The 42259-nt window shown below is 46.9% G+C and carries 38 protein-coding genes; 27 read left to right on the top strand and 11 right to left on the bottom strand.

Going from position 1 to position 42259, the window contains the following annotated elements:
* Window positions 1-33 precede the first annotated feature (33 nt).
* Both IV64_RS08170 and IV64_RS08165 read left to right on the top strand, forming a co-directional pair.
* Window positions 34-1182, top strand: coding sequence for an RNA-guided endonuclease InsQ/TnpB family protein (locus IV64_RS08170; RefSeq protein ID WP_083491623.1), 1149 nt, complete (start codon window positions 34-36; stop codon window positions 1180-1182).
* A 203-nt stretch (window positions 1183-1385) separates the two neighbouring features.
* Entirely contained in the window at window positions 1386-1811 is a 426-nt protein-coding gene (locus IV64_RS08165; protein ID WP_057706757.1) for a bis(5'-nucleosyl)-tetraphosphatase, read from the top strand.
* Window positions 1812-1926: 115 nt separating this feature from the next.
* Here the strand turns inward: IV64_RS08165 and IV64_RS14555 are convergent, their stop codons facing one another.
* Window positions 1927-2076, bottom strand: coding sequence for a hypothetical protein (locus IV64_RS14555; RefSeq protein ID WP_157061106.1), 150 nt, complete (start codon window positions 2074-2076; stop codon window positions 1927-1929).
* Between the two features lie 149 nt (window positions 2077-2225).
* Between IV64_RS14555 and IV64_RS08160 the strand changes: the two genes are divergently transcribed.
* From IV64_RS08160 to IV64_RS08145, 4 genes are all read left to right on the top strand, one after another.
* Window positions 2226-2804, top strand: a complete 579-nt coding sequence (locus tag IV64_RS08160) for a guanylate kinase (protein WP_057706756.1) — start codon at window positions 2226-2228, stop codon at window positions 2802-2804.
* Window positions 2805-2913: 109 nt separating this feature from the next.
* Entirely contained in the window at window positions 2914-3354 is a 441-nt protein-coding gene (locus IV64_RS08155; RefSeq protein ID WP_057706755.1) for a Fur family transcriptional regulator, read from the top strand.
* Window positions 3355-3630: 276 nt separating this feature from the next.
* Complete coding sequence (locus IV64_RS08150; RefSeq protein WP_057706754.1) at window positions 3631-4110, top strand: hypothetical protein; 480 nt, start codon at window positions 3631-3633, stop codon at window positions 4108-4110.
* A 3-nt stretch (window positions 4111-4113) separates the two neighbouring features.
* Window positions 4114-4932 carry a DUF6681 family protein gene (locus IV64_RS08145; RefSeq protein ID WP_057706753.1) on the top strand — a complete coding sequence of 273 codons (819 nt, stop codon included), beginning with the start codon at window positions 4114-4116 and terminating at the stop codon, window positions 4930-4932.
* A gap of 196 nt (window positions 4933-5128) precedes the next feature.
* Here the strand turns inward: IV64_RS08145 and IV64_RS08135 are convergent, their stop codons facing one another.
* On the bottom strand, window positions 5129-5761 hold the full coding sequence (locus IV64_RS08135; RefSeq protein WP_057706751.1) for an HAD family hydrolase: 633 nt from the start codon (window positions 5759-5761) through the stop codon (window positions 5129-5131).
* 409 nt (window positions 5762-6170) lie between these two features.
* Between IV64_RS08135 and IV64_RS08130 the strand changes: the two genes are divergently transcribed.
* Complete coding sequence (locus IV64_RS08130; RefSeq protein WP_083491622.1) at window positions 6171-7364, top strand: aminotransferase class I/II-fold pyridoxal phosphate-dependent enzyme; 1194 nt, start codon at window positions 6171-6173, stop codon at window positions 7362-7364.
* A gap of 2 nt (window positions 7365-7366) precedes the next feature.
* Window positions 7367-8359, top strand: a complete 993-nt coding sequence (locus IV64_RS08125) for a D-2-hydroxyacid dehydrogenase (protein WP_057706750.1) — start codon at window positions 7367-7369, stop codon at window positions 8357-8359.
* Window positions 8360-8449: 90 nt separating this feature from the next.
* On the opposite strand, the gene IV64_RS08120 is transcribed toward IV64_RS08125, so the two are convergent.
* Window positions 8450-8704, bottom strand: coding sequence for a hypothetical protein (locus IV64_RS08120; protein WP_057706749.1), 255 nt, complete (start codon window positions 8702-8704; stop codon window positions 8450-8452).
* Window positions 8705-8907: 203 nt separating this feature from the next.
* Here IV64_RS08120 and IV64_RS14365 point away from each other — a divergent pair, with 203 nt between their 5' ends.
* From IV64_RS14365 to IV64_RS08080, 9 genes are all read left to right on the top strand, one after another.
* Entirely contained in the window at window positions 8908-9057 is a 150-nt protein-coding gene (locus IV64_RS14365) for a hypothetical protein (protein WP_157061104.1), read from the top strand.
* Between the two features lie 371 nt (window positions 9058-9428).
* On the top strand, window positions 9429-10169 hold the full coding sequence (locus tag IV64_RS08115; protein WP_057706748.1) for an amino acid ABC transporter ATP-binding protein: 741 nt from the start codon (window positions 9429-9431) through the stop codon (window positions 10167-10169).
* 20 nt (window positions 10170-10189) lie between these two features.
* Window positions 10190-11026: a transporter substrate-binding domain-containing protein gene (locus IV64_RS08110; protein ID WP_057706747.1), complete on the top strand. Its 837-nt coding sequence runs from the start codon at window positions 10190-10192 to the stop codon at window positions 11024-11026.
* On the top strand, window positions 11026-11667 hold the full coding sequence (locus IV64_RS08105; protein ID WP_057706746.1) for an amino acid ABC transporter permease: 642 nt from the start codon (window positions 11026-11028) through the stop codon (window positions 11665-11667). The genes IV64_RS08110 and IV64_RS08105 overlap by 1 nt, the downstream gene beginning before the upstream one ends.
* A 14-nt stretch (window positions 11668-11681) precedes the next feature.
* A complete protein-coding gene (locus IV64_RS08100; RefSeq protein ID WP_057706745.1) occupies window positions 11682-12335 on the top strand; it encodes an amino acid ABC transporter permease in 654 nt (217 codons plus the stop codon).
* A gap of 316 nt (window positions 12336-12651) precedes the next feature.
* Window positions 12652-13416, top strand: a complete 765-nt coding sequence (locus tag IV64_RS08095) for a formate/nitrite transporter family protein (protein ID WP_057706744.1) — start codon at window positions 12652-12654, stop codon at window positions 13414-13416.
* A gap of 33 nt (window positions 13417-13449) precedes the next feature.
* Window positions 13450-14316: a diguanylate cyclase domain-containing protein gene (locus tag IV64_RS08090; RefSeq protein WP_057706743.1), complete on the top strand. Its 867-nt coding sequence runs from the start codon at window positions 13450-13452 to the stop codon at window positions 14314-14316.
* A 163-nt stretch (window positions 14317-14479) separates the two neighbouring features.
* Window positions 14480-15778: a glycosyltransferase family 2 protein gene (locus IV64_RS08085; RefSeq protein ID WP_057706742.1), complete on the top strand. Its 1299-nt coding sequence runs from the start codon at window positions 14480-14482 to the stop codon at window positions 15776-15778.
* Window positions 15779-15792: 14 nt separating this feature from the next.
* The gene (locus IV64_RS08080) at window positions 15793-16971 is read left to right on the top strand and encodes a family 8 glycosyl hydrolase (RefSeq protein WP_057706741.1); all 1179 of its coding nucleotides are present in this window, start codon (window positions 15793-15795) and stop codon (window positions 16969-16971) included.
* Between the two features lie 84 nt (window positions 16972-17055).
* Here the strand turns inward: IV64_RS08080 and IV64_RS08075 are convergent, their stop codons facing one another.
* Together IV64_RS08075 and IV64_RS08070 are read right to left on the bottom strand one after the other, a co-directional pair.
* Window positions 17056-18381, bottom strand: coding sequence for an APC family permease (locus IV64_RS08075; protein WP_057706740.1), 1326 nt, complete (start codon window positions 18379-18381; stop codon window positions 17056-17058).
* 465 nt (window positions 18382-18846) lie between these two features.
* Window positions 18847-20094 carry a DUF805 domain-containing protein gene (locus tag IV64_RS08070; RefSeq protein ID WP_057706739.1) on the bottom strand — a complete coding sequence of 416 codons (1248 nt, stop codon included), beginning with the start codon at window positions 20092-20094 and terminating at the stop codon, window positions 18847-18849.
* A 249-nt stretch (window positions 20095-20343) separates the two neighbouring features.
* Between IV64_RS08070 and IV64_RS08065 the strand changes: the two genes are divergently transcribed.
* A complete protein-coding gene (locus IV64_RS08065) occupies window positions 20344-21231 on the top strand; it encodes a sulfite exporter TauE/SafE family protein (RefSeq protein WP_057706738.1) in 888 nt (295 codons plus the stop codon).
* A gap of 295 nt (window positions 21232-21526) precedes the next feature.
* On the opposite strand, the gene hflX is transcribed toward IV64_RS08065, so the two are convergent.
* A complete protein-coding gene (gene hflX / locus IV64_RS08060; protein ID WP_057706737.1) occupies window positions 21527-22822 on the bottom strand; it encodes a GTPase HflX in 1296 nt (431 codons plus the stop codon).
* Between the two features lie 88 nt (window positions 22823-22910).
* Here hflX and IV64_RS08055 point away from each other — a divergent pair, with 88 nt between their 5' ends.
* Both IV64_RS08055 and IV64_RS08050 read left to right on the top strand, forming a co-directional pair.
* Window positions 22911-23348: an NUDIX hydrolase gene (locus IV64_RS08055; RefSeq protein WP_057706736.1), complete on the top strand. Its 438-nt coding sequence runs from the start codon at window positions 22911-22913 to the stop codon at window positions 23346-23348.
* Between the two features lie 138 nt (window positions 23349-23486).
* Window positions 23487-23801, top strand: a complete 315-nt coding sequence (locus IV64_RS08050; RefSeq protein ID WP_057706735.1) for a DMT family transporter — start codon at window positions 23487-23489, stop codon at window positions 23799-23801.
* A gap of 394 nt (window positions 23802-24195) precedes the next feature.
* On the opposite strand, the gene IV64_RS08045 is transcribed toward IV64_RS08050, so the two are convergent.
* The 4 genes from IV64_RS08045 to IV64_RS08030 all read right to left on the bottom strand — a co-directional run bounded on the left by IV64_RS08045 (window position 24196) and on the right by IV64_RS08030 (window position 28427).
* Window positions 24196-24873: a histidine phosphatase family protein gene (locus IV64_RS08045; protein WP_057706734.1), complete on the bottom strand. Its 678-nt coding sequence runs from the start codon at window positions 24871-24873 to the stop codon at window positions 24196-24198.
* Window positions 24874-24885: 12 nt separating this feature from the next.
* Window positions 24886-25542: a histidine phosphatase family protein gene (locus tag IV64_RS08040; RefSeq protein ID WP_057706733.1), complete on the bottom strand. Its 657-nt coding sequence runs from the start codon at window positions 25540-25542 to the stop codon at window positions 24886-24888.
* 66 nt (window positions 25543-25608) lie between these two features.
* Window positions 25609-27465, bottom strand: a complete 1857-nt coding sequence (locus IV64_RS08035; protein WP_057706732.1) for a cation:proton antiporter family protein — start codon at window positions 27463-27465, stop codon at window positions 25609-25611.
* 20 nt (window positions 27466-27485) lie between these two features.
* The gene (locus tag IV64_RS08030) at window positions 27486-28427 is read right to left on the bottom strand and encodes a GrpB family protein (protein ID WP_057706731.1); all 942 of its coding nucleotides are present in this window, start codon (window positions 28425-28427) and stop codon (window positions 27486-27488) included.
* 712 nt (window positions 28428-29139) lie between these two features.
* On the opposite strand from IV64_RS08030, the gene helD reads away from it, so the two are divergent.
* From helD to IV64_RS08015, 3 genes are all read left to right on the top strand, one after another.
* Window positions 29140-31446 carry an RNA polymerase recycling motor HelD gene (helD, locus tag IV64_RS08025; RefSeq protein ID WP_057706730.1) on the top strand — a complete coding sequence of 769 codons (2307 nt, stop codon included), beginning with the start codon at window positions 29140-29142 and terminating at the stop codon, window positions 31444-31446.
* Between the two features lie 163 nt (window positions 31447-31609).
* The gene (locus IV64_RS08020; protein WP_057706729.1) at window positions 31610-32536 is read left to right on the top strand and encodes a nitronate monooxygenase; all 927 of its coding nucleotides are present in this window, start codon (window positions 31610-31612) and stop codon (window positions 32534-32536) included.
* Window positions 32537-32647: 111 nt separating this feature from the next.
* Complete coding sequence (locus IV64_RS08015) at window positions 32648-32932, top strand: hypothetical protein (protein WP_057706728.1); 285 nt, start codon at window positions 32648-32650, stop codon at window positions 32930-32932.
* A 566-nt stretch (window positions 32933-33498) separates the two neighbouring features.
* Here the strand turns inward: IV64_RS08015 and IV64_RS08010 are convergent.
* Complete coding sequence (locus IV64_RS08010; RefSeq protein WP_083491610.1) at window positions 33499-34596, bottom strand: family 20 glycosylhydrolase; 1098 nt, start codon at window positions 34594-34596, stop codon at window positions 33499-33501.
* Window positions 34597-34802: 206 nt separating this feature from the next.
* On the opposite strand from IV64_RS08010, the gene IV64_RS08005 reads away from it, so the two are divergent.
* The 4 genes from IV64_RS08005 to guaA all read left to right on the top strand — a co-directional run bounded on the left by IV64_RS08005 (window position 34803) and on the right by guaA (window position 42068).
* On the top strand, window positions 34803-35675 hold the full coding sequence (locus tag IV64_RS08005) for a DMT family transporter (protein WP_057706726.1): 873 nt from the start codon (window positions 34803-34805) through the stop codon (window positions 35673-35675).
* Between the two features lie 226 nt (window positions 35676-35901).
* Window positions 35902-39318, top strand: coding sequence for a bacterial Ig-like domain-containing protein (locus tag IV64_RS08000; protein ID WP_057706725.1), 3417 nt, complete (start codon window positions 35902-35904; stop codon window positions 39316-39318).
* A 175-nt stretch (window positions 39319-39493) separates the two neighbouring features.
* Window positions 39494-40417: a type I pantothenate kinase gene (gene coaA, locus IV64_RS07995; RefSeq protein ID WP_057706724.1), complete on the top strand. Its 924-nt coding sequence runs from the start codon at window positions 39494-39496 to the stop codon at window positions 40415-40417.
* Window positions 40418-40511: 94 nt separating this feature from the next.
* Complete coding sequence (gene guaA / locus IV64_RS07990; protein ID WP_083491609.1) at window positions 40512-42068, top strand: glutamine-hydrolyzing GMP synthase; 1557 nt, start codon at window positions 40512-40514, stop codon at window positions 42066-42068.
* Window positions 42069-42259 lie beyond the last annotated feature (191 nt).

The raw sequence follows: 42259 nt of genomic DNA, 5'->3' as shown, positions 1-42259 counted from the left end.
AAGACAACACTAATTTGGGTGGTGATGATGCTGATGATCCGAACACAAAAAGTAAGGCTTTATCCCAATCGTCATATGAAAAAGGTACTCGATAGGCTTTGTGATTATCGCAGGTATTGTTGGAATGAAGGATTGGCTACCTGGAATGACATGTATGATTTGCATACACTTGATTCCGATAGTCCTCGCCCTAGTACTTATTCAGTTCGGAATGAATTGGTCGCGAATAAAGCTGATTGGCAATACGTGTTATCAGCGCGTACCTTACAATTGGCAATTGCTGATTTAGGAACAGCTTGGCAGAACTTCTTTGATAAGTCACAGCCTGACTGGGGTAAACCGGCGTTCAAATCAAAAAAGGCTGCGCGTCAAGGTTTTAAAACCGACCGGGCTAAAATTGTCGCGGGCAAACTTCGATTGGATAAGCCACGTGGCGTTAAAGATTGGTATGACATCAGGATTAGCAAACATACTGATTTGTCAGGCACACTGAAGGTGGTCAGTATTTATCGTGAAAATGGGAAATACTGGGCCAGTCTTCCCTTTGAGGTTGAACTTGATGACAAGCCACAAACTGGTGATAATTCAGCTGTTGATGTGAATGTTGGCCATTTAAACTACACTGTTGGTATTGTTGATACCTTGCCGAAACGGTTACGTAAGTTGTATCAGCGCATCAATTTTTACCAAAAGCAGTTATCTCATAAGCGAGTTGTGGATGGTAATAAAGCAACTAAGGGCAGTCGTTACGGTGCAATGAGAACCAAATTGCAGCGTGATTATCGTAAAGTTGCCAACATCCAGCATGATATCATGCAAAAGTTCACGACACAGCTGGTCAATAATTACGATAAAATCGTGATTGAAGACTTATCCGTTAAGGAGATGCAGATGAGTCACGTTGCTTCTAAGGGCTTACAACGGTCAATGTTTGGTTACTTTCGGCAAATATTAAGTTATAAGTGCGACTGGTATGGTAAAGAGCTTATTCTGGCAGATCACGAGTATCCTTCAACACAGCGTTGTTCAAAGTGTGGTCACATCAAAGTTGGAGCCGACAAAATTACGCTACAAGGCAATGTAACACATCGGACTAAGCATAGTGAATATGTTTGTTATAGCTGTGGCGCAATACTGGATCGTGACGAGAATGCTGTTGCCAACTTATTAGATTTAATCTAAAAAATAATAATTTAACGGGGCTGGCTAAAGCCCTTAAGCTGTCATAGTTGGTCAATGTGATTACTCCCTGGTGGAATATCGGAATACTGGCGTGATAACGGCAGCAAGCAAAAATCAAGAAAGGAAATATGTAATCTTTCTAAAAATAGAAATCAGTAATGTTTTTCTATATTTCTCCATATTTTGCATAGCAGGAACATTTGATGAGTACAGAAGTAGCGAGTGGGGCTGTGGTTTATCAGCAAAAAGATGGCCATCCTGCCTATTTATTATTGCAAAGTGCTACCAGTGATTTTTGGGGCTTTCCCAAGGGTCACTTGGAAGGCAACGAAACGTTAGCGGAGACCGCTCAACGCGAAATTCGCGAGGAGACTCAGTTAGACGTTCAACTGGATACGAATTTTAAGGCTTATACCGAATACGCCTTACCAAACGGAAACTTGAAGCAAGTGACCTTGTTTGTCAGCCAAGTGCCGACTGGTGTAGCGGTAACGCGTCAAAAAGTGGAAATCAGTGCGGTCGGTTGGTTCGATTACGCCACGGCACGTAAACGACTAACTTATGATAATCTAAAAAAGATGTTGGATCAGGCCAATGACTACATCGAAGCGCAAGACAACAAAGGCTAGTTAAAGGCTTTTAGTCAAAAAAAGACAAAAAAATTACTGGTACCGTCGCATAAACGGGCACCAGTAATTTTTAAACTAAACGTTAAAACTATTTTTTTAAAATTAATTATTGACGTTAGGCTTGAACTTCCAAGTTTGCAACTGCATCTTCGATTGTTACGCCTTCAGCGGACAATTCTGGATGAAGTTTGTCAGTTGCAACAAATAATTGGCGTTGTGTATCTAACACAATGCTGAACCAGCTGTTCGTTGTTTGAAATTTCATTTGACAAAACTCCCTTCATGAAAATTGTTTGGTTATGCTACGAGATGCTTTCATCATCTTTGAACCTTACAATTTGTATATCATACTATTATTATTGATATAACGCAAATGAAAAGCTTTACATACGACACATTTATAAGGAGATAAACATGACGTCCAAACGAATTTTTGTGATTACTGGACCCACGGGAAGTGGCAAAACAACGGTGAGCCATTATTTAAAGGACCACTACGGTGTGCCCCAGGTAATCACCCATACGACCCGGGCCCCGCGCGACGGCGAAGTTGATGGGCGGGACTACTATTTTGAAACCCCGACTAGTTTTGCAACGAAGCATTATTTGGAGCACGTGACTTATAGCGGTAATCAATACGGGTCTTCACGCGAAGGGCTAGCGGCAGCGTGGGCCAAGTCCCCATTCATTAGTATTGTGTTGGACACGGCGGGGGCGATTACGTATGCTCGGGAGTTAGGCGAACAGGCCGTCATCATTTACTTAGAAGTCCCGGATCAGGGGGCGTTAGTGGAACGGTTGACTAAACGCGGCGACCATCCCGCTCGGATCAAAAAACGGGTCGCTAGTAACGAATATCGTCGTGACCAAGAATTGCCGGCTGGGCTGGTGGGACACGCGACTGCGATAGTGAACGACGATTGGCAAGTAACGAAGCAAAAGCTAGACGCGCTTGTGCGGCACTATCAAATGGCCGATGGACCGGTAAATTAATTCACTTTCCCGAATAGCTATGCTAAACTAAATAGTAATGATTATGATTTAGAAACTGACGGCATGCTTTTAATGCCGTTTCAGTAACTAATGGGAGGTGTTGCGCCGCATGGACACAACAATTGAACAGGCCGTGGCGATTTTACGCCGCAATCAGCTGAAAATCACCAAGCAGCGGCAGGCACTGATAGACTATTTGGTCACTTACAAAGATCACTACGTTGCCATTTCGGAAGTAGACGAGCACATGCGCACGTTGTTTCCTGGAATGAGTCACAATACAATTTACCGCAACGTGAAGGAATTTGAAACACTCGGGTTATTGGAATTAAAGGCCCAGGCGAACCAGACATTGGTGAAGTACCAGTGTGATTTCAAGCACCAGCATCATCACCACTTTATTTGTTCCAACTGCGGTAAGGTGCAGGAATTAGAAGCTTGTCCGCTGGATGCGTTTGAAGCCCAACTCCCTGGTTGTACGATTACCGGGCACCGGATTGAACTCTACGGGCTGTGCGCAGACTGTACGGCTAAATTAGCGGTCGACTAACGACAAGTAGATTAAATTAAAAATCTCCTTCAGAAACTAGCGATAGTTCTGAGGGAGATTTTGTTGTCTACTAGCATTGGATTTGCCGGTTAACAACTGACGTGAGAATATGGTACAAGTACCGTTGAGAATGAAAACGACATGGCAAAGCGAGTTTAAGGCTTAGTATCGTAAAGAGTTTATTAATTTGTGGCGGAATGAGTGCATTCTTGGCCAGTCCATGGTTTAATTATTATTTGAGATAACAAACGGCATAATTAGAAAGGAATGACATTGATGGCATATCGAACACCTCCCTTTATTTCACCATTTGCAATCGTATCAATTGTATTAGCGCTTGGTGCCACAAACGTGGTGGTCAATAAAACGACTCATACGGTGAACGGTGCGGCGGCAAGTAGTACAAGTCGCGTTGTCACATCGTCTTCTGATAATAGCGATAAAAATAAACCTGATGATCAGAGTTCTAGTGATAAGGATGCATCGGACAAGTCCAGCAGCGATTCATCCAGCGATGATCAAAGTTCAAGTTCTAGCAGTGAAGAACAGAGCGATAGTAGTTCAACGACGGATGAGAGCAGTAGCTCGGCGGCTAGTTCTAGTCAAACAACGACCCACAACAGTTCGTCCAAGGCACACAGTAGCTCGGCTAATAATGATGATGATAATTCATCAGAATCATCAAGTACGACGCAGTCTAGTTCGGCAACAACGACGGAATCTGCGGATGATACGACTAGCGACGGGGGCGAATAGTGAATGTTTAGTATTTTAGATATGATCAACCACGCGCTGGGTTACGTCAACGTCAACCTTAAAATTAAGAACCAGATTTATATTGCGATTGGGATTGCCGGGAACCTTTACTTGGGTTACGTTGCAATTCGCTTGATGCAAAATGGGGCTTGGTTACGTGGCCTGCTCTACATGCTGGTCTTTTTGGTGTTGATTTACTTCATCGTGTTAAACGTGCTCTATTACTTTACCAATAAGACGGCTAAGTATGATTTATCACCGAAAATTGAGAAGCTACTAGGTGGTAAACCTAAAGAGGCGCTGGCAGCGGAGAAAAATGGCCAACAAAATCAGCAGCAACCGTATATTCCAGCTAACGGGATTTTTGATGGTCAGGAGCTGTTACCTGCAACCGTCAAGACGTCACGCGCGGAACAGGATAACGTTCATCAGATCGTTGATCAGTTACAAGCGGCGAACATTGTCCGGTTAGATTACGGTGGCTTAAGCGATAAAGAAATCATGCAACAGGCACAGGCAACGGGTGACTCGGTCTACGCAATTGGACAAGGCATCCAGATTCCCTTTTCACAATTGAAATTAGAAAACCACCACTTAGTGATTTACGCGGGGATTAACCAGATGGATCAAAAGCCCGTTGGACACATTAAACGGGTTGGGTTGACCGACGTCCACGATGCCCATGAAGACTACAAGTTGTACTTGGCGTCAACGGTGATCACCGGTGGGATGGAAAAAATTGCGGGGCGCAATTCGACCATCGAACAAGCGGGCGATTACCAAGTGACGGCTCAAGTGGCGTACGAGGATCGTGAAAGTTAAAATAGATGTTATTAAGCAAGAAAGCTGTGATACTAGTTATCATGGCTTTCTTTTTGATTTACCGCGATTACAAAAGATGCTGGATCACGCCGACGTTTTATGGACGGCTTGGGATGGCCCTATATTAGTCGGCTTTAAACAAAAAATGCAGCACAGAAATTTTGAAATTTCTGTGCTGCATTTTTATCATCTGAATTTAATTTTTAAATAATCGACCAATGTCGTCAGGATGGGCAAAGCGGTGAGCGACTTGTTGATGGTCGGCGTTGGGGTCCATCCCCCAAACGGCTAAACCAAAGTCAACGTTGGCGGCTTTAGCCGTCTGTTCGTCACTAAGCGAATCCCCGATGAACAAAGCATTTTCGGGCGCTACGTGAACGCGTTCTAACGCGGTCAGCAAGGGTAGCGGGTCGGGTTTTCGTTTTGGCGTATCATCGGCCCCAATCGTGACGGCCATCTTAGTCATCATCGCTTGGTGGGGCTGCATGCCAGCTTCCAATTCGTTGCGCCGTTGTGACGTCACAATTCCGAGTTTAACGGATGCTGGTAGCGTAGTGATCAAGTGTTCGATTCCAGGATAGAGTTGAATATCCTGGAAGTGATCCGCCATAACGGCTTCGTAACGAGCTTGGAAATGGTCAAACTCGTCAGCGGCGACGCCGAGGTCCGCCATGGCTTGTTCGGCGGCCATGGGAAAGGTCCGCTGGGCTTGTTCCTCGTTGAAGCTGAGCCCGTATTCCTTCAAAACTTGGCGCATGACCCGCGTGTACGCTGGTAGACTGTTGGTCAAGGTGCCGTCAATATCAAACATCAGTGCTTGGTAAGTCAAAATGCATCATCCCTTCAAAGTCATCTGTCTCTAGTATAGCAAATTACCTATTGACAGAGATTCTTTGAATGGTTATAGTTAGATTAATAATTGATGAGGAGCTAATGATATGTCATTACCGTTAAGTCACATAAAAAATTCAACTAGCTTTTACTTTTGGTATTTTCGCTAGTGTTTGTGCCCGCTGCTTAGGTGCAAACACGGACTCGATGTTTGCATCGATGCGGTTGCCAAAAGCTTTTTGTGATTAAACGGCGCCCATGGATGTTTGAAAATTCCAAGGGTGGCTAAATAAGTGTTTTTTAGTGGCGCACCCTTTGAATTTTCAAAGGGTGCGTCTTTTTTGACGCAACCGAATGCCACCCACGCGACGCTCGCACCAACTTTTAAACAAACGGGAGGAACCAATATGTCAATTAGTTCAGAAACATTAGTTCAAAATATGAATCATGAAATCGCAGCCATCCAGCCATCCGATATCTTAGCTTTTAACGCGGAAATCGCCAACATTCCGGGAATTGTTCGCTTAACCCTTGGCGAACCTGACTTCGATACGCCAGAACACGTGAAGCAGGCGGCGATTCAGAGTATCGAAAACAATGAGAGCCACTACGCCCCATCAAACGGGACGCCAGCGTTACGCGAAGCGGCGGCTAATTTCTTAGCCAAGAAGTACGACGTTCACTACGATCCAGCTAGTGAAGTTATCATTACCGCTGGTGCCACTGGTGGAATCTACACCGCACTGAGTTCAATTTTGAACCCCGGTGACGAAGTCTTGATTCCAACCCCAATTTTCCCACTCTACATTGCGATTGCGAAGTTAAACGGCGCAACGCCAGTCTTCATGGATACGTCCAAAAACGGCTTCGTGCTTTCACCAGAGATGTTGAAGGAAACGTTAGCAGCTCATCCTAAGACGAAGGCGGTCGTTTTGAACTTCCCATCCAACCCAACTGGGGTCACTTACCGTGAGGATGATTTAAGGGCTTTAGCTGCCGTGTTGGCAGACAAACCGATCTTCGTTTTATCTGACGAAATTTACAGCGAATTGACATACGGCGCGACCCACGTGTCGATTGCGCGCTACTTGCCAGAACAAACGATTTTACTCAACGGGGTGTCGAAGTCTCACGCGATGACCGGCTGGCGCATTGGGATCATGTGCGCGCCAAAAGCGATTACGGCGCAACTCGGCAAAATCCATCAATTCACAGTTACGTCGACGACAACAAATGCGCAAGCCGCAGCCGCTGAAGCGTTGAGCAACGGGATGGATGACGCGCAAGCAATGAAGAAAGAATACCAAGCACGGCGCGACTACTTATACGACGCGTTAAACAAGCTCGGGTTCGAATCCGCCAAGCCAGAAGGGGCTTTCTACCTGTTCAGTAAAATCCCAGCGGGCTTGCCGCAAGATAGCATGGCCTTCTGCCGTGAGTTAGCGCACGAAGCCCGGGTTGCCTTGATTCCAGGAAGCTCATTTGGTCCTGGTGGGGAAGGCTACGTGCGGATCAGTTACGCGGCTTCAATGGACAATTTGAAGACGGCGGTCGAACGCATCGGTGAATACGTCGGTAAGAAAGCAGCGGAGGAAAAATAAGTATGAAAATTTTAATGTTCAGTGTTCGTGACGATGAAGAAGCAGCGATTAAGGCGTGGGCTGAAAGTAACCACGTCCAAGTCGATACCAATGATTTAGAATTCCATCCGGATACGGCGGAACTTGCGAGGGGTTACGACGGGGTCGTTATTCAGCAACGAAGTGCGATTGGTGACGATCCTAGCGTTTACCAAAAGCTCGCCGATATGGGCCTTAAACAGCTGACGAGTCGGACGGCCGGCGTGGATACGATTGATATTCCCGCTGCCAAGAAGGCCGGCCTGACGGTGACGAACGTCCCAGCTTACTCGCCAAACTCAGTTGCTGAAATGTCAGTTGCGCAAACGATGCGTTTGATTCGTAACTTGGAGCTCTTTGACAGCCGCTTAGGCCAACAAAACTTCCAGTGGGCCGGCTTACAAGCCCGTGAAATTCGCTCCTTAACGGTGGGAATTATCGGCGCTGGCCGGATCGGTGGGACCGCTGCCCGGTTATTCCACGGGTTAGGCGCTAAAGTGATTGCCTACGACGTCGTCCGTCATCCAGAATTAGAAGACGTTTTGACTTACGTTGATACGAAGGAAGACTTGTTGAAGCAAGCTGACGTGGTTGACTTACACGTGGACCTCAACGAAACGTCAAAAGGGTTGATCGATGCCGCAGCTTTGAAGCTGATGAAAAACGATGCTTTCATCATCAATGCGTCCCGTGGGCCCGTTATTGTAACGGGGGACTTAGTTGATGCTTTGAAGGCGGGAGAAATTGCCGGGGCAGCCTTGGATACCGTTGAGGGCGAAGCCGCGTTATTCAACCAGAACCACCAAGGTGAAGTTTTACAAGATACTAACGTTGCACAACTCATGCAGATGCCAAACGTCATGATCACGCCACACGTTGGGTTCTACACGAACTTAGCCGTTAAGAACATGGTCGACATCAGTTTGAATGACGTTCTCGCCATTTTGAAGGGTCAACCGACCGACCACGCTTTTTAAGCGTCGTTATTAAATAATCTCGATTGTGGGCACAAAAAGCGCATTCCTAAAATCTAGGGATGCGCTTTTTTAGTAATGCGGATAGTCGATTTATGAAATGGGAGTTGGGGCTAACCAGCCGTTGTCTAGCAATTGGTGGTAGTGGCGGCCGACGGGGACCCAGAGTTTAGCTTGTAAGATACTGCGGAGTTCGTCCCAAAACAGGGGATCGCGTCGTTCACTAGCAGAGAGTTTTAGTTGAAGATAGGTACCATTTTCAGTTCGTGCGATGACGAAGGGATAGAACACTTTAAAAATTTGAGCGGCAATAATGTTAGTAATCGTTGTTTTTTGGTCGAGTAACATATGCGGACCTCCTTAAAAGGTTATCGGTGATGGTTATTAACTGCAGTCTAACCATCAAAAGTAAAGAAACTGGGACTAAAGGGTTAATAATTAGTTAAATGACTAAAATGAGAATTTTTCAGAAAACGCTAAGTTAGCAGTGCTTTTAGGGGACGCCGTAAACGGTTAGACTATGGCTAAACATCAAGAAAGCAAGGATTAACATGTTACCAATTAAATTAGGTCTAGCCGTGGTGTGGTTTGCGCGTCCAGCTATCGTGGATATGACCGCGTACGCCTTATGGGGTATTTTAATGTTAATGCTGGTTGGTTATATTGGCGTTATCATTTATGAAAAATCAAAGCAGAAATAAAGTCGCATGACGAGGGTGGGCGTTGTCATGAGGGTAGGACATTAAAATAAAGTTTTTAGTAAGCGGCTGCAAAATTTAAAATTTTTGCAGTCGCTTTTTTGCTTTGAATTCCGAACAATCTACGCTGAAAAAGGAGCCTTATTCAGAATAAAGATGAAAAATGAGTTATTTTAACTGAAATAGTTTGGAAACTATCCCACTATTTTGGCTATAGCGAACAATAAAAGTATGGTTTTTGACAGATTTACTAATTATGTATTAAACTATTTAAATAGCATTAACGAAGAATAAGGGTTATTTAACTTTTAGTATTAATGCGATTATTCTTGTTCGTCAGTCCAAGACTGATAGAGAAAGCGAAGGTGACAACGATGTCAATGATCGAATTTCACAACGTGGAAAAGTATTATGGTGACTTTCACGCCCTTAAGAATATTAACTTAACAATCAATGAGGGTGAAAAAGTTGTTTTGATTGGCCCCTCTGGTTCTGGTAAGAGTACCTTGATTCGAACCGTCAACGGTTTGGAACGGGTTCAGTCCGGACAGTTGTTAGTCAATGGATTTGACTTGGCGGACCGGAAAACCGATATGAACAAGATTCGGAAAAATGTCGGGATGGTTTTTCAACATTTTAATTTATACGCTAATAAAACGGTATTAGAAAATATTATGATTGCTCCCCGGTTAGTGTTAAAACGGCCGGAAGCTGAAAATAAGAAATTGGCGATGGCGCTGTTAGACAGTGTCGGGTTGGCTGATAAAGCGAACAACTTACCGAGCCAACTTTCAGGTGGACAGTCACAGCGGATTGCCATTGCGCGGTCGCTTGCGATGAAGCCGAAGTGTCTGTTATTCGACGAACCAACGTCGGCGCTTGATCCTGAAATGATTGACGACGTGTTGAACGTGATGAAGTCGGTCGCCGAGGATTCCAGTATGACCATGCTCGTTGTGACCCATGAAATGGGCTTTGCCCGCGAAGTGGCTGACCGCGTGATCTTCATGGCGGATGGCGAAATCTTGGAAGATGATGCCAAGGAAACCTTCTTTGACGGGCAACCAGCTAACGAACGGGCCCGCCAATTCTTGAGCAAGATCATCGCACACTAAGTAAGCGGGGAGGCATATGAATGAAAAAGTTGAAACGAATAACGAGTGCGCTCGGGATACTTAGTTTGTTGGTGATTGTACTAACGGCGTGCGGTTCCCGTAAGTCGTTGTCTCAACAAGACGTTTTACAAAATGACCGGGCGAACAACACGATTACTTGGGGCGTCAAAGCGGATACGAAGCTGTTTGGCTTGATGGACGTGAAGGACAACCAGGTTAAGGGCTTTGACGTGGATATTGCCAAAGCGGTGACTAAGCGCGTTTTAGGCAAGAACGGGCACGCTAAGTTTGTCCAAGTGACCAGTCAAACCCGAATCCCATTGTTAAAAAATGGGAACATCGACGCAATCATTGCGACGATGACGATTACCCCCGAACGTGAAAAGCAGGTTGATTTCTCACAATCGTACTTTGACGCGGGCCAGTCCTTACTGGTTAAGGAGGGCAGCAGCATCAAATCTGTGAAAGATCTGAACAAACCTGGGACTAAGGTTCTCGGGGTGACCGGGGCAAACTCGGTGGCTAACATTAAGAAGTTTGCACCCAAAGCCCGGGTGTTGGAATTATCCGATTACGCGCAGGCCATGACGGCATTGAAGTCTGGACAAGGCGCCGCGTTGACCACGGATAACGGGATCCTTTACGGGATGGCGACGCAAAATCCTGGCTACCAAGTGGTCGGGGGCGCCTTTACGAAGGAACCTTACGGGATTGCAATCAATAAGGGACAAGGGGACTTTAAAGCGGAAGTGAATAAAGCCCTAAAAGAAATCGAAGCGGACGGCACTTATAACCGCATCTTAAAGAAGTGGTTTGGCAACGTGCCCGGCTTTGACTATAAGGAGGCGGCGCGCTAATGATCTATATCGTAACGCATTACTGGTCTGAACTGGTTCAAGGAATCGGCTATACGTTGTTGTCCAGCGTCATTGCACTGGTCTTTAGTACCATCATCGGGACGATGTTTGCCATTTTTGAAGTGTTGCCGAATAAGGCGATGCGCGTCATCGGCCGGGTTTACATTGAAATCTTCCGAAACATTCCGTTACTGGTGATTGCGATGTTCTTTTATGTAATCATCCCACTGTACGTCGCAAAAATTGATGGTTTTACGGCTGGGACGATTGGGTTAACCATCTACACGTCGTCTTTCATCGCTGAAACGGTCCGTGCGGGGATTCAGTCGGTTGATCCGGGACAGATGGAAGGCGCCCGTGCTAACGGGATGACGTACTGGCAAGCCATGAGTAAAATCGTGTTGCCGCAAGCTTTCAAAATTATCATCCCGCCGCTAGGAAATCAGTTCATTAACTTGGTTAAGAACTCGTCGGTGCTCGCGTTCGTCGCTGGTTTTGATCTGATGTATCAGGCCAACTCGATTGCGTCACTGTCACTCGATACGATCAATAGTTACATGGTCGTCGGGGTCTTTTACCTTGTTATCACGCTGCCGCTGAGCTATTACATGCGGCACCTTGAAAAACGGCTCGCAAATTAAAGGGGGCATTCAGCATGCAAAATTTTATTCAAGCCTATTCGTGGGTTAACATCCGTTTCTTGCTCGAAGGCCTCTGGGTGACCGTGGAAGTTTCCGTGGTCTCCATCATTGCTAGCTTTATTATCGGGTCAATTCTCGGCGTGTTACGCTACGTTAAAATTAAGTATTTATCCGCGGTCATCGGTTTCGTTGTTGACATGGTCCGCAACTTACCGTTAATTTTGATTATCTTCTTTACGTACTTTGGGTTACCGCACTTGGGCTTTAAACCGGGGATCCTATTCGCAACGATCCTCGCCATGACGATCTTTGAATCGGCCATGCTTGCGGAAATCGTTCGCTCCGGAATTTTGGCTGTTGATTACGGTCAGATGGAAGGGGCGCGTGCAAACGGGATGACTTACGTTCAGGCGTTATGGCACATTATTTTCCCCCAAGCTATCAAGAAGACAATCCCAACGATTGTTAGTCAATTTATCTCATTAATTAAAGATACATCGCTGGCAACCATCATTGTTTTGCCGGAATTGTTAAATCATGCGCAAATCATTTACGGTCAAAATACGGCTTACATCATTCCAATGTTTGTTATGATTGCGTTGATGTACTTCGTCATTTGTTACGCGCTATCCGTATTGTCACGAATTTTAGATAAAAAATTAGCATAAGAATAAGAGTGTGACAAAAGGCGGTCAGTTTGCGATCATTAACGTGAAATCAGCGATTATTCCTGGGTTTGGAATGGTCGCTGATTTCGGATTAAGCGGAACAAATTGCCTTTTGGCGCACGTTTTGACCATAATAATAGGAAGAGCCATTCAGAAATATCATATTTCTGAATGGCTCTTTGAGTTTTATCCGAATCCTTTTTTTACGTTATCTTGTGACTTTTTTAACAAATGTTATTTTTTTAATAAAATAAAGTGAATTATCCAGTATAATGTCCGTAACAAGCGACAGTAAGATTAAAAGGAGGCGGAAGTCGTGTTTGGTTCAGATGAAGTGATCACACAGGCAATTGATAAGGGACAAGCGAAAGTTAAGTTAGCGATAGGTGCTAAGTTAATTCTAGGATTCTTTGGTGGGGCGCTGATTGCGCTCGGCTTTCTCGCTGATGTTCGGGTGGTGGCCGCCGTGCCGAAAGCCTGGGCGAGTTTTGCACCGGTTCTTGGTGCGGGGGTCTTCCCGTTAGGTCTCATTGTGATTCTGCTCATGGGCGGGGAGTTGGTGACTGGCAACATGATGGTCGTCAGTTTATCGGCTTACGATCACAAGGTTAGCTGGCGTGATTTTTTAGTGAACTTATTAGAAATTACAATTATGAACTTTATTGGGGCCGCGTGCGTGGCATTCTTTTTAGGCCACGTCACCGGTTTAACGCATGCGCAACCCGTCCAAGCGACGGTGATTGCCATGGCACAGTCGAAAATCACCATGCCGTTTTGGGCGAGCCTCGTTTCAGGGGTCGGCTGTAACTGGCTGGTTGGGATTTCTGTTTGGTTGGCAATGGCTGCTAAGGACGGTGCCGGTAAGATGCTTGGCATCTGGTTACCAATCATGGCCTTCGTTGCCATTGGATTTCAACATAGTATTGCCAATTGCTTTTTGATTCCAGCAGCGATTTTTGAGGGTGGCGCGACCTGGGGGCAGTTCGTGACCAACATCATACCAGTCTATTTAGGCAATATTATTGGCGGTGCCGGCGTGGTCGGCGGCTTGTATTACTTAAGTTTACGCAAGCTTCGTTAGGAAAGCTAATCATCACTATGGGGGATTTACAATATGAAGCATCAAATGATTGATAACGTTGTTTTTATGGGGATACTCGCCGTTTTGGCGTATCAGTACACGTTACTATATTTTAGTGTCATCAATGGGTCTTGGCTCAACTTTGCGGTCGTCGCGGGAACTTTTGGCATCGGCCTATTGTTAGGACGGTCAACTTACATTATTTTGGGTGGTATGCTGTCGTTTGTTGGGATGAGTGCCGGCGGATTAATGCTGGTCATGCCCTATACCCGAGAAATGTATCTGTGGGCCGCAATCGCGCTATTAACGATTACGCCGCTAACGACCTACTTAACGTTCTTGTTAGACCACCATTTATTGAAACGTAAGGCGCTGGCGGCAACCCTGAGTGATTTAGAACGTGCCAAACCGGACTTGGAACTCATTACCGGAGCACAAAATAAACACGCGCTAAATACCGCGGTTAACCGTGAAATGAAGCTAGTCTGGCACCATGAGCGGAATTACCGTTTTACGTTAACGATGGTCAAGATCGATTTCTTGGAAAACGTCGTCAACTATTTAGGTAACCAGCAGTTTAACGCGCTACTGCGAGCAATGGCTAAACACTTGGATGAGTCACGTTACGCGGAAGACCAGTTGTATTACTTGGGCGCCGGAAAGTTCATCATCTTGTCACCGATGCTCAGCCGCGCTAATGCGCCAACGATGCGACATAAGTTCAAGGCGAACGTCGCAAAAGTTGCGGGGGGAATCGGGTTGGAAAGCAATGCGCTTATTTTGCGAGTCGGTCAAGTCACCTATTCAACGCAGCACATGGTACGGGAATGTAATGCTACCAAAGCGTTGGCACAACTGGAACGGAACGCGGAAACTGATATTGCCAGAGAGTATTTATAGGAGAAACAACGAATGAATATGGAATTAGAAAACTGCCTGTGGGTTATGCCCATGTGTACGATTGTGACAGTTCTCTTAGCTTTGACGGTAATTACCCTCGGGCTGTGTTGGTGGCGGATTTTTAGACTGACCGTCCACCGGTTCAACAAGGAGGACCGCCGCTGTGATTAATACGTTATACATCATTGCGATTCTCTCAATTTGGTTATCCGTAACGGTGACCGTGATGACGTTAATTGGCGGTGTTTGGTTTATTTTTAAGCAATTGAAGCAGAATAACTCGGCCACGTTGGCGCCTTTAAAACGGACGCCCAGCGTGACCATCGTTGTTCCAGCCCATAATGAAGAATTGGTGATTCAGGCAACCGTCCGCGCCATTCTTAACTTGAATTATCCGGCAAAACGGGTCGAAGTCCTCGTTTACGCGGATAATTGTCAGGATCAGACCGCGGTACAGGTTCGTAAGTTAAAAGCAACACCAGAATTTGCGGGACGTGACTTACAAGTGATTGAACGAACGGGGACGGGTGGCAAGGCCGGGGTCTTAAACGACGCCTTGAAAATCGCACACGGTGAATACTTGTGTGTGTACGATGCGGATGCGGCGCCAGAAGTGAACGCACTCTACTTCTTAATTCAGAAAGGTTTAGAAGACCCTGAACGCTACGCGGCGGTGTTTGGCCGCAACAAAACCCGGAATTACCAGCAGAACTTTTTGACGCGGTGTATTCACTTAGAAATCGTGAACACGCAGCGCATTCAACATACCGGTATGTGGCAGTTGTTTAAGATTGGCCGGATCCCGGGGACGAACTTTATTATCAAAACGCAGGTCGTGCGTGAGTTGGGGGGCTGGAATAACGGGGCCCTCACGGAAGACACGGCGTTATCATTTCGGCTCATGCGATCGGGTAAGCTGATTGCGCTGGCGCACCGCTCCGAAGCTTTTCAGCAAGAGCCCGAGACGCTGTTTACCTACTATCATCAGCGTAAACGGTGGGCCCGTGGGAACTACGAAGTGATTTTTAGTAACTTGCGCTACTTATTTGACCGCACACCGTGGCGGGTCAAATTGGAAATTCTGTACTACGTCTGCGTCTACTTGTGGTTTAGCGTTGCTATCATCGTTTCAAACATCTTGTTTGTGACGAACACGGCCTTAGCGCTGGCTAGTATCTGGTGGCCGCAGCTCAACCCGCTCGTTTCTTTGGAGACACCACTCGCCATCGTGTTTGGGATCAACTGGTTGTTGATGTTTTATCTGTATTTGTTGCAAATGAACATTGCCTTGGCAAGTGATTACGGCCAGGCGACGGTCACTAATTTTGTGCACACGGTGATGGCTTACTTTACGTACGCTCAGCTGTTTATTGTAGTTTCAATCGTCGCGTTGTTAGAGATGTTAAGGGATAAGGTCACTGGCAAGCGCCAAACCAAATGGTATAAGACGGAACGCTTTTAACGGGGGAAAAAGAGTTGAAACGACATTGGCAATTTTTGATTGGTGGACTGAGTATCATCGCTGCTTTCGCATTGGGGGTGGGAATCTACGTGACCCAACGACCAACGGCGACGATTAAGGTCAATAAACCAATGGTCGCGAAGCACTACCGTGTCTGGAAAGGCACTTATTTACAAGGGGATTCGAACGCAAAGTTTGTCGTTACGAATCAAGACCATGACAAGAAACAGACGTTATCAGAAGCACAGGGGTACGGGATGCTGATTGCGATTATGGCGGCCAGACAAGGATTTGGCAGTCAAAAGACCTTTGATCAGTTGACCCAGTATTACGTGGATCACCAGATCTCCAAAGATAACCCGCTAATGGCCTGGCGTCAGCAGCAGGTTGGTCAACGGATGGTCAGTACGACCGCAGAGAAGACCAGCGCAACCGATGGTGATTTAGACATTGCGTACGCCTTGATCTTAGCGGACGAGTACTGGGCTCAGCACGGTAAACCGGGACGTCACGACTATGGCAAACTGGCGCGCCGGTTGCTTAAGGCCATCGCGGCGCGTGAGATCAACCCGGTGACGAAGCTACCACGGGTTGGCGACTGGGCAAAAGAAGGGCAGAGCAGTGAATTGGTGCGTTCTTCAGACCTAATCACCGCCTATTTTCGGAAGTTTGCCCGGTATACCCGTGATGGGACGTGGACCCAAGTTGTTCAGAACAGTCAAACGGTGCTACAGAAGTTAAGTGGAAAATATGAAACTGGGTTGATGGCGGACTTTGTGACGGTTCAAGGCCGCAACTTGGATGTGGGGTCGGTTTTACCTAAACAGGTAGATTCACCGTATGACCACCAGTACGGTTTCAACGCTTGCCGGGTGCCTTGGCGGGTGGCTTATGATTATCAGTTGAATCACAGTCGAATCAGTTATGACGTCACGGCTAAGATGTTGAAGTTCTTTAGACACTGTCAGCGGCCGGGAACGGTCCATGATTTAAGCGGAAACTTATTGGCACAATACGATAGTGCTGCCTTTACCGCGCCGGTTGCGTATGCGGCCTACGTGTTAAATGATCAAAAGCTGAGTCAGCGGTACGCGCCTGAATTAGATATGGGCTTGGTTAAACAAGGCTACTATCCCGCCACGTTGCACATGGTGACGTTGTTGACTAGTGGAACTCTCGGGGATGCAGATTAAGAATAAATGAAAAAATGAGCTGTGATTTTTATCACAACTCATTTTTTATTTAAGAATTAACGGTCAAATTCGATTTTAATCCGATTAAGCGTTTTGCCGTTGCTTCCAGTAATAAACGGGAATCCCGATGGCAACGATAACCAGAGAAAGAAGTACCCCGGGAAGGTCAGAACCAATTTCACTGACGATGACGAACAGGGCCCCTAAGATGGCAATGAGCGGAGTCACTGGGAAGCCAGGCGTCGAAAATGGTCGCTCGATTCCGCGCTTCCGTTTACGTAACCGGAAGACCCCGATAAAGGTCGCCACGTAGAAACAGTAAACGGTGAAGATACACAGGTCAGATAACCGATCAGGATTAAAGAAGAGAATCATGACACTCGCATAGGCCAAGATGACCAAAGTCGCGACGATCGGTTCGTGAGATTTTTTATTTAAGTAACTCAATTGTTTTGAAAATGGTAACTGGTTACGTTCAGCCATGGCGTAGACGATCCGGGGGAAGGTCATAATCTTCCCGTTTAAACAGCCCACCATTGAAACGATGATCCCGATATTGAGCAACCGACCACCAATGGTCCCGAAGGCCGCGTTGGCGAAGTAAACGGTTGTCTGTTGGCCCAACTTATGAATCGTATCAGCTGGAATAAAATGAAGAATCCCATAACTAACCAACGTGTAAGCAATTAAGACGAGTGAAATTCCAAGAATAATCGCTTGGGGAAGAATCTTTTGGGGATTCTTGATTTCTCCGCCTAAGTTGGCGACAAGAATCCAACCGTCGTAAGCGAACAGGGTGGCTAACACGGCGACCCCGAAGCTTCCGGTCGATTGGGTAACGGTATGTAAGGATTGCCCAAAGGCGTCTTGGTTACCGAAAAACAGACCGAAAATAATGATGGCGGCGATGGGGAGTAACTTTCCGAGGGTCGTCACGATTTGAAAGGCGGCGCCCCAGCGGTTTTCGAACATGTTTAAAATTCCGATTAATACAATGACGATAATGGCTAGCGGTGCCTGCCAACTCCCGTTCAAGTTGAAGAAGCCAACTAACAGGATGCCGAGGTAAGCGGCGATTGAAGCGATGATTGCGGGGCCGTAAACGACAACTTGCATCCAGCCGGACAAGAATCCCCATAATTTACCGTAGATCTCCTCCATGTAAACGTAAAGGCCACCGGTGTGTGGCATTTGGGCCCCAACTTCGGCAATGGTCAAGCCAGCCGTTAAGGTAATGAGGCCTCCTAGTAACCAGGCAAGTAGGGCCATGCCGGTGGAACCAGCGCTATCGAGTACTGATGATTGTTTAAAGAAAATTCCCGAACCAATCACGGTCCCGACAACGAGTGATAATGCTGACCAGAAGCCGAGGGACCGGTTCAAGGTCGTTTCTTGTTTCGCATCTTGCATGAAAAAGAGGTCCTCACTTTCAGAAGACCGTCCGGATAAGCCGGGCGGTCCGTTTCAAAATAGCCACAGATAATTGTTCTAAGCATAGCAGAAAATTTATGTGCTGACAATGAAAATCACATTAAAAAAATCACTTTTAAGCTTTAAATCCGAACTAATGATAACTATTTGATGTTAAAGTTCGATAAAAATGATTATTCGGCATTGCAAGCATAAATATAGTTCGACTTTTTATAAAAGTATTTATATTTAAATGTAGTTTCTACTGACCTGTCATGCCATAATTTGCGATAAAATAGCTTGATTACGCTAACTTTAAGCATACCCTGATGAATGATGATGCTGACTTAAAAGCCATAATGATATAAATTTAGCCCCCATTGGACTAGCAGGCAGCTAGGTCGATGGGGGCTAATGAGAAAATTTGTTTATTGAAGTGAATACATATCGGAAATTAGTCGGTAACTAATCCAAATTAATTGTAGCATCGAAAGTTTTAAAGTCATTGTCATCGTCGTAGTCATCAGTATCGTAACTAGCATCCCATTTTAAACGAACGCTTGTCAGGTCTTTAATACTGGATAATTTTGGCAAAATAAAGTATAGATTACCATCAGCATTGGTGCCACTGTTCATCTCACCGTCAAAATCATCACTGTCGAAATCGGCGTCCACCTGTTGACCGTCGTTAGTGCTTAGCTTGGCTTGGGTTGGGTATGCTGAAATATCACGTCCTGCATGAATATTCATGTGGACCTTTACGATTCCGTTAAACTCTTGTTTATCGCTACCTTCACCGTTAGTGTATGTTCCGTCTGTTTTGTAAACCGCAATTTTGTCGATTTTAAACGTAGAACCAGCCCAGCTACTATCACTAAATGAAGTCGTGTAAGCTTGTTGATCAGCAAGGTTAATCTTATCGTCATCAATAGTAATACTGTCGGTATCAGAACTTGATTCGGAATCAGTATCGTCGTCATCACTGTCTTCACTATCAGTATCTTCATCATCGCTATCATCGTAACTATCATCAGTGCTGGTAGTGGTTGTTGTTGGATAATCGGCAAGGGACATCGTATAAGTTGAAAAACCAATAAGGCCAGCAAAGACGGCGGTAGTTAACACCAGGATGCACCAAGTCCACCATTTCTTTACCCAGGGCTTTGATTGCCCAGATGAGTGATCGAAGCGTTTGCCGGCTTCCTTAGGTTGTTGACATAAGAAAACAATAATTAAAATTGGTCCGACAATTGGAATAAGTGATAGCCATAAATAGTGGGCTGATCGGTTGGTGTCATGGAGTCGGCGCACACCTGCTGTAAATTGCATGACTGAGATCCATGCCGAAAGTGCAGAATAAATAAGAATCAATATAGTATGTAAAATACCAGTTTGAAATGGGGTGTTATATACGTTGTAACCCAGCACAATATTTAAAATAAAGCTGATCAATACTAAGTCTAAGTAAAGCCACCAGTATTGTGGGCGAGAGATTCGTTGCGACCAAGTAAAAGTTTGTTGAACACCCAATTTCAGTGCTGTCCACATATTGTCGCGCTCTGGACGGTTAGGCTGATTGTCCATTTTGGGAGCGCTGGTGTTTTGCTTTTCAGTGGCGGACGTTGCTTCCTGGGTTGCACCACAAATAGGACAAAAAGTAGCGTTAATGGGAATCTTCTTTCCACACTTCATACAAAATTTTGATTCTGACATTGATGTTCCTCCTAAGAATACTTATACTAGGCGAAATATAATAGATATAAGTAAGATTATGTAACTGAGTAAATTATTATCACAGTTAAAAACTATCATATCATAATCAATTATATTTATTAATGAAAAAATCACAAAATATTCATATTTTTATTATCTTGACACGCGGTGCTAGTAGTAATTTATTTTGTTCCACCTCAAAAGGCGAGTATAATCTGACAAGTACGCATTAGAGAGTGGGGAAGAATTATGGTAATTGCAATCGTGGTCATTCTGACGTTATCGAGCGTCGGCTTATTTGGCTTGCTGTTAAACGGTGCAAAGCATCACGACGTTGCTATTATTGATCGTAGTTTTGGCTGGGGAATGGGCATTGGCGCGGTGACCGATTTTTTGGACACCTTGGGCATCGGTAGCTTTGTCACTTCCACAGCAATTTTTCAAGCGAGTCACTATTTAAAGGATGAGCGGCAACTGCCGGGGACCCTGAACACCATGCACGCGATTCCGACGGCGTTTGAGGCGTTGTTCTTCGTGACGACGGTGAAGGTTGACCCGTGGACGCTGATCGGTTTAGTCTTGGCGGCAACGATTGGGGCTTTGCTAGGTAGTGAGGTCATGACCAAGCTAAATCAGCGCCGAATTCAACTGATTATGGGCGTTGCACTAGTGATCACCGCTGGGCTAATGGCCGCCAAACTCCTTGGCTGGATCAACTTGCTAGGTGCGGCGAATCAGGCCACCGCGTTACGCGGTTGGTCGCTTGCCATCGGTATTGCGGGTAACTTTATTTTGGGATTGTTAATGTCCGCTGGGGTGGGGTTATACGCACCGTGCATGGTAATGGTTTACTTCTTAGGATTAACGCCGATTGCGGCTTTTCCGATTATGATGTTGTCGTGTGCGCTACTGATGCCAACGTCGGCCGTTAACTTTATTCGGCACGATCGGGTCGACTACCGGGGCCTCTTTGGGATTATTTTGGGCGGCATTCTCGGGGTCATCGTAGCGGCGACGGTCGTCAAATCGCTGTCGTTGACGGCGTTGAGTTGGCTAATCGTTATCGTAAGTTTATGGACAGCTAGTTCGCTATGGCGCGCCGCAGTTCGCAGTGGAAAAAAACAGTTAATGAAGTAGTTGCTCCGTCAGGCAGTACCGGTGTACTATGGGGTCGGTCCCAGCCGGAGTGCGGTCTGGTACCTCGATTCAAAGCCGATAGACCACGTCTTTGAATCGCCCTGCGACATTCACCGGCTAAGAACGCCAATCAATGTCGCCGACACAGCACACCGATACTGCCTGACTGCGCTAAACATAAATTGGATGGTGGTTATTAGCCAGAAACAATGGTTGACAGTTACTTCTAACGTTCGTGATAAACAAAAACAGCTCCGCAGTCAATTCTGCAGGAGCTGTTTCGTTATAGTCATCTTTAAGCGGGCGTAACCACGTATTTTTCATAACGTTGGGCATCCACACTGTTAAGTTCAACTTCTAGCTGGGTTCCGTCAGCCACGTAATCCGTCTTTAGAATGTTGGCGTTGTCGTTTAAATAAGCAACCACGTCACCATCGCTAAATGGGATGAGGAGCGTTGTCGTAACGTAACCTTTGAAGACCTTGTCCTTCATCATTTGAGTCAAGACTTGTAGTGACTTTTCGTCTTTGGCCGCGTAAATCAACTGATCGTCTTGTTGATTAGGATAGTTGGCTTCCGTCAAATCAGCCTTGTTATAGGCGTAGATCATTGGGATATCAGTGACGCCGATTTCTTTCAAAGTCTTATCGGTTGTCGCCATCATTTCTTTGTAATGTGGGTCAGCGTAGTCGATAACTTGGATCAATAGGTCCGCATTAGCTGCTTCTGCCAGCGTTGAGCGAAAGGCGTTGATCAAGTTATGCGGCAAGTTGCTGACAAAACCGACCGTGTCGCTGAGTAGCAATTGCTTGTTATCGGGGAAGGTCAATTGACGGATGCTCGTATCCAAAGTGGCAAAGAGCATGTCCTTTTCAAAGACCTGCTTGTCTTCACCCTTACCAAATAATCGGACTAAGCCGTTCATGGTCGTGGACTTACCAGCGTTGGTATAACCGACTAAAGCCACGTTAGGCAAACCGGCCTTGTCGCGTTGTGAGCGCCGGACTTCTTCGTCCTTATTGAGTTCCTTCAGTTCATGCTTAGCATGGCTGATGCGGTCTTGGATCGTCCGCCGGTTTAATTCCAGTTGCGTTTCACCAGAACCACGGTTGGTAAACCCACCGCCACCACCAGCTGCTGCGCCGGCTTGTTGGTCAAGCCGGTTCGAGATACTGGTTCGTAAGCGTGGTAATTGGTACTGAAGTTGGGCAATCTTAACTTGGAGATTGGCTTCCTTACTGCGAGCCCGAGTACCAAAGATTTCCAAAATCAGACCAGTGCGGTCAATAATTTGAAGCCCCGTTTGTTCTTCAAGGTTACGGACCTGACTGGGCGTCAAGTCGGCGTTAATCACCATAATGTGTAAATCATGTGCTTCGGCGTCTTCCTTAATCTCAACCACTTTACCTTTACCAAAGTAAGTGGCTGAGTTGGGTTTGTCCAACCCCTGGTCGATCCGTAGCGCAGCGTGCATGTTATTTGCCTCAACGAGGGCTTCTAATTCCGACATCGCGTAATCGTAATTAGAGACCGTTTTAGACATCCCGGCAATAATAACTTCTTGAACTTGATTCACGTTAGTTTCGGACATTCAATCACTCCTGACGTGTTATAGTTGCTTCAAGTATAACATGCCTAATTAAAATATTATTGGTTCAGGTATTAAGGGGGACTTTTAAATGGGTTACGTTTTAAATCTCAGAAAAAAAGTGGGCCACCAGCCGTTAGTCGTGGCCGGAGCGGCGATGCTTGCGCAAAATTCGGTAGGAAAAGTGTTATTGGTCTACCGCAACGATAATCACTGCTGGGGGTTACCAGCAGGATCGACTGAACCCGGCGAGTCCGTTCAGCAGACGGCCCGTCGTGAATTAAAAGAAGAAACGGGCCTAACCGTTGGTGACCTGACCTTGATTGACGTTTTTAGCGGTCCCAAGATGCACTACCGCTATCCTAATGGGGATGTGATCGACAGTGTGACGGTGCTTTACCGTGGCAATACTAACGGCGGTGAGTTGGTCAAAGCAACTGATGAGACGAGTACGGCGGGGTTCTATGAACTAGACGCGCTCCCGGAACCGCTAACGCCGCTGACGAAGTGGATGTTAACGGGGGAGTGAGTTTGACCGCTAAACCTAGTTTTGTTATAGTGAACTGAATTAATTAAACGGATTGTCACCGGACAATGTGCAACCACCTTCCTTAGGTCTAAGTGGAAGGTGGGGCGCGTTGTCCTTTTTATTTAGGAGGAATTTATAATGACGTGGATTTATTTAGTGGTCGCCGGGTTGTTTGAAGTGGTATGGGCGACGATGATGAAATTGAGTAATGGGTTTAGCCACTTGGGTTACAGCGCGGCGACCGTTGTTGGAATGATCTTAAGCTTCGGTTTCTTGGCCCTAGCCACCAAACATTTACCGTTGAGTATTGCGTACCCGATCTGGACGGGAATTGGCGCGGTGGGTGCAATTATCGTCGGCCTAGTCTTTTTCAAGGATACGATTGCACCGGTGACCTGGATCTTTATCGCAATGCTGATTATTGGCATTATTGGTATTAAGGTCACGAGTTAACGTGGCAGAAAAAGTCAGTATCTAGATTAATACAAATTAATCTTTTGCAAGCTATTCCGGTTGTCCGACAGTCATAACAATAGAAGACTATTTTGAGTGCAGTCAGGTAGCCTTGAGTGCTGTGTCGGCAAGATTGGCGAGCGTTTCATACGCCAATTTTGCGGGGCAATCCAAAGACGTGGGTTGTCGGCTTTGAATCGAGGTCACAGACCGAACCATGGCTGTGACCGTCCCCCAGAGCACTCAAGGTTACCTGACAGAGCGGCCAATTTAGGAATAACTATCGTAACTATTATGGTGTAGCTAGCAATTATAGACTTTTAGGCGACATAAATAGGCCTCTCAAACAAGCGATGATTCGCTGTTTGAGAGGCCTAATATTTTTTATTGGTTATTATGAATGTTGATTGGCGATGGTTGGGACCAGCTCTTTAGCGTAGTCCACAACTTTAATTTGGTCGCCGTCCACGTCAATGCGGGTTAGGCTACCGTTCTTAGGGCCCTGAGTGATGTCGATGTCAGGGGCGAAGTGGGCCACCATGCTTCGAATGGTCGTGCCGTGCGAAACGACCAAGACCTTTTCATGGTGGTCATGGTGCGCTTTTAGGTAGTCGAAGCCTTGGTTAATGCGTTCCCAGAAGGCCGCGTTGTCCTCAGCTTCGTGCCAAGGATCAATCGACTTCATTAGGTCGCGACTTTCTTCGATACTGATGTGGTCTAAGAGGGCGTGCAAGCTGTTAACACCGTACTTTTGGCCGACTAATGACCAAGCGCGGCTTGAATCGTCACCTTCGTAGTAGCCGTAGAAGACTTCCCGGAAGTTCATCAACGCTTTAGGTGTTAGATGAGTCAAGTTCGCAGCTTTACTGATGAGGCGAGCGGTATCAATGGCCCGCTTAGAGTCGCTTGAGTAAACGGCGTCAAACCTAGTGCCGGCGAGGGCTTGCCCGACCTTGGTCGCCGTTTCCTTACCGTAGTCCGTTAGCGGGGAATCTGACCAGCCCTGCATCCGGTTGAATAGGTTAAAGTAGGTTTGGCCGTGGCGAATAAAGTAAATTGAAAATTGTGACAAGGTTATTCCTCCTTACGCCAAGTGGTCTTTGCGACCCAAGTAGTCTAGCTGGACGTCGTCATCGGTAATTGTAAATTTAGTGACGCTCCCATTTTGGGGACGTTCCGGTGAAGTCAGCGTGGCAAATCGGTCGGCAATGCTGTAAATGGTATTGCCGTGTGAAACGAGCAATACTTTGTCACCGTCTTTTTGATTGGTACGCAAAGTATCGATGCCGCCGTTGACCCGTTGCCAGAACTCCGCATTGTTTTCAGCGCTATGGAAAGGATCGGCCTCCTTACAGAAGTCCTTAGCCTTTTCGATACCGTACTGATCAATGATGGCTGAAAGGGTCGGGGCTTTGTGGGGCGCGCCGACTTCAAACCAAGTCTGAGACGTGTCGCCGCCTTCGAAGTAGCCGTAAAAAGCTTCCCGGAAGGCAGCTAGTGGTTGGACGGTTAAATCAGCGTTATCACTGGCCGGTAGCATCAGTTGGGCAGTCCGCATTGCGCGGGACATGTCACTGGCGTAGGCAGCGTCGAAATGAATGCCGTTGAGCATTTTACCCGCGTTGCGCGCGTCGTTTTCGCCCACGGTTGTCAGTGGGGAATCACACCAGCCCTGCATCCGGCGGTATTTGTTGAAGTAGGTTTGTCCGTGTCGAACCATGTAAACGGAAAAAGTTGCCATTCTCTAACTCCTCTATATTTTAAACTAAGACACAATGTGTTCATTCTACCATAAAATGTTCAGGCGTTAGTTGGCGGTTGCTAAGGCTTGCCGAATGCGTGGCGCGTCTTGCTTGGAGCCGGTAAAAATCAACCGGTCGCCGAACATAATCATCGTGTTCCCGTTTGGCACGATCAGTTTGCGGTTGCGGATGACCTGACTGATGGTAATGTCCTTCGCAAAGGCGAGGTTCTTGATCTGCACATTGGTGTAGAGGTGGTTCACAACGCGAACTTCGTAAATACTGTTTTCGGTGTCACGGAGCATCAATAGCGTCGATGGTGATTCAATCAAGGCGCGCAGTAACGTGATGTTAGCTTCCGGTGTATTGTAAACTTCCACGCCTAAGTCCTTCAGTTCATCCTCGTGCTCGTTCAAGACGTTACGGTCTTCAAAACGTACAATAATCCGTTTGACCCCGTAGTCGTGGGCGGCCTTTGCTAACTCGTAGTTTCGTTCGGCGTCGATGTGACCCAAGACAAGAATGTCGGTATCAAAAACGGCGGCGTCTTCTAGGTCGCTGGCGGAAAAGTTTTCCATTAACGTTACGGGTAGCTGTGAGTGGTAGGTCTCGTAGTTGTGCTCGTGGTTCGTGTACATCTGAACGTCATACCAACCCTTACGTAACTGTTGGGCGACCGGTACCGTGCTTAAGTTAGCCCCGATAAAGTGGACCGACGTCTTGACGAGGTCTTCTTTTTCGGATGAATAGGCGTGGTTGAAAATTAACGGTGATACGATGCAGGTGATTAGGGCGGCCAGTAAAAAGGCGCCGGACTGGTCGGTCGTAATCGTGTGCATGGATTTAGCAATCCGTAAGACGGCTAGGACCATGGTCATAGTTGTGGCGCTTAAAGCCGTCCCGGCCAAGGCGTTTGCGGATTTGAAACGCAGCTTAAGTACCCAGTAGGCCCCAACTTTGGCTACCATGTAGGCGAGGAAAAAGAGTGGAATCAGAATCAACGTTTTACCGCTGGAGAGTAACGTGCGCAGGTTCAAATCGACCCCGGTCGTAATGAAGAAGATTGGGATGAAGAAACCATAACCGATGGAATCTAAACGTTCACGGGTACTTTCGCTCGGTTGTAACAGCTTCAAAACAATCCCAGCGACGAACGCACCTAGAATGTTTTCGGCTCCAACGGATTCGGCGACCGTAACCATTGTGACGATTAAGAAGAAGGCTAGGCGAATGTCTAGCTGGGTCGTCGACTTATTGATATTTTGGTAAAAACGGAAGAACGGTTTGAACCGTAAAAGTAAAAGTGCGGCAACCGCTAAGATTAATAATAATAGCCATAAGCTCTTGGAGTCACTCCCATAAACGGAAGCGTAGAGCGTTAAACCCATCATGGGGACCAGTTCACCAAAGACCCCGATTAATAGAATCGTTTGTCCAAACGCCTTGCTCAGGAGTTCCTTTTCTTTTAAGGCGGCGATGACGATTCCGAGGGAAATGGTGGCAAATAGGATGGTTGCCAGCCAGAAGTCACTGAATAACCCGCTAACTTTAAAGGCGGCGGCTAGGAGTAAGGATAAGATAACAATGGTTCCGTAAGCGTAGACCGATAACCGTACCGGTGAGTATTTCGGCAAGTTAACGGCGTTTTTTTGTTCCAGCGGTGTCAAAGCCGTGCGACGCTTTTTGAATAAGCTGAAGTCAATTTCCAGTCCGCTTAAAAATAGGAGGACAATGACGCCAATAGTGGAGAGCTGCGAAATTGAGCTAGTCGTGTTAACAAGGTTGAACACGCTAGGCCCAAGGATGATGCCGATAATGATTTCCATGACCGCGGTTGGGAGGCTGCTAATTTTAAACTTGGCCATTACTAGTGGAATCAGTAAAGCGGCAAATAAAATAATGACTAGTGAAACTTGATCCATAAGATAGATTCCTCGATTCGTTAATAAACACGTAGTTGGTCGTCGTCAAAGCCCCAGAAGGCTTCGTTTTGACTCGTGTCGGTAAAGACTTTGAGAATGGCGCTGATTCCGGGGGCTAATTTTTCGGGCGTCAGCGCGCTGAGTGGTTGCCAGCTGATGGCGCCTTCGTAAGACCCGGCTAACAAATGACCGGAATAGTCGTTAGTGGTGTACAGCGTTCCTAGTGACACGTCACCCTGATCATTTTCAACCCAGGTAACGGTGCCAACGAGTTTGAGCTGGTTAACGGTCAGGCCGGTTTCTTCTAGGACCTCGCGTTTCATGGCGCTGACTTGCGATTCGCCGGGATCGACGTGTCCGCCGGGGAAAGTAAGTCCGCGCCACTGTGCGTCGATCTTGTTCTCAACGACGACTTCGCCGGTTTTAGGATTTACGATCAAACACATGTTGACGAGCTCGGCGCGAACAGTGCGGTCGTGATGTTCATGCTGGTCCTTTGTGGCTAGCCAGTCACTGGCTTTGTCATTGATGCCTGCCATAAAGGCGGCCTTAGTTTGCAGGTAAGTCGTGGCATCTTGACTGGCCTTTTGCCGAATAGCCGTGTATTTGCGGCCGTCGGTACGGTGCGCGTTGAGGTAGTCACGAAAAGTGAGCAACTGCTGGTAGGCGTCTTGATTCGTTAAAATAATCAAGTGGACCGTTTGACCCAATAGAACCGTGCTAAAGGTGTGCGGCGCCCCGTCAATCAAGGCGAGGTCGAGCTGCTTGGCGACGGTCACAACATCGTTCACCAGTAGGGCTAAGTCAATGGTTGGCCGTGCAAGCACTTGTGGCATGGCGGTACTACCGACGTGACTGCTGGCAAGTAGGCTGGTTCCTAGAATCGTCTTTAAATTTGTTTGTAAGCGACTAGCCGTCGTGCGCCAGTCTGATTGGTAAGGTGTTAGTTCAACTATTTGCATGGCATTTCCCTCCAAGTATTCCCTTGAAAGATTACTCTTTTTGACGATTTTTGAAAAGGAATAGCTCACTTTCATGTAAAAATTCACGTAAAGGTGAAAATAATGTTCGTACAATCCCGGAAAAAACGATATATTAGAATAATATTGTTATAAAGGAGGAATCCGAAATGCGAACTAACCCGGAATGGATTTATTGGACGAACCGGATTTTACAGGCGTTTTGTGTCTTATTAGTCATTGTGATTACGATTGCTTGGTTAACGGGCATGGTCGAAGAATAAGTAGATATGAAATACATATTAGTGAAAAAGGTACCTGACTGGCTGCGCTGGAAGTGTGGCAATACTGCAACATAAGTTATTATATTTCTGATTATCAGAATCAAAAAGTAATCCTAATTTTAGTTTGCCGAAGATTCAATTAATAAATATAGGATAGAAGTTGAGATTAAATGTTCTTAAATCAACACTATGCTACTTAATAAATTTAAATCAACCTATAATGGTATAGGTTGATTTAGCGCAGGCAGTCAGAATTGGTGTGCTGTGTCGGTAACATCAGTTCTGATAGCCGGAGCGACTAATTTAAGTGCAATTATCGGAATTTTGTAGTTTTCATCTTGATGAACCATAATTAAATGGTTATTAATTGAGTCATGGCGCGGATAGTGCTAAAATTATTGTTCGATATTTAGGAATGGAGGGCGTCACAGATGGCTAAGTCAATTAAAGCTTTAGAACAAGAACACTTAGATCACGTGGTTGCAAAGATTAAGGTGGCCGAGGATCAACAAAGCCAAACCATTGCGCGCTCGGAGAAGGATCAAGCCGACATTAAAACCAACTTTTATAACGACGTTAATATTAAGACGGATAGTTATGAAGGGATGATGGAGACTGGTCTGTCCGTGCGCCAGCAGCAACAGATGTTAGATGAGCGTCAAAATAGCTGGCAACACGCGACTAAGCAGTTATCAACGCTTAAGAAGTTGGAAAAAAACGCGTATTTTGCGCGCTTGGATTTCCATGAAGCTGGTGAACCGAAGACCGAGACCATTTACATTGGGCTAAGTTCGTTTTCGGATACGCCGGATCACTTCTTGATCTATGACTGGCGGGCGCCCATCTCTAGTATTTATTACGACGGCGGGCTCGGCAACGTGACCTACAGAACACCGGATGGTCCCCAGTCAGTCAACGTAAAGCTTAAACGGCAGTTGATGATTGACGACGGAACAATTGTGACCGTCTACGATACCGACGAAGCGGTTGGGGACTCGATGTTGCTAGAAGTTCTAGACGAAAAGTCGGACGTTAAGATGAAGAGTATCGTAACGACGATTCAAAAGGAACAAAATACAATTATTCGGGATACGAGTTCCGATTTGTTATTCGTTCAAGGGGCGGCTGGTTCCGGGAAGACGTCGTCGGTCTTGCAACGGGTCGCGTACTTGTTGTACCGGTACCGCGGTAACTTAACGGCTGGACAAGTTATCTTGTTTTCACCGAACCAATTATTTAACGATTATATTAACCAAGTGTTGCCAGAACTAGGCGAACAAAACATGGTACAGATGACGTACTACCAGTACGCGTCGTACCGGTTGCCGCGGATGCAGGTCGAGACCTTGCAACAACGGTTTGAAGCCGAAAATACGGCGGCGATGTCTAAAGTGACGAAGTTGGAGGGGAGCCTAGCGTTCTTTAACGCGGTGACTACTTACGGCAAACATTTGGAACAAGCCGACATGCGTTTTCGAAACATCACGTTGAACGATGAGGTCATTATTCCACGGACAAAGATTAAAGAAATCTACTATTCATTTAATGAAAACTACCACTTAGGTAACCGGTTATCGGAAACCAAGGAAGAGTTAATTAAAATCTTAAATCGCAAAGTGGAATCTGAGATGCGGTCTAAGTGGGTTGAAGACGTCGTCCAGGACTTATCACGCGAAGAAATCAACCAGTTGTACGGTAACCAGCCCCGTGAATTTAAGAACGGGGATCAAGAATTTAAGTTCTTGGCACGTAAAATCGTTATGAAACGGTTAGGAACGGCTAGAACGCAAATCGTGCGGAACCGTTTCTTGAGTATCAATATGCAATACGCGCACTTCTTACGCGAAGTCCCGCAAATTATTGACCTAGCGAAATACGATATTACGCAGGACGAATGGGACGCTGCGGTTGAACAGAAATTAGCCAGCATCAAAGAACGGCACATTTCATTGACGACCGTCTCAGCCTACATGTACTTGCACGATTTGATGACGGGTAAGAAGGGCCAACGGGATATTCGCTTTGTCTTCTTGGATGAAATTCAAGATTACAACGCCTTCCAGTTAGCCTTCTTGAAATTTAGTTTTCCAAATGCCCGCTTTACGATGCTCGGTGACTTGAACCAAGCCATTTTCACTAAGGAAAACAGTCACACGCTGATTGGTGAACTTGAAACGTTGTTTGATCCGGAGAAGACCCGGGTGGTTCAATTGACCAAGTCGTATCGGTCTACCCAACAAATTACCGATTTTACTAAGGAAATCTTAGTGAATGGTGAAGCGGTAACTGCCTTTGATCGCCAGGGGGACCTCCCTAACGTGGCGGTGACGAGTGACTTTGATGATGCCGTGGATAAAGTCGTTGACCAACTTGCGATGAATGATTCGGACCGCGATACAACGGCCATCATTGGTAAGACGCTAGCCGAATGTGAAGCGTTGACCGATGCGCTGCAAGCTCGGGGTGAAAAGGTCACGCTGATTCGGACCGAAAACCAACGTTTAGCACCCGGTGTCATCGTGGTACCATCCTTCTTAGCTAAGGGACTTGAATTTGACGCGGTGATCGTGTGGAACGCTAACCCGGATAACTACCAGCGCGAAGATGAACGGCAATTGCTGTATACCATCTGTTCACGGGCGATGCACGAATTAACAATCGTGGCGGTGGGCGAATTGTCACCGTTACTCAGCCGTGTTAACCCAGAGCTATATACGTTAAATGAAGCGACCGTTTAGTCGTCGTAAAATGACCTGCCAGGATTAGACCAAGTCTAGTTATGGCGGGTCTTTTTTTGCGCTTTAATGCGGGACAAATTTGATGAATTGTCGATAGTAATCGACGTTTAATTGTGATATTCTTAACAAAATGGAAACGATTACATAATAGGAGGAATGAATAATGACGATTACTGAAATGTTAGGAATCCAGTACCCGATATTTTCTGGTGCGATGATGCACATTGCGGATCATCGGCTCGTTGGGGCGGTGTCTGAAGCGGGCGGCCTTGGCGTTTTAGCTTCTGCCGGACTCAGTGCTGATGAATTACGGGTCGAGATCGTAAAAACGCGTGAATTGACGGATAAACCGTTTGGCGTAAACTTGATGCTTCAAATGAAAAACTGTCCGGAATTGGCGCAGGTCATTATTGACGAAGGCGTCAAAGTTGTGACGACCGGCGCTGGGAACCCGGCATCGTACATTGGCCCGCTCCATGCTGCGGGAATTAAGGTTATTCCAGTGATTGCGTCGGTACACCATGCGCATAAAATGGTCGCGGCGGGGGCCGATGCGGTCGTCGCGGAAGGGCAAGAGTCTGGTGGGCACATTGGGCAAACGTCAACGATGGCCTTGTTGCCACAAGTTGTTGACGCGGTTGATATCCCCGTCATCGGGGCTGGTGGTGTCGGTGATGGTCGCTCAGTTGCCGCCATGTTTGCGCTGGGCGCTTCCGGCGTTCAGTGCGGGACCATCTTTTTGACGGCGGCCGAATGTCCGGTTGCGGAAGCCTACAAGCAGCGGGTCTTAGCGGCAAGTGATACGGAAACTATCGTAACGGGACGCGCCCACCGGGATCCGGTTCGGTCATTACGTAACCCAATGTTGGAACACTATTTACAATTAGAACAAGCAGCGGCGCCGGTTACGGACTTGAAGCAATTAGCTGACGGGGCGTTTGAACGTGCGGTTGACGCCGGAGACGTTGAAGGCGGCAATCCGATGGCGGGTGAAATTGCGGGGATGTTCACAACGATTCGTCCCGCTAAAGAAATTATTGAAGATTTATTTAGCCAAGCAAACCAGGTGGCGAGTGCGTTAACAATCTAAGTTTGGATTGATAAATGGATTGGTTATTCAAGAAAGCGCTTTCTTTTGTTATAATTGACCTATAAGCCGACGGTATTAATAGGGCAACTACTAATAGAAAGCGTGATTGATATGATTATTAAGTCAACGTTAGAAAATTATTTAGCATTTTTCAATACCCCACTATTATCAGCTGGGCAAACCATTGGTGAACTGGTTGTTTTAATTCAAGCGCACTACGCACAACGTCAGACCGATGAGCACTTATCGATTTACTACGACGCGGTCGCCGATAACATCGTGATTGATTGGAACGATCAGCACCAAGTCATCAAACGTTTCACGAACGACCACTTTAATCGCATTGAATCAGCTTATCTAGCCATGCAGGACGAACAGCGAGCTGTACAAGCTTAGTCTTAATATAAAAAAAGGTCTTTTCCGTTTTAGCGGGAAAGGCCTTTTAGATTGGAATCAGTTATTGTCTAAAGGTTATGCAGTTCAAAATTGCCATCAAGGTTGTAGTAGTGGGAAGTGTTGTTTTAAAATAGCCGCTCCGTCGGGCAGTCTCGGTGTGCTATGGGGGCCGGCCCCAGCCATACTGCGGTCTGGGACCTTGATTTAAAGCCGATAGACCACGTCTTTAAATCGCCCCGCAAGATTGGCATATGGGGCGTCTGCCAATCTTGCCGACACAGCACACCATGACTACCCGACTTTCGCTAAGCACAAAATTATTTAGCCCCAGTAATTAATGGCATAGCCAGAGGTCGTCGCTGATAGTATCGGTCGTGAAGGTGGTATTTGGTCGGCGCTTTTTTGCCGACCTTAGACCACGGACGGTCCGGGACAATTGCGGTTTTTGCAATTGTTCCGGGCGAGGGTTAAGACCGTTTCTCAGGCTTAACCTGGTCCCACGACCGCATGCTATCAGCGACAACCGGACTAGGTTATAAAGGAATAACGCTCTTTGGGGTTAGGCGTTATTGCTTAAAGTAGGCCGTTAAGAACGGTGCGGTTTTGCTAACGACTTGGGACTGCGAGTAAGTTTTCTCGCCGTCGCCCCAGATGGAGATGGCCGAGCCGATGTTTTTGCTGCTCTTAGCGAGGTCTTTGTGGTTCGTCTTATCCCAGACCTGAACGTTCCAGTTTTTCTTCAAGTCATTTTTCCAGTAATTGACGTTACTCTTCTTGAACGTCGCTGGTTTCGTAATGATGTAGAGGTACCAGAAGTTAGCGTTGATGGTTTGAAAGCCCGCTTTGTTGAGTTGGGGAAGGGTTGGCCGAATCTTGCGGTGAAGTTTGACCTGCTTGGGGTCGTCGTTTTCACCGTCGTAACTCCAGTAGGTGATCAGGATGTTATGGTCGATCTTCTTCAAGTCTGCGCGCATCAGGCCGTCGTTCCACATGGTGGTCTTGAGGTGCTTCTTATTTAGGTAACGGTTCAATGTGTTGGTATATTTAACAGTGTTAGGTTGATGAGTTGCGGTGGACGCACTGTATTCGTCGCCACCGATGGCCATGTGCTGGCCGCGGTAGAGCAAGCCGACGTATTCACCCAAAAGCTTTTTGACAAACGGGGCCGTTTTGGCTGACCGGAGATTCAACTCATTGCCCGTCGTGACTTTTTTGGCCAGTTTCTTATTGGTAGCGCTGGACGTCTTGAGCAATTTGACGAGTGCCTTAGCGTGACCGGGCGTATCGATTTCAGGAATGACTTCGACGTGACGCTTGTGACCGTAAACGATAAGGGAGCGGAGCTGTTTTTTGCTCAAAAAGGCGAGCTTAGTTTTACGGTTATAATAGACGCTTCCCTTGTGACGGGCGTTTTTGGTCGTTTGATTCAACGTTTTGCTTTCGACGCCGTAACGGTGGTCGTCCGTTAAATGCAACTGAATAAACGTCCCACCCCCAGCATGGACGCGGCGGATGAAGCCTTGGATCGTTTTGACCGAGTAATACTGCCGAGCGTTATCTAGAATTAGTCCCTTGGATTTCTTAGTTGCCTGTGCAGACTGTGTCATGAGGCTAATTCCTAGGATTAGCGTCAGAGTGAGTAATCCCCATCGCCATTTGTGCATATTTATTCCCCCAATTAATAAAAGCTAATAGTTTAATATATATAGTTTTTTTATCAGAGTGCAACCATTTAGCACTATAAAGTTTAGAAAACTTTGGATTAGTAACAATTGACGGCTAATCCGTTGAATTGAGAAGCCAAATTAGCGGTATAATATTTTCTGTTATTTTAATAAAGTTAAAATTTGGTGTGAGAGAGTGTTAGTTGATGAATTCAAAGGTGTTAGGCTCAGTGTTGCTGAGTAGTGCGGCGGCAATCTGGGGCGGGACGTTTGTGGCGGTCAAGGAAGTCGTTGGGTTGATCCACCCGCTACAACTTGTCTGGTTGCGGTATCTGGTGGCATTGATTTTTCTAATCGGATTTGCGTTGTTAAAACGCGAAAAGTGGCACGTGCAAGTTAAGGATTACAAATGGTTTGCGCTGATTGGCCTGACGGGGTATGCCGTGTCAATTGTCATGCAGGAGACGGGGACGTGGTTTTCCAGTGCCCAGACGGGAGCGGTCGTAACCGGTTCAACGCCGACTTTCATGGCGCTATTTGCGTGGCTATTATTTAAGGAAAAACTCAACCGGGTTAAAGTGTTCGCGCTAATTTTAGCGACTTTAGGCGTGGTGATGATCGTCGGGATTCACCTCGCCGGCAAACACATCCTAGTCGGGGTGTTGTTGCTGATCTTGGCGGCGCTGACGTGGTCGTTGATGTCTGTCCTAATCAAAAAGGTGCCCGATTACAGTGCGCTACAGATTACTATTATTTCCACGATCATTGCGATGGTCTGTTTGACGCCGTTTGCGTTGAGCACGCCGGATGCTTTTGCGGGTGTGAACTTCTTGAATTTGAAAGTATTAACCTGCTTGATTTACGTGGGGGCTATTTCCACCGCATTTGCGTTTGTGATGTGGAACGCCGGGTTAACGCTAATCAGTACGAGTACTTCGGGCTTGTTTTACTTATTGCAACCAGTCGTCGGGACGCTGCTCGGCTGGTTATTGCTGGGGGAAAATTTAACCCCGGGATTCGTCGTTGGTTCGGCGCTGATCCTAGGGAGCGTATTTGTATCAGTTCGGTACGCGGCGTAGCGGAAAAATAATTGAAATAAAATTAACACGGGATACGGTGGTCAGCTTGACGATCGTATCCCGTGTTTTAGTTTCTTTATGCTTAGATAGTTAACATAGGTAACTTTTTATACGTTTAAGTTGATTTACATAATATGATTCAGTACTATAATTAATAAGAGGGTTCTTATTTAAGCATACTTAATCATTATAGTGGAAAAGTGATTGACAGCGGGGGCGACAAATCATGACACAAGTGCAAACAACGAAACGTCATTACAAGATGTATAAAAAAGGTCGGTTTTGGGTTATTGCCGGAATTACGGTAGCAACCATGGGGTTAACACAGGTTGTGGGGCAAGCCGACACGAATGAGTCAGCTAATAACAGCATTGATACGACGGTTACGAGTGGTCAATCAACGGGGTCAGCGGTACCGTTAAAGACTACTGGAACGCCAAAAGTGGAATCGGAATCCCTGACCACGACTGGTAAGGTTGAAACGAAAAATCAAGGCGATTCAGAACAACCAGTAAAGCCCGCAGTGTCAGACGCGCAGCCTGATGAAAAGACGTCGGCTGAACCAGAAACGCCAGCACAGTCCGGCACGTCCGATGCACAGAATAATGAAAAACCAGCAACGGGTGCTGGGCAGGAATTGAATCAGAATAATGAACTGACCAGTGATGCCGCTGCACCGGCTGACAAGGATGCCGCACAACCGACAGCGCCTAATCAGAAGAAGGCGTTGCGGGATGCACCCGGCGCACCAGCGGATGATGATCAAGATTTAAGTGACCAGTTTGAAGATCCAACCTTACTGGCCGCCGTTCGCAAAGGGATGAGCTTGAAGGATGACCAGTTACTGACTAAGGCCGCCATCAAAGCTTATGGTCACGGCTACGGACAGAGTCTGAATGTGACAACTTCGGTTAACGGGACTGTTCAGCCGGTAACGAGCCTTAAAGGTTTGGAAACCTTGGCTGATTTGCCATCCCGGGTTTCAGTCAACTTCCAAGTGGCAATCGGAGCTAGCTATAAAGAGATGCCGAATTTCGATTTTACACCGCTGAAAGCGGTTACTTTGAGAGGGCTAACGTTAGAGACGCCTTACTGGGGGGCCGCAACGGATGAGCAGTTACGGACGATTGCTGATTTGGACCCGCACTATATCTATGACTTAGACTTTGGTTCGTCTAAGTCGATGTCGATTAATCCTTACGGAATGAACAACCATCAATTTGCGATCTTAGCGCCGTTCGTGCAAGCGGTGCTTGAAAATGATTATCCACAGTCTAATCCGGTGGCGTCGTTTGCCGGAAATAGCATTACCGATTTTAGTCCGCTGAACACGTTATCGGCGCATAAAGGTGGACGTGTGACCGGCTTTCTTCAGTATGCTTGGAACAAACAGGCCGTTAGTTATCGACAGGGAGATACGGTCGTCGTCACTTCGCCAATCAAGGGGATTCATGGTGAATCAATCAATTATCAGGTCCGCTACTATCAAGCTGATGGGACGGCTAGTGGGACGTTGGTCGTGGCCGACGCCAACCAAGTTGCTCAGAAACAGGCTGACGGCACCACGGCAACTGTTTGGCAATATACGTTAGTTAACCCGCAGTTGTTCCAAGGGCAGCTAGTATATGGTCAATTTTATCTTAGCGATGGGTCGTATACGACGTACCCAACGGATCTCAACGGTCAGTCGATGAACGGATTTGATTTACTAGCGGGTGCGCTGGTCTTTCAACCAGTGACCCAATCAAAAGCTCAGATTAGCTTTGATCCAAGTGAAGTGGTCATGGGTCCGAACGCAACCTGGAACTACTTAGACCACCTGGCTAGTGTCAGTGATTACGACGGCAATGCGATTGATACCAGTGAATGGGCTAATTTAAAGATTACTAATGTGAATAACGGTCCAGATTTAACGCAGGCGGGCCAACAAACCGTCACGTTCGCGTACACCGATGACCAGGGCGTCGTGCATTCAGCGACGGCCATCGTCAACGTACTTGCGAGTCAGGCGACGATTACGGCTAAAGATGATCAAGTTGTTTGGCCACAAGACGTCTCAAAACTGACGGCGGCTGATTTGGTACAGAGCGTGACCGACGCCTCCGGTAAAGCAACCACTGATTTCACCGGGGTTACGATGACACCGATTAACGCAGCACAGGCGGGTGCCCAAACGGTGACGCTAACTTATACGGACGCAGTGGGAAATCCTGTCACGGCAACGATGACTGTGACCGTTGACCTAGCCAGTTTGACGACTAAGCCAACACAAGTCATCGCTGGTCCGAACGCTAAGTGGGACTATTTAAGTGACGTCGACAGTGCGACGGACAGCACGGGGCAATCAATTGATAGCAAAAACGCTGACGTGCAAGTGGTTACGGGACCCGACTTGAGTGATGCCATGATTGGACAACCACAGACCATTGTGTTGGCGTACACCGACAATTTAGGCCGGACGCAGCAGTTCACCGCGGTGGTCACGACGGTTAAAACTAAGGCGGTTGTGAGTGGTGTTCAAAACGTGACGATTATCGCTGGACCAAAAGCCAGCTGGACGTTAAACGACAGTATCGATTGGCAAAAGACGTTTGCGGCGGACGGCACGCAGCTTTCCGCAGCAAACTTGAACCAAATCACGGCCACTGGGACACCAAACGTTCAGAAACCTGGAACCTATACCTTAACGTTACGGTACGTGGACGCCGCTGGAAACTTAGCGACGGATACGGCGACCGTTAACGTGGTGGCTTCACAGGCGACGCTGAAAGTAGCCGACAGCCAGTTGAAAGTCGGGGATACTTGGCAGCCGGGTGACAACTTGGTCCAAGTAACCGACGCAACGGGTCAGCCACTGACAGTGAGTGCAGTGACGGTTAGCGGAACGGTGGATACCAGCGTTGCCGGGACGTACCCAGTAACTTACACGTATACCGATATTGTGGGGAACGTCTATACCCAGACGGCGGTTGTTACAGTCGTTGAGGCCGGCAAACCGGACCAACCGGGTGACGGTGGCGGTACAACGACCGATCCAGGTAATGGCGGTGGTACGACGACTGATCCCGGCGATGGTGGTGGTACAACGACTGATCCCGGCGATGGTGGCGGTACGACGACCGACCCAGGTGACGGCGGTGGTACAACGACCGACCCCGATAATGGTGGCGGTACAACGACTGACCCAGATAACGGCGGTGGCACAACGACCAATCCAGGTGATGGTGACGGCATAACAACCGACCCGGGCAATGGCGACGGGATTACTGATCCAGACGACGGTGGTAACGCGGTTGATTCGGGAAATAACAATAGTACGACCGATTCAGGTAACGGTGACACGATTACGGAACCTGGTACCAGCGACACGGTTAAACCAGGAAATAATGGCGAGACGAGCCAACCAACTGCGCCTATCGAGGCTCAGAAACAAGTGGCACCAGTTAAAACGGCACGACCAGCACGGACGTTAACTTCAACTAGTCAGGCGGATCATACGGTTGCCCCCGCGCAAGCTAAGGCGACGGCCTTACCGCAGACCGATGAACGGGCGACTGGCTTAGCCGGAATCCTTGTGGGTGTGCTTGGTTTGACCGGTTTGTTAGCTGGATTAGGTGCGAGTCACCGGCGGCACGAAGATTAGCTTGTTATTAAAAAAGTCATCCTAATCAGGGTGGCTTTTTTAGTAGGGACGTGTTTTGACTTGCGAGCCCAACGATTAGTTATGTAATGATTGATTATGGTTAAATTAATCCCCGGCAAACAGTATATTTTATGCTATAATCAACCCATTAATTTACTAATGGTGGCAGACAACTATGGAAGAGCAATTGAATTATTATCGCTTCTCACGGGAACAGTGGAAGCAGTTTTACCGCGACGGGCACGTGCCGTTAACCGCCGACAACTTACATGAGATTAAAGCGTTTAATGATCGCATTAGTTTGGATGATGTCCGCGAGATTTATTTGCCGGTGACCCACTTGTTGCAGGCAAAGTTTGAGCACTATTTATCCTGGCGGGCGACGGAATCGTCCTTTTTGCGTCGTCAAAACCGACAATCGCCCTTCATCATCGGGGTATCGGGGAGCGTGGCCGTGGGGAAGACGACCACGGCGCGTTTGCTAGAAATACTACTGAAGTACTTGTATCCAGATCGACGGACGCAGCTGATTACGACGGACGGCTTTTTATATTCCAACGCTGAATTAAAGAAAATGCAGCTGATGGAACGCAAGGGCTTTCCGGAAAGCTACAACATGCCACGGCTAATTCAGTTTTTAAACGACGTTAAGAGTGGTCGGCCGCTAGCGAAGGCGCCGGTGTATTCACACCAAACTTACGATATCGTGCCGAACCGGTTCGACGTCATTACCCACCCGGATATCTTAATCATCGAAGGAATCAACGTCCTCCAGCTACCGTCTAACGAGCGGATCTACATTAGCGATTTCACCGACTTTTCGGTTTACGTGGACGCTGACGCCGACCTGATTGAATCGTGGTACTTGGACCGGTTTGAGGCGTTGATGAAGACGGCTTTCCAAGATCCTAAGAACTATTTTTACCCGTGGGCGATTGGCGATCATGGTGAAGCAATCGAGATGGCGAAGCGGGTGTGGGAAGACGTTGATTTGAAAAACTTGAATGATTATATCCTGCCGACCCGCAATCGTGCGGATTTGATTTTACACAAAATTGCGCACCATGTGATTGACGCTGTTTATTTTCGTAAGTATTAGCGCCTAAGAAATTTCTCATATTTATTGACCACTTGTTTAGAAATCAGTATGATAGACCTATTGAGCATTAACTAATCCAAAAGGAGTGAACAACTTGGCAAAAACGGACACCGCGTCTTTCGACTCAATTCTTGTGTTGGATTTTGGTAGTCAATACAATCAGTTGATTACCCGACGCATTCGTGATTTCGGCATTTATTCGGAATTACTGCCTAATACGATTTCCGCTGAAGAAATCAAAGCCCGCCACCCTAAGGGAATTATTTTCTCTGGTGGCCCCAACAGTGTTTACGATGATGGCGCCTTTCGGGTTGATCCTGAGATCTTCAACTTAGGCTTGCCTATTTTGGGAATCTGTTACGGGATGCAACTGATGACTTACATGCTTCCGGGCGGTAAGGTCGAATCAGCTGACAACCGGGAATACGGTAAGGCTAACATCCAAGTGACCGGCGACGCGTCAACCTTGTTTGACGGGACGCCTAAGGAACAGTCAGTTTGGATGAGCCATGGTGACTTGGTTACCCAAGCACCAGATGGTTTTGACGTGGTGGCAACTTCGAAGAACTGCCCAATCGCAGCGATTCAAAACGTTGACAAGAAGTTCTACGGGATTCAATTGCACGCCGAAGTTCGGAACACGGACTACGGCGAAAACATCTTGAAGAACTTCGCGTTTAACGTCTGCCAAGCGGAAGCTAACTGGTCAATGGATGACTTTATCGATATGCAAATCGAAAAGATCCGGGCTGAAGTTGGCGATAAGAAGGTCTTACTCGGATTATCCGGTGGGGTCGACTCCAGTGTCGTTGGCGTGTTATTACACAAGGCCATCGGGACGCAATTAACCAGTATTTTCGTGGACCATGGTCTGTTACGTAAGGGTGAAGCTGACCAAGTTATGGCTAGTTTGGAAGGTAAATTCGGACTGAACATCATTAAAGTTGATGCGAAAGAACGGTTTATGAGCAAATTAGCTGGCGTTAGCGATCCAGAACGTAAGCGGAAGATTATTGGGAACGAATTTATCCAAGTCTTCGACGAAGAAGCGACGAAGTTAAACGGGATGGAATTCTTAGCGCAGGGGACGTTGTATACTGACGTCATCGAAAGTGGGACGTCCACGGCGCAAACGATTAAGTCTCACCATAACGTCGGCGGGTTGCCAAAAGACATGCAGTTCAAGCTGATCGAACCATTACGGACTTTGTTCAAGGACGAAGCACGTGAATTGGGTGAAAAGCTAGGCATGCCATCTGCCCTTGTGTGGCGGCAACCATTCCCAGGCCCAGGTCTTGGGATTCGGGTGATTGGTGAAATCACGGAAGATAAGCTTGAAATCGTTCGTGATAGTGATTATATCTTACGGGATGAAATCAAAAAGGCCGGCTTAGACCGTGAAATCTGGCAGTACTTTACGGTATTACCAGGGATCAAGTCAGTCGGTGTCATGGGTGATGGCCGGACGTACGATTACACAGTCGGTATCCGGGCCGTAACGTCAATCGACGGGATGACCGCCGACTTTGCACGGATTCCATGGGACGTCTTGCAAAAGATTTCCGTACGGATCGTAAACGAAGTCGACCACGTTAACCGCATCGTGTATGATGTTACGAGCAAGCCACCTTCGACTATTGAATGGGAATAAAATGCAGGTATCACTTGAAGTGAAAAGCTTGATTTAACGGCATTTCAGACGAAGTGAAACGGGTTGAAATGGGTAGAATTTACTTGGTTCCCTGCCAAAATCCTGCCAAAAAAATCTCCTTGAGTTTCGGGCAATCTGCGATAATCCCTTTATGGTTGTCAGATGAAATACAATAATTCATCTGATGATTA

This window comes from Lactiplantibacillus xiangfangensis, from assembly GCF_001438845.1.
In the GTDB taxonomy this organism is placed as follows: Bacteria; Bacillota; Bacilli; order Lactobacillales; family Lactobacillaceae; genus Lactiplantibacillus; species Lactiplantibacillus xiangfangensis.
This window is presented reverse-complemented; position numbering and strand designations above follow the sequence as displayed.

Bases quoted from the DNA above. Each gene is read 5' to 3' on its own strand.
- IV64_RS08015 (WP_057706728.1), top strand. From the start codon at position 32,648: ATGATTATTAAGTCAACGTTAGAAAATTATTTAGCATTTTTCAATACC.
- IV64_RS14365 (WP_157061104.1), top strand. From the start codon at position 8,908: ATGTTACCAATTAAATTAGGTCTAGCCGTGGTGTGGTTTGCGCGTCCA.
- IV64_RS08160 (WP_057706756.1), top strand. From the start codon at position 2,226: ATGACGTCCAAACGAATTTTTGTGATTACTGGACCCACGGGAAGTGGC.
- IV64_RS08005 (WP_057706726.1), top strand. From the start codon at position 34,803: ATGAATTCAAAGGTGTTAGGCTCAGTGTTGCTGAGTAGTGCGGCGGCA.
- IV64_RS08020 (WP_057706729.1), top strand. From the start codon at position 31,610: ATGACGATTACTGAAATGTTAGGAATCCAGTACCCGATATTTTCTGGT.
- coaA (WP_057706724.1), top strand. From the start codon at position 39,494: ATGGAAGAGCAATTGAATTATTATCGCTTCTCACGGGAACAGTGGAAG.
- IV64_RS08110 (WP_057706747.1), top strand. From the start codon at position 10,190: ATGAAAAAGTTGAAACGAATAACGAGTGCGCTCGGGATACTTAGTTTG.
- IV64_RS08150 (WP_057706754.1), top strand. From the start codon at position 3,631: ATGGCATATCGAACACCTCCCTTTATTTCACCATTTGCAATCGTATCA.
- IV64_RS08155 (WP_057706755.1), top strand. From the start codon at position 2,914: ATGGACACAACAATTGAACAGGCCGTGGCGATTTTACGCCGCAATCAG.
- IV64_RS08010 (WP_083491610.1), bottom strand. From the start codon at position 34,596: ATGCACAAATGGCGATGGGGATTACTCACTCTGACGCTAATCCTAGGA.
- IV64_RS08090 (WP_057706743.1), top strand. From the start codon at position 13,450: ATGAAGCATCAAATGATTGATAACGTTGTTTTTATGGGGATACTCGCC.
- hflX (WP_057706737.1), bottom strand. From the start codon at position 22,822: ATGTCCGAAACTAACGTGAATCAAGTTCAAGAAGTTATTATTGCCGGG.
- IV64_RS08170 (WP_083491623.1), top strand. From the start codon at position 34: ATGATCCGAACACAAAAAGTAAGGCTTTATCCCAATCGTCATATGAAA.
- IV64_RS08065 (WP_057706738.1), top strand. From the start codon at position 20,344: ATGGTAATTGCAATCGTGGTCATTCTGACGTTATCGAGCGTCGGCTTA.
- IV64_RS08075 (WP_057706740.1), bottom strand. From the start codon at position 18,381: ATGCAAGATGCGAAACAAGAAACGACCTTGAACCGGTCCCTCGGCTTC.
- IV64_RS08115 (WP_057706748.1), top strand. From the start codon at position 9,429: ATGTCAATGATCGAATTTCACAACGTGGAAAAGTATTATGGTGACTTT.
- helD (WP_057706730.1), top strand. From the start codon at position 29,140: ATGGCTAAGTCAATTAAAGCTTTAGAACAAGAACACTTAGATCACGTG.
- IV64_RS08040 (WP_057706733.1), bottom strand. From the start codon at position 25,542: ATGGCAACTTTTTCCGTTTACATGGTTCGACACGGACAAACCTACTTC.
- IV64_RS08055 (WP_057706736.1), top strand. From the start codon at position 22,911: ATGGGTTACGTTTTAAATCTCAGAAAAAAAGTGGGCCACCAGCCGTTA.
- IV64_RS08030 (WP_057706731.1), bottom strand. From the start codon at position 28,427: ATGCAAATAGTTGAACTAACACCTTACCAATCAGACTGGCGCACGACG.
- IV64_RS08125 (WP_057706750.1), top strand. From the start codon at position 7,367: ATGAAAATTTTAATGTTCAGTGTTCGTGACGATGAAGAAGCAGCGATT.
- IV64_RS08035 (WP_057706732.1), bottom strand. From the start codon at position 27,465: ATGGATCAAGTTTCACTAGTCATTATTTTATTTGCCGCTTTACTGATT.
- IV64_RS08070 (WP_057706739.1), bottom strand. From the start codon at position 20,094: ATGTCAGAATCAAAATTTTGTATGAAGTGTGGAAAGAAGATTCCCATT.
- IV64_RS14555 (WP_157061106.1), bottom strand. From the start codon at position 2,076: ATGAAATTTCAAACAACGAACAGCTGGTTCAGCATTGTGTTAGATACA.
- IV64_RS08145 (WP_057706753.1), top strand. From the start codon at position 4,114: ATGTTTAGTATTTTAGATATGATCAACCACGCGCTGGGTTACGTCAAC.
- IV64_RS08105 (WP_057706746.1), top strand. From the start codon at position 11,026: ATGATCTATATCGTAACGCATTACTGGTCTGAACTGGTTCAAGGAATC.
- IV64_RS08050 (WP_057706735.1), top strand. From the start codon at position 23,487: ATGACGTGGATTTATTTAGTGGTCGCCGGGTTGTTTGAAGTGGTATGG.
- IV64_RS08000 (WP_057706725.1), top strand. From the start codon at position 35,902: ATGACACAAGTGCAAACAACGAAACGTCATTACAAGATGTATAAAAAA.
- IV64_RS08130 (WP_083491622.1), top strand. From the start codon at position 6,171: ATGTCAATTAGTTCAGAAACATTAGTTCAAAATATGAATCATGAAATC.
- IV64_RS08100 (WP_057706745.1), top strand. From the start codon at position 11,682: ATGCAAAATTTTATTCAAGCCTATTCGTGGGTTAACATCCGTTTCTTG.
- IV64_RS08120 (WP_057706749.1), bottom strand. From the start codon at position 8,704: ATGTTACTCGACCAAAAAACAACGATTACTAACATTATTGCCGCTCAA.
- IV64_RS08165 (WP_057706757.1), top strand. From the start codon at position 1,386: ATGAGTACAGAAGTAGCGAGTGGGGCTGTGGTTTATCAGCAAAAAGAT.